A 52,329-nucleotide genomic window follows, 5' to 3' on the forward strand; every position below is an offset into this window, starting at 1 on the left:
AAGCATCAATCGATTTCATATTGATCTAACGATCAAACAAAAACTTGATTTAGTTAAGGCTAAACAATAAAATTCAGACCCAATAGCCAACCTGTTAATAACTCATTTGGAACCAAGTAAGGCATTACATGCAAAAGCAAAGTAACTAAGACCCGAACAAGTCCATAAACAGTTGTGCTGGCGACAATAGCAAGAGTGAACCACCTGATCCCTTCCCGAACTCAGAAGTGAAACCTCTTCGCGCTGATGGTAGTGTGGGGTTACCCATGTGAGAGTAAGTCATCGCCAGCTCATTATTCTAAGTCCCCTTTCTTAATCAGATCGGGGACTTTTTTGCATATAGAAAATATTAAGAAGAATAAAAAGCCTTAAACATAATTTAAGGCTTTTAAAATTATTGAATATCAAATACTTAGAAATGTGCTTCTAAGCCTAAATATGGACCTTTAAACTCTAATTGAGTTTCCTGATTGGAATCTTGATTGAGCTTAATATCTAAAATGCGATAGCCCGCTTTTAAACCCACATCGACCAAAACGGTATCGACAAAGTTATATTTAATTTCTGCCTGAGCATCACGAACTTCATTGTCGCTATTTTTGGCGTAATTAGCTTCAGCTTTGGCACTTAAACCCGTAAACGGTAATTTGACTGCTGCTTCTGCATACAGCATAGGTAAAGTTTCACTGACGTCTTGTGTCGAAAACAAATTCGATCTTAAGTCGCCTTCAAGTACTTTGGCACCAAATCCAACATCTGCTGCAACAATGTTATCTAAAATTTCATAATATAAAATGAAGTCTGAGTAATCTAAATCCAGCTGATTGATTTTTACACCAGCAGCGCTTTGCTCGCTTTCGGCCTGCAAATTGGCATGCTTAATTTTGGCATTGGGTAAAAAAGGAACAGGATGTTCTACTGCCAGACTGAAGGGTAAGGCAAAATCGTTATCTAAGTTTGGTGATAACTGGACCTGATTCCAGTCTGCGCTATATTTCCAATAATCTACACTGGCTTTTACCCCAATAATATCGGCATGCACCGCTGAACAACCAATTAAACTGCATGCTAAAGCAAAACGTTGTAATGTAAGCATATAAACCCTAAGTATTTTTCATCATCATTTGGGATGAATAGTTTGGTGTTGTGATGTTCTCGTGACAAAAAATCATGTGAAATATTGTCCAACTTAGCGCATCATACATTTTCTTGAATTAAAATTCTTGTAAAAATATAGCCTAATTCGCGCCAAAAATAGAGGATTTCAGTATGCAAAATGTCCATCCACCTGTCGATTACCCGCTCTATCTTGCCAATAAAGCAGTAGAAACAGGGCAATGGTTAGCCGTTCAGCATAAATATTCTCAAAAAGTATATGCGCGTGTTGCACTTGCCGATACGAAAAGTATTGAAAAAGCTATTCGTGCAGCAGTAAAAGCTGAAGCAGAAATGGCAAAATTACAGCCCTTTCAAAAACAAAAAATTCTCTTGCATTGTGTGCAGCGTTTTCAAAACATGCGTGAAGAATTAGTCGAAATTTTAATTGCCGAAGGTGGAAAACCACGTTTGGCTGCGATGGCAGAAGTCGAGCGTTTAATTAATACCTTCCAAATTGCGGCAGATGCTGTGTCTCAACTAGATGAAGGACGAATTTTACCGTTGGCGGTGACGGCTGCTGCTGCGAATTATCAAGGGATGGTTAAGCATGTACCGATTGGTGCTGTGTCTTTGATTAGCCCTTTTAATTTTCCGTTGAATTTAACTGCACATAAAATTGCGCCCGCGATTGCTGCAGGTTGCCCTTTTGTATTAAAACCTGCCAGCGCCACGCCTATTTCAGCATTGAAAATTGCAGAAGTGTTGGCTGAAACAGATTTACCTCAAGGTGCGTTTTCAGTATTACCTTGTGAGCGTGAGCAAGCCGATGTTTTAGTGACTGATGACCGTTTTAAACTGCTCAGTTTTACTGGTTCAGATGTGGTGGGTTGGGATATGAAAGCCCGCGCAGGACGAAAAAAAGTAACCCTAGAGTTGGGCGGCAATGCAGCGGTGATGATTGAACCCGATACTGAACTGAATGATGCATTGATTCATCGCTTAATTAGTGGGGCGTATAATCATGCAGGGCAGGTGTGTATTAGTGTGCAACGTATTTTGGCGCATGACGACGTGTATGCTGAACTGAAAAAGAAACTTGTGAGTCAGCTTAAGAAAATTAAAGCAGCAGATCCTGATTTGGACAGTACTTTAGTCGGGCCAATGATTAAGGAAGCTGAAGCGCAGCGCTTGAAAAAGTGGATTGATAAAGCGGTGAAAAAAGGTGCAAAAATATTGGCAGGTGGTGAGCTGAAAGGTGTGATGTTTGAGCCGACTTTATTAGAACAAGTCGATCCAAATTTGGAGGTTTATAAAGATGAAGTTTTTGGCCCTGTTGCCATTTTGGAAAAATATTCATCTTTTGAGCAAGGAATTGCACGTATCAACCAAAGTCGTTTTGGTTTACAGGCGGGTATTTATACACAAAGCTTGGAAAAAATGCTTTACGCATGGGATCAGTTACAGGTCGGAGGGGTGATTATTAATGATATCCCTTCTTTCCGCGTGGATAATATGCCTTATGGTGGCGTGAAAGATTCGGGTTTAGGGCGTGAGGGAATTCAATCTGCTATTCGGGATATGCAGGAAGAGCGTTTATTAGTGATTAAGCGTTAAATATTTAATATGATGATGTATTGGCATAAACAGAGATAAAGGTGGAGTTAACTCTGAATTTTGAGATGATTCACGAAAGCGCTGGAGTTCGGTGAATAATCAGCTACAGCGCTAGTGTAAAATAGATGAAAAGTAAAATAACTCAAATAGCATCACAATTTCATTCCAAATAGTTATAGAACGTATAACTAAAAAATCAAGTCAAAATGGAGTGTAATTTGAACGTTTGATTAAAATAAGCATGCAAAAAGCATCTTTCTAAGCAGAATTTACAGAAAAATTGTTCAAAAATGAGTATTGTTAAGCCATACAAAAGTGAATATTAGGCAAAGACTTTAAGCAAGATTTTCCGAATATTTTGCTGTTTGACCTTTAGATTTTGATGCTCAAAAGGTGTGACTCTAAAGCAAACACCCAGATTATTATTTTTTGCTGGATATTTTTTGCGTGCGCTAAAGTACCGTTATATAAAGTAAATTTAAGCTAATGAAAAAGCAAATTATTTATATAAAAGGTCAGAATTAAAAAACAAGCAGCAAAAAATAGCCTGAAGTTTAGGTGTTCTATGACAGATTCTCGTGAGAGTTGGTCCGCGCGATCAGGCTTTATTATCGCAGCCATTGGTTCTGCGGTCGGGTTGGGTAATATTTGGCGTTTCCCTTATGTTGCCTATGAAAATGGCGGCGGCGCATTTTTAATCCCTTATTTAATTGCGATCTTTGCCGCAGGTTTGCCATTGCTGTTTTTGGACTATGCAGTCGGGCATAAATACCGTAAAGCACCACCAACCGCTTATAAAAAGCTCATGAACAGTGAAGCATTGGGCTGGTGGCAGGTGATGGTGACTTTGCTGATTGGTATTTATTATGCTAGCGTATTGTCTTGGGCAGGCAGTTATATGTTCTATTCCATTGGTCAGCAATGGGGAACAGACACTGAAAAATTCTTTTTCACAAGCTACTTACAAAATGGTGAAGGTTTAGCCTTTGGTTTTGTACCAACCTTATTTATTGGCTTAGTCATCGTGTGGGCGGTGGTGATGTTCATTTTATATGGTGGGGTAAAAAAAGGCGTTGAGCTGTCAAATAAAATTTTTATACCACTTTTGCTGATTTTATTCTCTATTCTCGTGGTTCAAGCGTTACGTTTACCGGGTGCAGTCGATGGCTTAAATGCTTTCTTTACGCCTAACTGGGAAGCGATGACGAATTATAAAGTATGGTTAGCTGCCTTTGGTCATATCTTCTTCTCGCTTTCAGTTGGGTTTGGGATTATGTTGACCTACTCATCATACCTAAAACGTAAAACTAACTTGACTGGTTCAGGCTTGGTGGTTGCACTTGCAAACTCATCTTTTGAAATTTTAGCGGGTATTGGTATTTTTGCCGCACTTGGTTTTATGGCGTACAGCGCAGGTTCATCGGTAGATGAAGTGGTTTCGGGTGGTATTGGTTTAGCTTTTATTGCATTCCCAAAAATCATATCTAGCTTGGGTGCTGGTGGCGATTTATTTGGTTTCTTATTCTTCGCTTCATTGACGGTTGCAGGGGTGACTTCAATGGTGAGTATTCTGCAAGTGCCTATTGCTGCGTTCCAAGACAAACTGGGTTGGTCGCGTAAGCGTGCAGTAACCATTATTGCAGGTGGTTCAGCAATTGTTTCAACTATTTTATTCTCTACCCACAGTGCGATTACTTTTGTCGACATCATTGATTACTTTGCCAACAACATTGGTATTGTTGGTGGTGGTTTATTGTCGATTATTTTGGTGACTTGGTTCCGTCGTCCATTGCTCAAAGAATTGCAGCAACACGTTAACCAATACTCAAGTATTAAATTGGGTTTGGGCTGGAATATCCTATTAACCATCGTGACTCCGCTTTCATTGCTAGTCGCTTTAGCTTTAACCCTTAAATCTATTTTTGCAGAAGGCTATGGGGGTTATCCATTACACATTTTACTCACCGTGGGTGGTGGTACCGTGGCGCTCTTTATTATTGGTGCGGTATTGTTTAGTCGTTTAAAAGATCAAGACACAGCGGAGAAATAACATGAATACATCTGCATTGGTGATGTTGATTATTTCAACAGTGGTACTTTGGGGTGGTTTGGTTTTGGCGATGATTCACCTGATCAAAAACCCAGATGAACTTGAAGACTAAGCATTTTGCTGAATGGGTGCGATGCTGTAAAGCATTGCACCGACTAAATAAAATAACCCTTGATTGATTCAAGGGTTATTTTTTTGGAAAGGCTATTAAATGAGAAGGATCGTTAAAACAAAAACACCTTAGGCGGTTTTTTCAATACGACAATAATAAAAACCATCACCGCGTCCTTCTTGCGGTAATAATTGGCGTCCATATAATTGTGGAATACCCCAATCTGCATTTAGTTTGACTTCTTTGGCATTTTGATGCTCGGCAAAGAATAGCTGCATTTGCTGTTCATTTTCGGCTTTTAAAACCGAGCAGGTAATGTAAAGCAAGGTGCCGCCAACTTTGAGTTGCTGCCACATCTGCTGCAAAATCTGTTGCTGTAAAGCCACTGTTTGCTGAATATCACTAGATTGGCGCAGCAAACGAATATCTGGATGACGACGCAAGACCCCAATGGCAGAGCATGGCGCATCCAATACAATACAGTCCACCGCTTCACTGGCATTCCATGTGGTTGCATCGGCAGCCAAAATTTCGACTTGCGCTTCTTGATTCAGTTGCAGACGTTCTAGGTTTTCGCTGACACGTAACAGACGTTTGGCATCCTGATCTAAGGCAATCAATTTTTTAGGCTGAAACTTTTCAAGCAGATGTGCTGTTTTACCCCCAGGTGCTGCGCAGGCATCCACCACCACTTTGCCATCTAAATTTGGCAAGAGCGTTGCACACAGTTGGGCATGTTCGTCCTGTACTGAAAAAATACCTTCATCAAAACCAGGCAAGTCTGGAATGTGCACATTTTGCAGCATCACAATACCAACTTCAGACACGGTGCAAGCTTCTGCAGCAATCTCTTGTTCCTGCAAAATTTCTAAATAGTCTTCACGGCTAATTTGGCGTGTATTGACTCTTAAGGTTAGCGGGGCCGTTTGCTTTAACGTTTGCGTCAGTTGTTCTAGTTGTTCGGGCCAATCTTTTTTTAGGCGTTTATACAACCAACTTGGCAAACCATGTGCTTTCGCCAAAGCCGTTTGAAATTCCGATGTTTCACGTGAAACACGACGCAGAATCGCATTGACCACACCACTGAGCGGCTGATAGCCCAATTGTTTGGCTGCAGTTACGGTTTCGGAAATTGCGGCATGACTGGCTACACGGGTACACAGCACTTGATATAAGCCAACATATAAACAGGTTTCAACGGTTTCATTGTTGAGTGGTTTTACCAACAGCGGCAAAGTAATGCTTTTTAGGGCATACCATTGACGCAAGGTGCCCAAAACCAGCTCATGAAACAAGGCGCGGTCACGTTCTGATACTTTGTTTAAATGTACAGGTAAAATGMTCGCCAATGATTGCCCTTGTTGTACAGCAAGTAGCGTACGAATAACTTGGGCACGCAAGTTCAAATGTGAGTTGCCTGATTCAGAATGGCTCATGCGAGAACTTGTCCTGTTTGAAGTTTTTGGGTTTGAATGATTTGTACAGGATTCAGCGGTTTAGCACCTGGCCATTGCAACGAGCTTAAGCACACTGCTTGTTGATCACCACAAGCGACGTGTACACCTTGTTTGTCCAGTTTTAATATTGTGCCAGGCACTTGACCTTGTGCAGATTCATCTGATAATGCTGAACCCCACACGCGTAAGTTTTTAGTGTCGTCTAAAGGGATAAATGCCACCGGCCACGGGTTAAAAGCACGGATATTACGGTCAATTTCGGCTGCAGTTTGTGACCAGTTAATTTGCGCTTCGGCTTTGGTCAGTTTGTGTGCATAGACTGTTAAGGCTTCATCTTGTACTTCACGCGCAGCCAAATAGTCTTGTAATTTTTGTTCTGAAGCCAATACTTCAACAATTGCTTCGGCGCCTTGCTGCGCCAGTTTGTCATGTAAAGTGGCAGAGGTGTCTGTTTTAGTAATTGGGCATCGGGTTTTATACATCATATCGCCCGTATCTAAGCCCGCAGCCATTTTCATAATGGTGATGCCTGTTTCAGTATCCCCTGTGGCAATAGCACGCTGAATCGGTGCTGCACCACGCCAACGTGGCAATAAAGAACCGTGAATATTCAAGCAGCCATATTTAGGTGTATCTAAAACCACTTGCGGCAAAATTAAACCATAGGCCGCAACCACCATCACATCGGCATTCAATGCAGCTAATTCTTGTTGAGCCGCCAGACCTTCTTCAGTAGATGATTTAAAATGCAAAGGTTGATAGACAGGAAGATCGTGTTGAAGTGCCAATTGCTTCACCGCAGATGCTGTGAGTTTTTGTCCGCGTCCTGCTCTACGATCAGGCTGAGTGTAAACTGCGACAATCTCATGTTCGGTGTTCAGGAGTGCTGCCAAAGCGCTTGCAGCAAATTCAGGCGTACCTGCAAAAACGATTTTCAATGGAAATCAACCCATAGTTTTAGATGACGCGGCAATTATAACAAATTGCGGCCCAAAGGTCGGAACGGGTTGTAATAAATCCACCTTGTCGCTGTGCTGCGCTAAAAATCATTATGATAAAAATTAGTAATGCAAAATTTAAAAATTATTCATGAAAGTTTTGTATTGAATTCAGTATGATCAACAAAGTGCTGTGGGTTTTCGTCACTTTTTATCCATCATAAAGTCGCTAAAGCAGCAGCCTTACTACCTCAAGCTGTAGTAAAATAGAAAGATTCTTAAACTGTTTTGCAGTGATACAGATCTTGCAAACAGTATTATTTCGCCAGAATGAATTTCAGATTCATTTCAGCACAACCCAGTTGGAACTTTATAATGCCTGACTATCGTTCAAAAACATCGACACACGGAAGAAATATGGCGGGTGCACGCGGCTTATGGCGTGCAACGGGTATGAAAGACGAAGATTTCGGTAAGCCGATTATTGCGGTGGTCAACTCATTTACCCAATTTGTACCTGGCCATGTGCATTTAAAAGACCTCGGTCAAATGGTGGCAGAACAAATTCAGGCGGCAGGTGGTGTGGCTAAAGAATTTAACACCATTGCCGTAGATGACGGGATTGCCATGGGCCATGACGGCATGTTGTATTCATTGCCATCACGTGACTTGATTGCCGACTCGGTAGAATACATGGTCAACGCGCACTGTGCCGATGCTATGGTCTGTATCTCCAACTGTGACAAAATTACCCCAGGGATGCTGATGGCTGCCATGCGCCTAAACATTCCAGTGGTGTTTGTATCTGGCGGCCCAATGGAAGCAGGTAAAGTCAAAATTCGTGGCAATGAACACGCGATTGACTTGATTGATGCGATGATTGTAGCGGCAGATGATAACTATACCGATGAAGAAGTCGCTGAATACGAGCGCTCAGCATGTCCAACGTGTGGTTCATGCTCAGGGATGTTCACTGCCAACTCAATGAACTGCTTAACAGAAGCCTTAGGTTTATCTCTACCTGGCAACGGCTCAATTCTAGCAACTCACGCCAACCGTAAAAAACTGTTTGATAAAGCAGGTCAGTTGATTGTGGAATTGGCCAAACGCCATTATGAACAAGACGATTACAGCGTATTGCCACGTTCAATTGCAACCAAAGCATCTTATGAAAATGCTATGACGTTGGACATTGCCATGGGCGGTTCAACCAACACCGTATTGCACTTGTTGGCGGCTGCCAATGAAGCAGGTGTAGATTTCACCATGGATGATATTGACCGTTTATCACGTAAAGTACCTGTATTGTGTAAAGTTGCACCTGCCAAACAAGACGTTCACATGGAAGATGTACACCGTGCGGGCGGTATCATGTCTATTTTAGGTGAGCTGGATCGCGCAGGTTTATTGGACACTTCAGTAGGCACAGTTCACGAAGCGACTTTAAAAGATGCTTTGGATAAATGGGACATCATCCGTACCGAAAATGAAGACGTTTACCAGTTCTTCCGTTCTGCACCGGGCGGCGTACCCACCCAAACTGCATTCTCACAAGACCGTTACTATTCACGTTTAGATGGTGACCGTGACAATGGTGTGATTCGTAATGCAGAACACGCCTTCTCTAAAGATGGTGGTTTGGCGGTACTTTACGGCAACATCGCTTTGGATGGTTGTATTGTCAAAACTGCAGGTGTGGATGATTCCATTTTGAAATTTAACGGCACAGCACGTGTTTTTGAAAGTCAGGATGCTGCAGTAGACGCGATTTTGGGCGGTAAAATCACAGCGGGTGATGTAGTGGTGATTCGCTACGAAGGTCCACGTGGTGGCCCAGGTATGCAAGAAATGCTCTATCCAACCAGCTATTTGAAATCGAAAGGTTTAGGCAAAGAATGTGCCTTACTGACCGATGGTCGTTTCTCGGGCGGTTCTTCAGGTCTTTCAATTGGTCACGTTTCTCCAGAAGCGGCTGAAGGTGGTGCGATTGGTTTGGTTGAAGATGGTGACCGTATCGAAATTGATATTCCAAACCGCAGCATTCACTTGGCAGTAGATGACGCCACTATGGCGGCACGTCGTGAAGCGCAAGAAGCCAAAGGTTGGCATCCTGCAGAAGAACGTCCACGTAAAATTTCTAAAGCGTTGAAAGCCTATGCCATGCACACCACCAGTGCGGCAAAAGGTGCGGTACGTGAAATCTAAGCAGTACTTGGCAATTTAAGCTGCCATAAAAAGCACTCCAAAATCGGGGTGCTTTTTTTATGAGTCTGCAATGAGCGATGTCAGTAGTGCAACAAATTCGATCAATAAAATTAGACAGGCATTTTCGTTTACATCCTGCCTGCTTTCGATACAATGAAAAATAAAATAAATCGTCATAATGAACACGACATTTCACCCATCTCGCTAAGGAATCAGCCATGAGTAAACAGAATATCCGCGAACATTCAGCCGAAGTCTATGAAGGCATTGAAAATGCACCTGCACGCTCCATGATGCGTGCGGTGGGTTTTAAGGATGAAGATTTTACTCGTCCATTTATTGGCATTGCATCGACTTGGGCCAATGTCACACCATGTAATATGCATATCGATGGCTTGGCGCGTGAAGCAGAAACAGGCGTGAATCAGGCAGGTGGTAAAGGCATTATTTTCAATACCATCACCATTTCAGACGGGATTTCAAACGGCACTGAGGGTATGAAATACTCATTGGTTTCACGTGAAATCATTGCCGATTCAATTGAAGCTGTGGTGGGCTGTCAGGCCTATGATGGTGTGATTGCCATTGGTGGCTGTGATAAAAACATGCCAGGTTGCATTATGGGATTGGCGCGTTTAAACCGTCCGGGCTTGTTTGTTTATGGCGGCACGATTAAACCGGGTGCAGGACATACCGATATTATTTCGGTGTTTGAAGCCGTGGGTCAGCACGCCAAAGGGGAAATTAACGAAATTCAGGTCAAGCAGATCGAAGAAGTGGCTTTGCCGGGTGCAGGCTCGTGTGGTGGCATGTACACCGCGAACTCTATGGCATCGGCGATTGAAGCACTGGGCATGAGTTTGCCGGGGTCTTCAGCACAAGAAGCTGTTTCTCAAGACAAAATGGATGACTGCCAACGTGCAGGCGAAGCAGTCATGAATTTGTTACGTTTGGATATTAAACCACGTGACATTATGACCAAATCTGCCTTTGAAAATGCCATTAAAGTGCTGATTGCTTTGGGTGGATCGACGAATGGCGTGTTGCATTTAATTGCCATGGCACATTCTGCAGGGGTTGAACTCACACTCGATGATTTCGTGCGTATTGGTCAGGAAACTCCAGTGGTGGCCGATGTACGTCCATCTGGTAAATATTTAATGTCGGAGCTGATTGCCATTGGCGGAATCAAACCATTGATGAAACGCATGCTAGATGCTGGCATGCTCGATGGTTCTTGCTTAACGGTTACAGGTAAAACTTTGGCAGAAAACTTGGCCGATGTTGCCGATTATCCTGAAGGTCAGCAGATTATTTTACCGTTTGATGCACCAATCAAAAAAGATTCGCACTTGGTGGTTTTAAAAGGCAACTTATCGCCTACGGGTGCAGTGGCAAAAATTACAGGCAAAGAAGGCTTGTATTTTGAGGGCCCTGCGCGTGTCTTTGAAGGTGAAATTGGTGCGATGCGCGGCATTTTAGATGGTGAAGTGCAAGAAGGTGAAGTAGTTGTGATTCGTGGTGAAGGCCCTAAAGGTGGCCCAGGTATGCCAGAAATGCTGAAACCGACATCTGCAATTATTGGCAAGGGCTTGGGTAATTCAGTCGCGTTAATTACCGATGGACGTTTTTCGGGTGGCAGTCACGGTTTTGTGATTGGACATGTGACCCCAGAAGCGTATGAAGGTGGGCCAATTGGTTTGGTGAAAAATGGCGATAAAATTTCGATTAATGCTGAAACCCGTGAAATGACTTGGCATGTGTCGGAAGAGGAAATGGCAGCGCGTAAATCGGCATGGGTCAAACCAAAGCCAAACTATACCCATGGTGCATTGGCGAAATTTGCTAAATTGGCATCGGGTGCAGAAAAAGGTGCAGTGACTGATCTGAATTTAGAGGTTTAATTGCTCATTTTTATATGAATTGATATAAATCCTTGTGTACTATTGAAGGACGAGCGCACATGATTTGCATGTGGCTTGTCCCCAAACCACAAGGATTTTCTTTTTAGAGGCTGATCTCATGTCACTGTTACGCCGTTGGTTCGATCCGATCCGATCCAGATGGTTTTATCAAAAACCATCTCGGCAAGCGGTGTTGTCCACGGAACACGGACTGAGTGTGTATTTACGTCTAGATGATGTATATAGCTATTTGGCTGTACAGCAATTGCCGCAATTAGAAGATATTCTGGCCGATGAATTAAAACCTTTAACCGTGGTGATTTCGCGGCAAAGTGGCGATGCACCGAACCAAATGTCGGCTGTAGAATGGCAAAATTATTGTATCCAAGATGCACAAATTCTTGCCAAACAGCATCGTTTTAGTTTTCACGATACCCCTGAACCGCCAACTGCAGAGGCCTTAATGCAGGCAGAAGCCATTTTGCGGCATACGCCGTTACGTGGTCAGGATTTCTTGTATTTACTCGAAGATGTGTTCCACATGCTGTGGCAAAAGCAGTCGGGTAAATTACGCACCTTATATGCCATGGCCAGTCGTCATCATCAAATTCAGGATTTTTCTGAACGGGTTTTTGATGATGTACCTGTATTGGCCAGTTATTTTGAATTTGGTGGACGTAAATATCATGCCGTAGATGATTTATTGCGTTTGACTCGCCGTTTAAAACAACAAAAATTACTCACCGATAATCCTATTTTCTTGATCAATCATATTGAATGGTGTGAGCATTTAATTAGTGATGCCGAAGAACTCAATGAAATTCAGGCACTCGACCCTGAATTGGATTTATATATCGCGCTGGAAGACCCAATTTCTTGGTTGTTATTGGCGTATATCAAAGAAGAATTGGCTGCCTATTACAATATTCATTTGAATGTGTATCCTTTGTCCTATCATGGGCGTGACTGCTTTGACTGGAGTTTGGCGACGCGATTATCTAAACGTACTGATGTTGCATTTACGCCGTTTTGCCGCCCGACCGAGCAGGCGACTTATCAAATGGCTCAACTGTATTACAGTGTGCCTGAAGAACAGCGTGTCGATGCCATATATCGTATTTTGCAGGCAGTGTGGACGAGGGGACAGGATTTATCCTTTAAAGCGCATTTTGAGCGTATGCAGCGTGAACTCGAGTTAGATCAACTGACCACAGCGGATGTGACTGAGTTGCTCAAAGAAAATGATATGCTGTGTGAAATGAAATCTCAGCCTGATTTTCCTGTGTTGGAATTGCGTATAGATGGACAAAGCTACGTGTTTAATAGCTTATATCGGGTGTGGATGATTGAAAGTATTTTCAGTAATGTGTTAGAAGAAAAGTATAAGAGTGAAACCGAAACTGAAAGTGTAGCCCAAGCCCATGAACAATGAAAAAGTAAAATCATTACAACAAGCACGTGACAAAATAGACCAAATTGATGTGGCTTTAATTGAACTGATTGCATCGCGTCAGTTTTATGTCGATCAGGCGATGCGCCATAAACAGACTGTGGATGATGTACAGTCGCCACAGCGCGTGAAAGAAGTGATTGAAAAAGTCCGTGCTTTGGCTGTGCAGCATGCAGTCGATCCTGACATGGTCGAGCGTTTGTATCACGATATGATTCAGCATTTTATTCAGCGTGAATTAAAAGAATTTCGTCCTTAACTGATCTATCTCTAAGTTTGGGCGATGCTTCAAACGCAGCCCAAACTTTGCATTTATGCGGTAAAACCGCGTATTTATATGCCATCTTGGTATTCAAAGCATAATTTTTAAAAATTATTTGCTTGTTTTTTCTGCAGGTGGCTTTGAGCGCTAAGCCTTGCCTGTCTTGGCTTTGCTGGGTTTTTAAAAAGAATTGGTAAAAAAAAGAATATGATTTTATTACATTTTTTAACATTGTAAGTTTGCTTTATTTTAAAAAGTATATATATTGTATATACATCTTTTGCAAAGCAGTCTTTATCTTGGAGAGATCAGCAATGAACGAGCAAATCAAAAAAATAAAGACAGGCAAGAAAGATGGACAACTTTTAATTCGTATTAATAGTACTGAACGTGATGAATTTATTCGTTTATGTGAAGAACTTGATACTAGTGCTGCTCGTGAATTAAGAAAATTTATTCGTAGTTTTGTGAAACAACACAATGGCAACGAATAGCCTTACTAAGGAGTAATACCATGGCTAAGCAAGTTAAATCTTTGAAGCAACAAATCAAAGCACGTTTGAAAAAGATTTCAAAACATAAAGGCAAATTGAAGCAACTTAAGCAAGAGCTTAAAAAACAGAAATAAGCCAAGTAAAAGCATTATCTCTTAAAAACGGTTCATTCTAGACAGACCGTTTGAGGTAAAAAAAGACCGAACAATCACTGTTGTTCGGTCTTTTTGCATTGTTTCGGCATTTGCTTAGGTTCAAGCAAATGACCGCAAGTTCTGATTAAGAGGGATCACGCAAACTAAAGAACCAGTTCAGGAACAAGGCTGCAAAAGTTGCTGTCCCAATCCCGCCCAAGTTAAAGCTGCCCAATTGCAACGCAAAGTCACCCGTTCCTAAAATAATGGTCACGGCAGCCACCATCAGATTTTTGTTTTTAGAAAAATCGACTTTGTTTTCAATCCAGATTTTCGCGCCAGCAATGGTAATCAAACCAAATACCACAATCGAAGCGCCCGTTAAAATGGCGGTAGGAATGGTATGGATGATTGCCCCAAATTTGGGTGAAAGCCCAAGGAAAATTGCAAAGACCCCCGCCACCACAAAAATAATCGTGGAATACACGCGGGTAACAGCCATCACCCCAATGTTTTCACCATAGGTAGTCATACCCGGTGCACCGACACCACCTGCAAGGGTTGTGGCAACACCATCGGCTACAAAGGCTTTACCAATGTGTGGATCKAGGTTTTCACCAGTCATGGCACCTACTGMTTTAATGTGTCCCAAGTTCTCTGCCACCAAAATGAAGGCAATTGGGGCGATAATTAGCATGGCATTCACGTCAAATACAGGCGCGTGAAAGTCTGGAACACCAAACCACGCGGCTTGCTGAATTGGTGTGAAGTTAATTGGCGTACCCCAACCCATGACATTGGTGACCATAAAATAGATCAGATATGACATGAGTAAGCCGATTAGCAGTAAAAGACGTTGCAATAAACCTTTGGTAAATACAGCAATCATGCCCATACACAGCACAGTTACCAATGCCATCCACATATTAAATGGATTGCCAGCAACGGCTTTGACTGTGACTGGGGCAAGGTTTAAACCAATGATCATCACCACTGCACCTGTCACCACAGGTGGCATCAATTTTTCAATCCAACGGGTGCCTGTAGCCATGACCAAAAAGCCAATCAGGGCATATAAAATACCGCAGGCAATAATCCCGCCTGCCGCAACCCCAATATTGGCATTTAAACCGCCTGCTGCGCCTGCATAGCCTGTGGCAGCAATCACCACCCCAATAAAGGCAAAGCTCGAACCTAAATAACTTGGCACGCGCCCACCTGTCATGAAAAAGAACAGGATGGTACAAATCCCTGACATTAAAATGGCAAGGTTCGGATCAAAGCCCATTAAGAAAGGTGCAAGTACCGTAGCACCAAACATGGCAAACGCGTGTTGTATCCCCAATATAACGGTTTGTGCAGGCGGTAGATACTCATTGGTCCCTACAGGACGTGCATCAATGCTGCCCCCATAGGGGCGCCATTTGGGAAACCAATTGGACATAAAGTGAGCACTCAAAAGCTAAATTGAGCACATCATACTCTTGTATTGCATAAATTTTTTAAAAATTTTGCGAGGAAACTGACCAGCTGCTTATTTTTAGGATTAAATTTTACTATTTGTTAAAAATTGCATTTAATATAAATAAGTAATTTTATTTATAAATTTAAAGAATGTATTGCCGCATTAGTGGGATGAAAGCAGACTAAGAATAAATTTAATTGCACATAATTTAGACTGATTTTTAGCCCCGCAACGCATGTCTTAGTCCATGTTTGCTTTCACGTTATTATGTCCACTGTGTTTGGTTTTATGAAGCATGAGCCTAAGTCATTTCTAAGAGAGAGCAGTAGCCACAAGCAGAGTACAGACTCTGCTTGTTGTACTATCTATTCGTAGAGGCTTAACCTGTATTGCGTAAGCCTGCTGCAATCCCTGCAATGCTTACCATGAGGGCATGATCGACAGGGGTATGTTCGGCATTCTGTTCTGCCAAATATAAACGACGACGTTTCATCAACTCTGCCTGTAGCAAATGCAGCGGCAATAAATACGGTTTACGCACCCGCATCGATTGATCTAGCACATCATTGCTGCTGAGCAATTGCGATTCCCCTTTGAGAGTCAGTAACGTTGTTACGGCATCCCGCAGGCGTTGACGCAGTTGCTCACCGAGTTCTTTCAGGTCTTCGTCATCGGTCAGGTGTGACTCATAATACAATGCAATATTGCTGTCGGCTTTAGACAACACCATTTCCAACATATCAATTAAAGTCTGGAAATAAGGCCAATCGCTGAGCATTTCATCTAAAGTGGCTTTTTGTCCCTGATCGATTGTTTGGTTAATTGCCGCGCCTGTCCCTAACCAAGCAGGTAGCATCAGACGGATTTGCGTCCATGCAAACACCCAAGGAATGGCACGTAAGGATTCAATTCCACCGCTGACTTTACGTTTTGCAGGACGTGAACCGAGCGGCAACATCTGCAATTCTAGCTCTGGCGTAACGGTGCGTAAATATTTCACAAAATGGGGATTTTCACGCACAGTTTGACGGTAGACCTGTACCGAAAGTTCGGTCATGTTATGCATGAGCTCGCGCCATTCTGCCTTCGGCACAGGTGGTGGCATCAGCGTCGCTTCTAAGGTAGCAGCGGTATAGACTTCCAGATTTTGCAATGCAACCCCTTCAAGTCCAAATTTAAAACGAATCATTTCGCCTTGTTCGGTCACGCGAATTGCACCTGAAATAGACCCTGGTGGCTGTGAGAACAGTGCTTGTTGAGTCGGTGCACCACCACGGCTGATGGAACCACCACGACCATGAAATAAGGTCAGCTGCACAACATGTTGCTGCGCTACCGCAGTCAGTTCTTCCTGAGCGCGGTACTGTGCCCAGTTGGCAGACATAAAACCTGCATCTTTGGCGGAGTCTGAGTAGCCAATCATGACCTCATGTTTACCCTGAATATGCTGTTTGTACCAATGCATATTAAATAGGGTATTCATGGTCTGGGCAGCCCCATCCAAATCTTTCAGGGTTTCAAACAGCGGCACCACACGTAAAGGATGCTGAATGCCTGCTTCTTTTTGTAGCAATAACACCGCCAACACATCACTTGGATATTCCGCCATGGAAATAATATAAGCGCCCAAGCTTTCTTGCGGCTGTGCAGCCAACGTGCGCATGGTAGCAAACACTTCTTGCACATCGGGATGTTGAATCAGGCTTTCTGCAGGTTCCTGCATGAATTTTGGCAATAATGGACGTTTGCTTTGCAATTCTTGAAGTAGGAAGTTCTGACGCGCTTGTTCAGTCCAAGTTTCAAAATTGCCCAAACCTAAATATTCGGTAATGGCAGAAATGGCTTGGCGATGACGTCCAGACTCCTGACGAATATCCAGTTTCAGTAATTCAATACCAAAACAGTTGACCCGATGAATCAGATCCAACAATTTGCCATTGGCAATCTCTGATAGCTGGCAAGCGGTGAGTGAGCGATAACATAGCAATAAAGGCTGTAACAGTTCATCTTTGCTTTTAATCACCAAGCTGTCATCGCCATCTTTGCCTTGTAATTTGGCAGCCAACCAATCACGGGTGGCTTTTAGGCGTTCACGAGTGTCACGTAAATATTCACGATACGGCTCTGCATGGAAATGTCCTAAAGCATCGGCCAGTTCAGGGCTGCATTGCTGAATCGAGAGTTCCCAACGCAAGTTTTCAATATCGCGTAAATATAATTCTGCTGCTTTCCAGCGCGACAACCACAATACTTCTTGGGTGACTTTATGGGTGACATTAGGGTTACCATCACGGTCACCACCCATCCATGAAGCAAAACGCACAGGGGCAACGGTTAGCGGCAAGTTTTGCCCACAATGTTCTTGCACAATGCCGTCTAATTCACGCATGAATTTAGGCACGGCATTCCATAAGGTCTGCTCAATGGTGGTAAAACCCCATTTGGCTTCATCGACTGGGGTTGGGCGATGCTGACGAATTTCATCGGTTTGCCAAGCTGAGCTGATGAGCTGTTTTAAATCTGCCAAAACTGCCTGACGTTCACGTGGCGTCAGTTTTTGTTGATCCATTTTAGATAGGCAGTCATTAATATCGTCATATTTTTGAATCAGGGTACGACGGCTGACTTCAGTCGGATGCGCAGTTAAAACCAATTCAATTTTCAGTTCGCAGACTTGTTGAAAGAGGGTTTCTGCAGAAATTTGGTTGTCTTTAAACTTGAGGAATAAGCGATCGAGAGGGTTTGGAGAAACAGCATGTTCATCAAATTCGCTTTGGCGACGACTCCGCACCACATGATATTGCTCGGCGATGTTGGCAAAGTTCAAAAAGTGGGTAAAGGCACGGGTGAGCGGTAAGATTTCGTCATCTTCTAGACTTAAAAACAGTTGTTCGAGTTGTTTTTCAGCTTCGGCTTGTCCATCGCGCGCGCCTTTAGATAAAGCACGAATTTGTTCGACCTGATTAAACAAATCTTGTCCTGCGTGTAACTTGAGGGTCTCACCCAATAAGTTGCCAAGTAAGCGTACGTCATCGCGTAGAGGAGCATCAATTTGTTGAATCATTCGTTGTTCTCCATGTTCTGTGTTTTTTACTCTGTTAAGACTATACCCCGATTTAGAAACAATCCAAGCGGGCTATCTACAAAAGTTGCATGGAATTTGCGCATCTGAAGTTATAGAGCCAAGCGGCAGTATTTAGGAGAGAAATACAGGGCGGAGTGGAATGCTATTTGGTAAAAGAAACTCCGATTTAGATCAACCTTTATTAGCCTGTTCAGCCATAACGCAGCATAAAAATACCAATCGCATCTTCAATAATTTTTTGAGATTGTGCAGCATCGGGCACGGCACGTACACCGAGTAAAACTTCGTGGTGACGTAAACCATGCAGTAAGGAAACGATCAATTCTGTTTGTGTTTTAGGTTCATCTGCCTGAATAAATTTTAGTTCTGCAGCTTGACGAAAGAAGCTTTCCCACATCGCGCGAAGTTTGGCATGTGAGGCATTGTAAAACTGCAATGCCAACGGATTTTGCTCCGAGGCCAGCTCCATCAGCAAGTGCTCTAATTTAATCGCTTCAGGCATATTGACCAAGTTCAAGGACAGTTCACAGGCTTGGTATAAAGCCTGCTTAAAATTGCGATGTGCAGTCAAGTCCAAAGGCTGTGCTTTGAGCAGACTTTCACAGGTTTCTTCAATGGCACAGGAAAATAAGGTGGCTTTGTCTTGAAAGTGATTATACACCGTTAATTTGGTCACGCCTGCTTCACGTGCAATCTGATTCATACTTGAACCATGAAAGCCCAACTTTAAAAACAAGTGTTTTGCCGACATTAAAATACGTTGGCGTTTTTCTAAATCTTTGGGTCTTCCGACATGAATCTGCACACGCTCCTCCTAATTTGCATCAGTACAACTAGAAAATGACGCTTCAGTTTTAATTAATGTACCTAGTGGTATATTAATTAAAAAATAATCAATTTAATATACTGCGTATTCTGCCCTAATAAAAACGTTTAAATAAGAGCACGCGAGATGAAAACGACTCAGAATCTCATTGGTAGCCTGATGCTGCTGTGCTGTATCACCCTAATGGGATGCAGCAAGCAAAAAACCGAGGTTGAACAGGAAGTTCCTTTGGTGATGGTGACCCAGCCCAGCAGTTTACATCTTGAGCAAAAAAGCTATGCAGGCGAGGTACAAGCACGTCAGCAAACTGCTTTGGCATTTCGGGTTGCAGGGCAAGTTACACAGCGTTTTGCCGATGTGGGAGATCAGGTTAAGGTTGGGCAAGTCTTAGCAACTCTGGATGTGCAAGATGCAGCATTACAGCTCAATGCCGCACGTGCGCAACTGGAAAGTGCGCAATCTGCTGCAAAAGTTGCCAGTGATGAATTGCAGCGTTTTCAGCAATTGTTACCCATGAATGCAGTCAGCCGCTCGCAATATGATGCAGTCAAAAACCAGTATCAACATGCCATGGCACAGTTGAAACAGGCACAGTCCAATTATGCGGTTAGCAGTAATCAAACCGACTATAACCAGTTGCGTGCCACAAAAAATGGCGTGATTACTGAACGCAATATTGAAGTTGGGCAGGTTTTAGCGGCAGGGCAGGTCGCTTATCAATTGGCGATTGATGGAGAACGTGAAGTCGTGATTGGCGTGCCTGAACAAGCAGTTGCTGATATTCGGGTCGGGCAAGAGGCAACTGTCAGTTTATGGTCACAACCTGATAGTCGTTTTACAGGTAAGGTTCGAGAAATTTCCCCTGCGGCAGATCAGTCGCGTACTTTTAAAGTCAAAGTGGCTTTACGCGAAGGCAATGCACAGATTCAATTGGGGCAAAGTGCGCGGGTATTTCTGACTCGCCAAGCCAATCAGGGTTTATATGTACCTTTATCTAGCGTATCGGCAACGGGGCAACAAGCTTTTGTTTTGGTTTTACAGCCTGATTCAACCGTGCGCCAAGTTCCTGTTACCTTGGGCGCTTATGGACGGGACAGCGTGCCTGTACTCAGTGGCTTGCAGCCGCAAGATTATGTGGTGATGGGTGGGGTACATTTACTGCGTGATCGACAAAAAATCCGCCCAATTAACCGTGACAATCAAACTGTACAGGCGGTCAATACTAAAGCTCAGGCAGCTCCTGCTGCTACACAGACGGAGCGTTAAAATATGAATTTTAACTTATCCGAATGGGCATTAAAAAATAAGGGTTTAGTGGTCTACTTGATGCTGTTGTTGGGCATTGTTGGTATTTTTTCCTATTCCAAATTGGCACAAAGTGAAGATCCACCGTTTACCTTTAAAGTGATGGTGATTCAAACCTATTGGCCAGGAGCGAGTGCCAAAGAGGTTTCCTTACAAGTCACTGACCGTATTGAAAAAGAATTGATGAGCACGGGCGATTATGAACGCATCATGGCTTATTCGCGTCCGGGCGAGTCCATGGTGACTTTTATTGCCAAAGATTCCATGCGTTCCAGCCAAATTCCAGATGTCTGGTATAAGGTGCGTAAAAAGGTCAATGACATTCGCCATGAATTGCCACAAGGGGTACAAGGCCCATTTTTTAATGATGAATTTGGCGACACTTTTGGTAATATTTATGTGCTGACAGGCGCAGACTATGATTACGCTACCCTCAAAGAATATGCCGACCGTTTGCAGCTACAATTGCAGCGGGTCAAAGATGTGGCCAAAGTCAATTTGGTCGGTTTGCAAGACCAAAAAATCTGGATTGAGTTGTCTAATACCAAAGCCGCACAACTCGGAATTCCTGTTAGCGCGATTCAGCAAGCCTTACAACAACAAAACAGCATGGCAAGCGCAGGTTTTTTTGAAACCAATTCAGACCGTATTCAGGTACGTGTGAGTGGTGCATTGAACAGTGTTGATGAGCTGAAACAAATGCCACTGTTGGTGAATGGCACCACCATTCAACTGGGCGATGTTGCTGAGGTCTATCGTGGGTTTAGCGAACCGGCCCAACCACGTATGCGCTTTATGGGCGAAAACGGCATTGGCATTGCGGTGTCGATGCGTAAAGGCGGAGATATTTTGGCTTTGGGGAAAAATCTGGAAACAGAATTTGCTCGTTTGCAAAAAACTTTGCCTTTAGGCATGCAACTGCAAAAAGTGTCTGATCAACCTGTAGCGGTAAAACACAGCGTCAATGAATTTATGAAAGTCTTGGCTGAGGCGGTGATTATCGTGCTTTTGGTCAGCTTCTTTTCATTGGGTTTTCGTACTGGCTTGGTGGTGGCATTTTCCATTCCACTGGTTTTGGCGATGACTTTTGCAGGTATGCATTTGTTTGATGTCGGGCTGCACAAAATTTCACTCGGTGCGCTTATTCTAGCGCTCGGATTATTGGTGGATGATGCCATTATCGCCATTGAAATGATGGCAATTAAGATGGAGCAAGGCTATAGCCGCTTGCAAGCGGCAGGCCATGCCTGGCGAACGACTGCTTTCCCTATGCTGACTGGGACATTGATTACCGCAGCAGGTTTTTTACCCATTGCTACAGCAGCCTCAAGTACAGGGGAATATACCCGTTCAATCTTCCAAGTGGTCACCATAGCTTTGGTGGTGTCCTGGTTTGCTGCCGTGCTATTTGTGCCCTATCTGGGCGATAAATTATTGCCAGATTTTCAGCGTCATGCACAGCGAGCGCCTTGGTATCAACTTCTTTGGGCGCGTGTACGCAAACAAGCTGAGCCGCAGCCTGTGGTGCATCAGGCTGGTGAGGTGCATGACCCGTATCAAACCCGTTTCTATCAGGTATTTCGGTCATGGGTAAACACCTGTGTGCGCTATCGTAAAACCGTAAYTGTGGCCACTATTGCGATTTTTGTGTTATCGATTGCAATGTTTAAATTGGTACCTCAACAATTTTTCCCGCCTTCCAATCGGGCAGAAATTTTGGTCGATTTAAAACTAGAAGAAGGTGCATCGCTCAAAGCCACCGAGGCCGCAGTCAAAAAAGTTGAAAAGTTTTTAGCACAACAACAAGGTATCGACAATTATGTGGCTTATGTAGGTACAGGTTCGCCACGTTTTTATTTGCCGCTAGATCAGCAATTGCCGCAAGCCAGTTTTGCTCAATTTGTGGTGTTGGCATCCTCCTTAGAAGACCGCAATGAAATTCGTCGTAATTTATCAGAGCAAATTCGCTTGTTATTGCCAGAGGTACGTACTCGCGTGTCGTTATTGGAAAATGGTCCGCCTGTGGGTTATCCATTGCAATTTCGCGTGTCAGGGGAAGACTTGGCACAAGTACGGCAATGGGCGCAGCAAGTCGCAGCCACCATCAGTGCCAACCCAAACAGCACCAATGTGCATTTAGATTGGGGTGAGCCGAGCAAAGTCATTCAATTGCAAATCGATCAAGACCGTGCCCGTCAAATGGGAGTGTCGAGTCTAGATTTGGCTAACTTCCTCAATAGCTCTATCAGTGGTGCCGCAATCAACCAGTATCGTGAAAAACGTGAACTGATTGAAATTCGTTTACGTGGAGATCAAAGTGAGCGCCTAGATGTTGCATCCTTAAGCAGTTTGGCTGTACCGACTACACGTGGAACATCGGTGCCATTGGCACAAATTGCACAAATTGAATACCGTTTTGAAGAAGGTTTAATTTGGCATCGTAATCGTTTGCCAACCATTACTGTTCGTGCGGACATTAGTACAGGTTTACAACCTGCAACGGTGGTGAATCAGATTCAGCCTGAGCTTGAAAGCTATAAAGGTACTTTGCCAAGTGGCTATTTAATTGAAGTGGGCGGCACGGTTGAAGAGTCGGCACGTGGGCAAAAGTCAGTCAATGCAGGCATGCCAGTTTTCCTTGCAGTGGTGATGACCTTGTTAATGATTCAGCTGCGTAGCATGTCTCGTGCGTTCATTGTATTTTTGACTGCACCGCTTGGCATTATTGGTGTGGTATTGTTCCTGTTGCTGTTTAACAAACCCTTTGGTTTTGTGGCGATGCTCGGCACAATTGCCTTGTCGGGTATGATCATGCGCAACTCCCTGATTTTAATTGATCAGATTGAACAAGACATTCTTGCAGGAGAGTCACAGTGGGATGCAATCATTAATGCCACGGTACGCCGTTGTCGTCCAATTGTCCTTACAGCATTAGCGGCTGTTTTGGCGATGATTCCACTTTCTCGCAGTATTTTCTTTGGCCCGATGGCTGTGGCAATTATGGGCGGATTAATTGTCGCGACCTTATTAACTCTGTTCTTTTTACCTGCGTTATACGCCCAGTGGTTTAAAGTGAAAAAAAATCCACATAATCTGTAAAAGTGACATAATAACGGGTGCGAAACTTGGAAAATTTCAATATAGTAGCACCTTATATTTTTCAGCCTTTGCATACGTTACAGCATGCGCCAGATTAAAAAATAAAGCATGGCACAGATGGGGTTTAATCACATTATGAAGCAAGATAACTTGTTAAAGTTTCGCCGTTCGGTTGCGATCTCTTACGTGTTTATGTTTTTTGCTTTATTTACTGTGGTGAGCGGCGCGTTAGCTTATTGGTATGCCCGTAAAGTGATTGTGGTCGATAGCACTGAAGTCTGGTTACAGGCGCAGGCTTTATGGGTTATGCGCAATGTGCTGATTTATACGGTATTGGCAATGTTTGCTGCATTGTGGTTTATTCCATTGGCTTTCTTTCCTTGGGATGCTTTTTTATGGGTTAAAGCCTGCACCGTAGCAGGTGTCGTCTTTGCCGTGATTGCCTTCTTGTTTTTAATCAATGCTTGGATTAAAGGGCTATCCAAATTTTTGAAAAATAAAGCCGTATTCTAAGGACTTTTCGCGTGTATTCAGCAGGCAGCTAAAATTTTTAGCAGTCTTCCCTTGTAAAACTCAGTTTTACCCCAATTTCAAAAATCAGTTCAGTTTTAATTAGAATTCCGTGAGGAGCATCGCCAGACATGGCTAAACGTGATTATTATGAGGTTTTGGGTGTCGCTAAAACCGCTAGTGATGATGAAATAAAAAAAGCCTACCGTAAGTTGGCGATGAAATATCATCCTGACCGCAACCCAGACAACACCGAAGCCGAAGAGAAATTTAAAGAAGCTGCAGAAGCTTATGAAGTTTTATCGGATGCCGAAAAACGCAGCATGTATGATCGTATGGGGCATAATGCCTTTGAAGGTGGTATGGGCGGCGGTGGTGGCTTCGGTGGTTTTAGTGCAGAAGACATCTTTAGTCAGTTCGGTGATATTTTCGGTGGTGCATTCGGTGGCGGTGGGCGTGGTCAGCAACGTGCGCGTCGTGGTTCAGACTTACGCTATGTGATGGAACTCACGCTTGAAGAAGCAGTCAAAGGCGTTAAGAAAACCATCACCTTTACAGCACCTGCGCCATGTGACGCTTGTGATGGTAAAGGCTCAGAAAATCCAAATGATGTTGAAACCTGTCCAACCTGTCATGGTGCGGGTCAAGTACGCATGCAGCAAGGATTCTTCTCGGTACAGCAAACCTGTAGTACCTGTCGTGGTCAGGGCAAAATCATCAAGAATCCATGTAAAAAATGTCATGGTTCGGGGGTGTCAGACCGTCAACAAACTCTTGAAGTGACCATTCCTGCAGGGGTGGACAATGGCGACCGCGTACGCTTAACGGGTAAAGGTGAAGCGATTCGTGATGGTCAATCAGGAGATTTATACGTAGAAGTAGTGGTGCGCGAGCATGAAATCTTCCAGCGTGATGGTGCCGACCTATATATGGATGTACCTGTCAGCATTGCCGATGCTGCTTTAGGTAAGGAAATTGAAATTCCGACTCTAGATGGCCGCGTGAGCCTGAAAGTGCCTGAGGGAACACAGACTGGTAAATTATTCCGTTTGCGTGGTAAAGGGGTAAAACCTGTGCGTAGCAGTATGCAGGGCGATTTGCTCTGCCGTATTGTGGTGGAAACACCTGTGAATTTAACGGCACGTCAGCGTGAACTGTTAAAAGAGTTACAGACGACGATGGAAGGTGAGGGCAGTCAGTCATCACCAAAGAAGAAGTCTTTCTTTGATCGTTTGTTTGATTAAGGAAACTTAGATTAGGTATGTCGAAGCACAACCTGATCTAAACTCAAAAAATAAAGGCGATCTTATGGATCGCCTTTGTTGTATCTGCTGCACGCTTATTCGATTTCAGGCACATCAATCTCTAAAACATCCACCATTTCAGCCGTTGCTGTTTTAACGACAGTTTGTGGTTGAGCGCTTGTAACAACCCCATGTTCTGTTGCAGCTTCTTCTAGTTCAGGTGTATCAACTTCAACAGCAAGCGGTTCTTGTAGTGTCACGCTAATACGGACTTTGGACAGGCTTTCTAGCGTATCCCCTTCTTGAAGTACAGGCTCTGCAAATACGGATGCTGTGCTCATGCCTAACAATAATGCCAATACCATGTTCTTCGAATGCATGTAAATCCCCTTTAATTTGTGCAGTTGTTATCATTCGTGCAGGCTAGTCTGCGCATACAAGTTTGCAAATTTGTGAAATAAAAATAAAAAATGAGCATTTTCAGATAAATTTTTAGCATCGCTTCGTTAAAAGTTTACCTGAGGGGTGTAAAGTGACCATCAGTAGTACAGCTCGGCTTGCTTTCGGATAAAAATAAACCCAGAAACTTGGCAGACAAACTTAGTCTAGGCAGCGAGTTTTGCTATAGTAAGCACAATTTAGAATCTATTTTAGGAATATGCTATGTCAGCAACTCCACGCATTGGTGTATTAGGCGCAGGCGGCCGTATGGGGCGCATCTTAATTCAAGCTGTTCAAGAAGCAGGCTACCAATTGGCTGCCGCAGTAGAGCGTCCAGAAAGCAGTTTATTGGGTGCAGATGCAGGAGAGTTGGCAGGTGTAGGTACACTGGGCGTGAAAGTGGTGGGTAGCCTAGAGCAAGTATTAGCTGACTGCGATGTCGTGATCGACTTTACCGCACCAGCCGCCACTGCACAGCACTTAAAGCTTTGTCGTGAAGCAGGCGTGGCGATTGTGATTGGCACCACAGGCATGAATGATGAACAAAAAGCACTCTTAGAAGAATCGGCTCAACAGACCCCAGTAGTGTATGCTGCCAACTATTCAGTAGGGGTAAACGTATCTATTAAACTGTTGGAATTGGCAGCCAAAGTCTTTGGTGATAGTGTAGATATTGAAGTGATTGAAGCGCATCATCGTCATAAAGTCGATGCACCATCAGGCACGGCATTGATGATGGGCGAGGCGATTGCAGCAACCTTAGGTCGTGATTTAAAACACGACGCTGTTTACTGCCGCGAAGGACATACAGGACCACGTGAACGTAAAAGTATTGGTTTCCAAACCATTCGTGGTGGCGACATTGTGGGTGAACATACTGCGATGTTTATTGCCGATGGCGAGCGTGTGGAAATTACCCACAAAGCCACCAACCGCATGAACTTTGCTGCAGGTGCCGTGCGTGCTGCAGCGTGGGTAGTGGGACGCGAAGCGCGTAAATACGATATGAAAGATGTTCTTGGATTTAACGATATTCAGGTTTAAAAACTGCGCAGGGATCCGAAATAGATAAAAATGACTTGAATAATTGTCAATCTGCCGCTAAAACTAGGGTCTGATGTCATGGATGATGACGCATCAGACCCGATCTAAAACTAGGGTCTGTTGACATTTCATAAATGGCTTGCGCTGTAGGCTAAAACTGAGCAGATCAGGCATGAAACGCAGGGAATAGCGAGACTATTGCCAAGTTTCATAACGCAAACTGAGAAAGTTTTAGCCACAGCCTTTCAGGACAAGCATATTTTTTACTGCTATTGCGTTATGAGTCAGTCATTTAGAATAACTAAATTTCCTGCCTCATGCCTTATATCAGCTAAAAAATATGCGTTGTCGCAAACATAGACGAATTGTCAACAGACCCAAATAAGATGCAAAATAAAATGAAAAAATCTCTGCTGATGCTTGGGTTAAGCACCTGTATTTGTGCGGCCTCTGCACAAAATATTGAACATGCCAAACTGAGCATACATAAAAACAATATTAAAGTCTGGACCTTTCAACAGCAGTCTAGCCCTGTGTTTGTGTATAAGGCTGAAACCACCTTCAATGTACCTTTAGAAAAAGCTGCTGCCTTAATTTTAGATGTTGATCATGCCGTGAAATGGGTGCCTTATGTGGGCAGTGTCAAAGTCTTATCACGAGATGACCAAAAAGGTGAGTTCTTGCTGTATATGGTGCTGGATTTTCCTTTTCCGCTAAAAGATCGTGATTTAGTGGTCAAAGGTAAAATGAGTAAAGATGTGCAAGGTATAGTTAGTATTCAAAATAAAGCTATTGAGGGGGGCTATCCCTTGAACCCAGATTATGTGCGTATTCAGGATTACGAAGGCGACTGGACCTTTCAGAAACTGGGCAATCACAAAGTCAAAGTCAGTACCTATGGCTATGCTAACCCTGAGGGCTCGATTCCTTTAAGTTTTGTGAATATGTTTGTGCAGCAGCAACCATATCAAATGCTGCAAAAAATGAAAATTGAATTAAGCAAAAGCGGTAGTTATAAGGCGTTGCCTGAAATTTTGCGTTAAATAATGGAGTGGCGCTGAATTTTTAATCTTAGAAAAATGGATGAAATCGGTGTCGATCTCATCCACGAAGTATTTCGGTCTAGCGGGTAGACTTAATAAGAAAATAGCCCTTTTTCTAAAGGAAATTCAATGCCAATCGATGCACCACCATCATTACCATGGACATCTGAATCGCTAATCCAGCCATTCAGTTTAAGTGGAATATCTGGGCGTAAATAGTGTGTCCAAGTCAAATCCAAAGCTTTTAACTGATCTTTTTCTGGGAAAGCTTGGTTGGTTGCTCGGTTTGATTCATTCAATTTGGCAAACAACATACGTGCATTCACGCGGTTCATACGATCAAAACGAATATCACCACCGACTGAAATCATTTGTCCATCACCACCCATGGCATGCGCTAAAGGATAGCCATGTTGATAGAAACCATCAGTGTAGACATGGTGGTTATAGGTAATACCTTGTGCTTTACCGTTAGTACGGGTATCTGCCCATTCGGTATAGAGTTGGAACGGCATATTTTGATAGCTTGATGAATAATCGACCCCAGCCAGATACATTTTTTTTGAAGGTAAGCCACCAGCTTCATCTTCACCTGCGTATTGTGCATAGATACCCATTGGCACTTGTAGCAATGGCTGTAGGTTTAAGCGTGCATCAAAACCTGCAACTTGGTTAGATTTATCATCATCACTGTTATTAAAGTTATCGTTGCCTTTGATTGCATTCCAAAGTGTGGATAGACTTTCTGAACGATCACCCCCACCCCACTGCATCATACGTGATGCCCCAAGTTCGAAATAAGGTAGCGGTTGTGCAGTGACACGTAAACCAATCAATTTGGCATCGGGTACATCATCATAATCATGCAATTGACCAGCAAAGGCTTGATATTGCCATGGACCAATCCAAGACAGCCATTTGTTGCTGAAAGCTTGTTGTTCAGCACGCTGCATGGTTACGCCGTAAACTGGGCGGCTAGCATCACCACGAATTAAACTGCCGTCATGTGCAGGCCCCCAGTAGGTTGGAATTTGCCCAGCAATGAGCCATTGATTCCAAAGCTTGGCTGCAATATAGGAACCTTCAACATTGACATCTTGATCGTTATCAATTTGTGGGTCTTTTTCTGCATTGACTCGAATTTTAGCATCCCAGTTTTGATTGCCTGCATTGAGTTCCAAACCTGCTTGATATTGCGTTTTTTGTTGGTCGCCAAAGGCCTGTGGAATATTTTTTTGATCAGTTTCTGCAAAAAGAGAGGCTTTGAGCAGTTGGTTATTGGCATTTAAATGTGCCACTACCGCATCTATTACTTTTTGTTGATTGTTGTTGCTGATTTTGGCTTGAGAAAGTGCACGTTGAATTTCATCACTACTCATAGGCCAAGTTGAAGTACTAATTTGAATCACGCCTTGCTGATTTAGCCAGTTTAAATCGGTACGTAAGTTTTGGTCATTTAAGACAATGCCTTGGGCAAAGGTGAAGGAGGAGCTTAATGCCAGTGTCGCCAACAGCGCTTTGGGTGGAAACATGCTTATATATTCTCAGCGTTTATAAACTGTAAACAAGATAGGTTTTTGAGTGGATTTTTGCAATGTGAATTGTTGAGTATTGTTGTAAATTTCAACAGAAAACTCTTTTGTAAAAAGGGTGAGATGCACAAGTGGAACTTTGTAATGAATGTTCCTCCCTTTTTAAAGGGAGGTTAGGAGGGATTATCAGCGTGTTGACTTAAAATCACATTTTCAATGGTTTGGATGACTGCATCGAGTTCATGCAAAATTTGTAAATTGTTAAGTCTTAACACCGTTAAATTTAACTGTGTTAAAGCCTGATCACGTACTAAATCATACTGTAAGCCTTTTTCGTTCAAATGTTGGCTGCCATCGCATTCAATAATTAAACTTGCCGCAGGACAGTAAAAATCTACAATAAAATTCAGAATAGGCTTTTGCCGATAAAACTGTAAGCCCAAGATTTGTTTTTGACGCAGTCGTAACCAGAGTTTTTGTTCTGCTTCAGTCATATTGTTTCTTAACTGTCGTGCGTTATATTTTAAATTTTTGTTATAGGGTTGCATGGTTTTTATTCTTTGTTTTTAAAAGTGGTTTATTTTTAATTAGCTTTCTTGTGACATACATAGCTCATCTTTTTAGATTTTTTTAATCCCCCTCCATCCCCCTTTTTCAAAGGGGGGAGCTTAGCACGAGCATAAACTTTGTAATGGAGCTCATCCCTGAGCAAGAGTTTAAGCACAGCTTTAAACTCTTGCGTAAGAAAGGAAGCTTAGGAGGGATTTTAACGTTGGTGGCTTTTGCTATATAGCTCATCTTTGACAAAGAGGGAAGCCTAGCAAAAGGGCGGTTGAGTAAATAGTTTAATCCTCATCCTTATTAGCTTTATAGGCATAGGCATAGTTATAACCATAGCCATAACCACCCGCTTCACGTTGAATATCATTCAAAATAAAGCCGTTTACTTTAACACCAGCTTGTTCAAAGCGGTTGACAGTCATTTCAAGCTCTTTCATTTGAGTTTTGCCGTAACGTGCCACAACCAAATTAACACCCGCATATTGTGAAATAATAATCCCATCGGTGACCGCAAGAACTGGCGGGGTATCAATCAGAATATGGTCAAACTGACTCGACAAGTGCGTGAGCATATCTGCAAATTTTTGCGTACTTAACAATTCTGACGGATTAGCAGGGCTTTTGCCGCGACTGATGATGCTTAAATTTTCAACTTCAGTACTGCGTACAATATTGCCTAACTCGTGTTGACCATTTAAATATTCAGCCAAACCAGGTTGCACATCATAGTTAAAATATTTGTGCATATAACCGCGACGTAAATCGGCATCAATCAATAATACGCGCTTATCACTTTGCGCCAAAATAGTCGCTAAGTTAGTTGAAATAAACGATTTACCCAACTCTGGTGCAGGGCCAGAAATCATAATGATATTGTTTTTGGCACTGCTTAAAGCAAAGTGAATAGCAGTACGCATGCTGCGCAGGCTTTCAATGGCAATATCATCACTGTGTTTCACCGCAAGAATAGGAATATTCTTTTTCTTTTTCAGAATATTAATACGGCTTTCTTGCACAGGTGATCGTGGCACAGTGGCATAAACAGGTAAATCAAGTTCATTTTCAATTTTATTGGAGTCTTTAATACCTGAGCGCAACATATTACGCAGTAAGGCTAATAATGTGCCCAAGAAGCCACCTACAAAAATAGCAAGTACTAATATGATGAGCTTTTTAGGTTTAATTGGTTTTACAGGTTCAATTGCAGTATCAATAATGCGTACATTACCAATTTCACCTGCATTGGCAATTTTGAGTTGTTGATAGCTATTCAATAACGCAGTGTATAACTCAGCATTTACTTTAACATCCCGGTGCAGTTGTAAGTACAGTCGCTGGGTTTCAGGTAAACGCTTAATGGATTGAGTCATTTCTGAAGTTTTTTTGTTAATTTCAGAAAGTTGAGCGTTAATTGCTGACATTAATGGGTGGTCAGGCGTATATTTTGAAGAGAGTTCTGCTTGTTGCTGTTGTAGTTGGATTTTTAATTTTTCAAGCTCAACATTCTGCTTTAGCATTAACTCCGCTTCTTGTGTTACATCAATTGTGTTATATTGTTCTCGGAAACGGTTAAATTTAATTTCAGAGTCTTCGAGTTGTTGTTTTAACTCAGGCAGTTGCTTTTCAAGGAAGCTCAATGTTTGAGCCGATTCCAGTGATTTACGTTCAATATTTTGTGCTTGGTAAATATTTAAGATGTGGTTAAGTACTTGTGTGATATGTTCTTTATCTTCACCATTGTAGTTAAGACCAATCACACCAGAGTTTTTACCTCTTTCCGCTACTCCGTAATCTTTTTTAATCCATTTTACGGCTGAAGGCATAGATAATTTAGTGACTGAAAAATCATGCGATATAGGGTTTTTCGCATAAATTTGAATTTTCCATAAACCTTTCTGATCTAGGCTTTGATTGATCGCGTTTAACTTACCTTTAAACACTACATCTTTTTTATAAGACAGGCTAAACTCTTGTCCATTGATAAAGTTTAGTGTGAGTTTTTTATCTAGATAAAAATTAGGCACATCAAAAGATTGAATAACAAATACATTTTTTTTATCTTGCCAAGTCACAACATTATTTTTATAGATCACTTTACTTTGAACTGTGTTGAGCAAACGATACGTCAAGCTACTTTGTTCATCGGTGATACGAATATCTAGCTTTAAGTCTTGTATGGTTTGTCCGAGCACTTTGCGTGAGTTTAAGATTTCAATTTCCGCATCTGCAGCTGACTTTCCACCCAATCCTCCAGGCATTGCGCTTCCTAAATCCCCTAAAAGCGCTGCGGCACCAGCACCTTTAGCGTCCTCAACCTGAATCATAGCATCCGTTGAGTAGACATTTGGCGTTACTTTTAAGTAAAGCAGAGCAAAAACGAGGCTAAGGAGTGTACATAGAGCAATGAGCTTCCATTGAGATAGCAAAGAAAAGAATAATTCTTTTAAGTCAATGGTATCGTCTTGAGGTGTGCTATTCGAATTCATGAAATAAAACTGCTAAAAATTAAAAATGGGATTGCCAGTCAGAAACGTATTTTTGAATGTTGCGACAAGTTTCATCAAAAAAAGCTTGATCATGTTGATAAGGATCGGGCACATTTTGATTTTGCCAATGCCCCAAACGAAAAACCTTTCCTTTGGCAAAAGACCAAGTTTGCTCAAGATGTTTTTTTTGATTATTACTCATGACTAAAATTAAATCGGATTTTTTAATCATTTCGGCAGTAATTTGTCTAGCAATGTGTGGACGCATATCAATATTCAGCTGATCCATACAGTGAATAGCTTTTGCATCTGCCGAATGCCCAGACATTGCAGAGAGACCTGCAGACTCAATATTTAAATTGGGATGATTGTTTTTTAGAAAATATTCAGCCATGGGACTACGACATATATTTCCAATGCATACAACTAAAACATTTTGAATTTGCATGCTATTTACCTAACTGGTCAAATGTGTAAAGTGCACTCGAGAAAGGCACAATTTGATTCATGATACGTTGCCAACGTGTAAGCCCCGTTGCATCGATATATACAATATCATTTTTTTGCATCTGAAATTGATTGGCTAAAGCCAAATTGCCTAAGCTGCTTAAGTTCAAATGATAAATTGTAGAGGTTTTAGTATTTAAATCTGTACGCATCACAAAAATACGTGCAGCACTTGCAGAATAAGGGTTAATACCTTCACTTTCACCCAATACATCACTTAAGGTCATGCCCTGATCACGTAAAGTAAGTGCCTGGCTTTTATTTGATTCACCCATAACATACAGCTTTTGATTTTGTTTTGCATTTACAAAAATTGTGTCATTGGGCTGAATAAGTAAGTTGTGCAAAGACAACCCTTGCTTTTCTAGTTCTACAGCATTTAAGTGATAGGTTTGCCCTTGTCGGATCAGTTGAATATTGGTGTTATCACCTGTTTCAGTATTTACGCCACCTGCTTGTCCCAAAGCTGTATAAACACTGATAGGTTGGTCATTTAATGTGTACTGACCGCTACGCATAACTTGACCATTTACAAAATAGCGGCGTCCTTCGTAAGAAAGAACCCGCACAACAACATCTGGGTGTTTTAAATAGCGCGAAAATTGTGAGCGTAAATATTGGTTGATTTCAGCCAGCGTTTTGCCAGCAACTTTGACTTGTCCAAGCAGAGGTAAATATACATTGCCATTTGGGTCAATTGGATAGCCAGCCGCTTTGATATTACTAATATCTTGGATAGGTGGCGTGATTTCGGGATAAGCCCAAAGCTGAATTGAAAGTACATCACCTGCGGTTAAACGGTAAATGTGTTGCTTATTCTTAAATAAATGATAGATAGAATTTGTGCTCTGAATGTTGTTAAGCAAGTGGCTAGGTAAATTGTCCTGTGTTAGCTGAACGACCGTTAGTTGGGCGCCTTGGTCTGTTTTGTACGCACCTTGTGTAGGTAGGTCATAAGTTTGTAAGCCAGAGGTCACAGCACAGCCAGTGGCGGCAATGCCACATGCCATTAAAACAGCCAGTTGAAAGTGTCGCACGCGAGATTCCATTTTTAATTTATTAAAATATTTAAATCAATTCCCGCCATTTTACCGAACTTGTCAAATAGGTACATAGCAATTTGTAATCATTTTGCAGATTCTGTCAAATTCCTTGCGAAAAAATGATAAAAATCGCAAATAGTGAATTTAATCTAAATTAAAAAGTTGAATAGTCACAAAAACTATACACTGATGCATCTTTCAACTAATTTGAGCACAAATCATAATAGAAATTTAATAAATTTCTGCTAGTATTCTCGCCGAAAGATTCATTCTTCATAAAATACAGATATAAATTTAAAGGCGCTCAAATGCTACAGCTTTCAGACCTAAAAATTGCCATTATTGGTTTAGGCTATGTCGGGTTACCTCTAGCGGTTGAATTCGGTAAGCAGTTGCCTGTGGTGGGTTTTGATATTCAGCAAAAACGCATACAAGAATTACAAAGTGGGCAAGATCATACCTTAGAAGTGTCGTCAGAAGAACTTAAACAAGCGACGCAATTGACTTATTCTGCTCATTTAGATGACCTACGAAGCTGCAATTTTTTTATTGTGACTGTACCAACCCCAATTGATGAGTTTAAACAACCCGATTTAACCCCGCTCATTAAAGCCTCTACCAGTATTGGGAAAGTACTTAAAAAAGGCGATGTAGTGGTGTATGAGTCTACCGTTTACCCCGGTGCTACCGAAGAAGCCTGTATTCCAGTTTTGGAACGAGTGTCTGGATTAAAATTCAATCAGGATTTTTTTGCAGGCTATAGCCCAGAACGGATTAACCCAGGCGATAAGCTACACCGTGTGACCAATATTTTAAAAGTGACTTCGGGTTCTACTCCAGAAGTTGCAGACTTTGTCGATGCAGTCTATAAACTGATTGTGACTGCAGGTACACATAAAGCACCGAGTATAAAAGTGGCTGAAGCCGCCAAGGTCATTGAAAATACCCAACGTGATGTGAACATCGCTTTAATTAATGAATTAGCCGTGATCTTTAATAAGTTGGGTATTGATACTGAAGCGGTTTTACAGGCTGCGGGAACCAAGTGGAATTTTTTACCTTTCCGTCCAGGTTTAGTCGGTGGGCACTGTATTGGGGTAGACCCGTATTATTTAACCCATAAAGCACAGTCTTTAGGATTGCATCCAGAAATTATTTTAGCGGCACGTCGTTTAAATGACCGTATGGGTGAATATGTTGCAACACAATTGATTAAAGAGATGGTGAAGCAGCGTATACAAGTGGTGGGTTCAAAAATTTTAGTGATGGGCTTAAGTTTTAAAGAAAACTGTCCAGATATTCGCAATACTAAAATTGTAGATATGGTCAAAGCTTTAAAAGAATATGATTTAGATTTAGATATTTATGACCCGTGGGTAGATCCGTTAGACGCTGCAAAGGAATATGGTATAGACCCTGTTTCTAGTTTGGCGAACGCTAAATATGATGCCATTGTTTTAGCAGTTGCGCATGATCAGTTTAAACAGATGTCTATAGATGAATTTAAAGCAGTGGCAAAAGAAAAATATGTTTTATATGATTTAAAATATATTTTAAATCATACAGATGTAGATATTCGCTTATAATAAAAGGAAACTATGAAAATTTTAGTTACTGGCGGTGCGGGATTTATTGGTTCTGCTGTCATCCGCCATATTATTCAAAATACCAACAACCAAGTTCTAAATATCGATAAACTGACTTATGCGGGCAATTTAGAATCGTTAAAAGAAATTGATCAACACTCGAACTATGAGTTCAAACAAATTGATATTTGTGATACAGAACAAATTACAGCTGTAATAGATGCATTTCAGCCTCATGCAATTATGCATTTAGCTGCAGAGTCGCATGTAGATCGCTCAATTGATGGTCCTGCAGCATTTATTCAAACTAATATTGTGGGAACTTATACTTTATTAGAAGCTGCTCGAAAGTATTGGATGGGGCTTGACGCTGAAGCGCAACAAAACTTTCGTTTTCATCATATTTCAACTGATGAAGTTTATGGTGACTTAGAAGGCACGACAGATTTATTTACTGAAACGACTTCATATGCGCCAAGCTCTCCCTATTCTGCCTCTAAAGCCAGTTCAGACCATTTAGTCCGTGCTTGGCACAGAACTTATGGTTTGCCTGTAATTGTGACCAATTGCTCGAATAATTATGGTCCTTATCATTTTCCTGAAAAGTTAATTCCCTTGGTGATTCTAAATGCACTAGATGCTAAACCTTTACCTGTATATGGTAATGGTCAGCAAATTCGGGATTGGTTATTTGTAGAAGATCATGCACGTGCTTTATATAAAGTGGTGACCGAAGGTGTAGTGGGTGAAACCTATAATATCGGTGGTCATAATGAAAAGCAGAATATTGAAGTGGTTAAAACCATTTGTAAAATTTTGGATGAGTTAAAACCACAAGCCAACGGTCAAACTTATGAATCACTGATTACGTTTGTAAAAGACCGCCCTGGGCATGACTTACGCTATGCAATTGATGCCACAAAAATTCAAAATGAATTAGGTTGGACACCTACGGAAACATTTGAAACTGGAATCCGTAAAACGGTAGAGTGGTATTTGAATAACTTAGACTGGTGTCATCGAGTGCAAGATGGCAGTTACCAACGCGAAAGATTAGGTGTAAATTCATAATGTCAAATACAACAAAAGGTATTATTTTAGCTGGCGGTTCAGGTACACGTTTATATCCGATTACCAAAGGGGTATCTAAGCAATTATTGCCTATTTATGACAAACCAATGGTGTATTACCCACTTTCAGTGCTGATGCTTGCAGGTATTCGTGACGTACTCATTATTAGTACTCCTGAAGATATTGATGGATTTAAGCGTTTATTGGGTGATGGTGCTCAATTTGGTATTCAGCTTGAATATGCAGTCCAACCTAGTCCAGACGGTTTAGCACAAGCATTTATAATTGGTGAAAGCTTTATTGGAAACAGTAATGTTTGTTTAGTGCTTGGCGACAATATTTTTTACGGTCAAGGTTTTACCCCAATGCTCCGTCAAGCCGTCGCACGTCAAAAAGGTGCAACGGTATTTGGCTACCAAGTGAAAGACCCTGAGCGTTTTGGCGTGGTTGAATTTGATGAGCAGAAACGTGCAATTTCTCTAGAAGAAAAACCTAAACAACCTAAATCTCACTTTGCAGTCACAGGTCTATATTTTTATGACAATGATGTAATTGAAATTGCGAAACAAGTGAAGCCATCTGAGCGTGGAGAATTAGAAATTACCACAGTTAATCAGATGTATTTAGAGCGTGGTGATCTAAATGTGGAATTGCTGGGACGTGGTTTTGCATGGTTGGACACAGGTACACATGCGAGCTTACTTGAGGCAGCGCAGTTTGTAGAGACTATTGAAAAACGTCAGGGCTATAAAGTTGCGTGTTTAGAAGAAATTGCCCTGAATAATGGCTGGCTGAGTAAAGAACAAGTTTTAGAAATTGGTCAGAGCATGAGTAAAAATGATTATGGTCAATATCTAATTTCATTGGTGAATGAATTAATATGAGTTTAATAAAACTAATTGATTTGCCGAGTTTGGGAGATCAGCGAGGGGGATTGGTTGCAATAGAGTCTAATCAATCTATTCCTTTTGAGATTAAGCGTTTGTATTATATTTTTAATACAACAAATCAGTCTCGTGGCTTTCATGCACACATCGATTTAAAGCAAGTTGCGGTATGTGTCAAAGGGAGTTGTTGTTTTATTTTGGACAATGGTCATGCTAGGGAAGAGGTGACTCTTAACTCACCAACACAAGGCTTGTATATTGAAGCTTTGACTTGGCGAGAAATGCATGACTTTTCGGATGATTGTGTTTTATTGGTATTGGCAAGTGAACATTATGATGAAAGCGACTATATTCGTGATTATCAAGATTTTCTGAATAAGGTGATTAAATGAAAATACATCCTACAGCAATAATCTCACCTAAAGCAAAACTTGGTAATAATGTAGAGATCGGCCCCTCCACTATTGTTTATGACAACGTTGTTATAGGTGATAATTCAATTATTGGCGCATTTTGTGAAATTGGTGTTGCTAATCATTTATCAAAAGGTGAGCCTCTTGTAATTGGTGCAAACGCTAACATTCGATCTCATAGTATTTTTTATGAAGGCTCGTACTTTGGTGAGGGTTTGACTACAGGGCATCGAGTCACTGTGAGAGAGTTAGTTAAAGCTGGAAAAAACTTGCAAATAGGAACACTATCAGATTTGCAAGGGCATTGTGAAATTGGAGACTATGTTCGTTTTCATAGTAATGTACATATTGGGCAGAAAAGCAAAATTGGAAATTTTGTTTGGATTTTTCCATATGTAGTTCTTACAAACGACCCACATCCGCCTAGTGACACGCTAATAGGTGTAACTGTTGAGGATTTTGCTGTAATCGCAACTATGTCTGTAATTTTACCTGGTACAACTGTTGCTGAAGGCGTTTTAGTTGGTGCTCACTCTTCACTAAAAGGTGAAACAGAGGCAAATATGGTTTATGTAGGGTCGCCAGCAAAAAAAATATGTACAACTTCTAAAATAAAACTACAAGACAGTAAAGAGAATGCATATCCATGGCGAAAACATTTTCATCGCGGCTATCCTATTGAAATTGTTAAAGAGTGGGTTGCTGAATAATGCAAATAAAAAAATCATTTACAATTACAGAAATTCAAATTGGTATGACTGCATCATATTCACAAACTATAACAGATGCAGATATCAAGGGGTTTTCTGGGCTATCAGGTGATCATAATCCTGTACATGTCAATGAGGAGTATGCGAAAAGTTCAAGGTATAAAGGTCGCATAGCACATGGTTTACTAACGGCAAGTTTTTTTTCTGCGATTTTTGGAACAAAACTTCCTGGCGAAGGTTGTGTTTATGTTAGTCAGAATTTGCAATTTAAAAGGCCTGTTTATTTAGGAGATACAGTGGAGGCAAAAGTAACCGTTATAGCTGTGAATATCTCTACGAAACGAGTAACTTTCGAAACAGTATGCTCAGTAAGTGGAAAAGTTGTAACGATAGGTACAGCAGAAATATTTATTCCTTAGGTGTTTTTTTATGATCCCCTTCTTAGATCTCCAAGCTATAAATGCTCAATATCGTGCTGAACTTGTAGAGGCTTGTAATCGTGTTATTGATTCAGGTTGGTATATTGGTGGTAAAGAGCTAGAAAGTTTTGAAAGTAACTTTGCTGAATATTGTGGTACACAATTTGCAATTGGTGTTGCAAACGGCTTAGATGCATTGATTCTGACACTACGTGCATGGAAAGAGTTAGGCAAACTTAAAGATGGAGATGAAGTAATTGTTCCATCGAATACGTATATTGCTAGCATTCTTGCCATTACAGCAAATAACTTGACGCCAGTTTTAGTTGAGCCAAACATTTCTACCTACAATATTGATCTTATAAAAATAAAAGAAGCACTAACGGCTAAAACCAAAGTGATTTTACCTGTCCATTTATATGGTCAATTGGCTGCAATGCCAGAAATTATGCAAATTGCCAAACAACACAATTTATTGGTTTTAGAAGACTCCGCACAAAGTCACGGGGCACAAATACAAGGTAAAAAAGCAGGAAACTGGGGCGATGCTTCAGGTTTTAGTTTTTATCCTGGAAAAAATTTAGGTGCATTGGGTGATGCAGGTGCAGTTACAACGAATGATGCAGAATTAGCGACCATGTTAAAAGCATTGCGTAACTATGGTTCGCATGAAAAGTATAAAAATTTAGTTCCGGGTGTGAATAGTCGATTAGACGAAATTCAGGCAGCGTTGCTAAATGTTAAACTCAAATACTTGGATCAGGAAACTCAGCATAGACGTTTTATTGCGAATTTATATTTAGATGGAATCAAAAATCCTCTAATTCAACTCCCATTGAAGGAAGTTAATGCAGAAACTTATGAGCAGCATGTTTGGCATTTATTTGTAATTCGTACAGAGCATCGTGAAGCTTTACACCAGTATCTATTAAATCATGGTGTTCAAACATTAATCCATTATCCGATTCCACCACATAAACAACAAGCATATAAAGAATGGAATAATTTAACTTATCCAATTTCTGAACAGATACATGATGAAGTACTAAGTTTACCTATGGGGCCGACACTGTCTGCAGTAGATGCAGAAAGAATTATCGCTTTATGTAATCAATTTCAAGCTTAAAAGTAATGAATCTGCTAAAGACGAGCGCATTAAACGGGGTGGCTGTTTTAATCAAAACAGCCACGATGTTTTTATTGAATAAAATACTCGCAGTATATGTCGGACCTGCTGGTTATGCTGCTATTGGTCAATTCCAAAACTTTATTCAAATGATCACGACTTTTGCTGGGAGTGCGGTGAATACAGCAGTGGTCAAGTACACAGCTGAATATTATGCTGATGAAAAAAAACAAAGAACAGTGTGGCAAACAGCTGGAAGTATTGTTTCAATCTTTAGTTTTATTTTTACTTTTTTGGTCTTAATCTTTCATCAGGAATTATCATTTTGGATATTTAAAACAGGAGAGTATGGTTCTATCTTAATTTGGTTTGCAGTATTTCTTATTTTCTTCAATTTAAATGCACTTTTGCTAGCCATCTTAAATGGTAAAAAAGAAATATTGAAACTTGTTTTTGCAAATATTGCAGGCAGTTTATTTTCTCTAATCGTGACGGGATTACTTGCAGTCAAGTTGGGCTTGTATGGCGCACTAGTTGCATTATGTATTTATCAATCCTTAAACTTTATTGTCACTTTGTATTTAAGCTATAGGTCAGAGTGGTTTAATTTTTCATATATTTTTGGAAAAGTTGATCCAGATATTGCAAGAAAGTTTTTGGCATTTGCTGCTATGGCCTTGGTGAGTGCCATTTGTGTACCCTTATCTCAAATGGTGATACGTAGTTATTTGGTTCATGAATACAATGCTACATATGCGGGTTACTGGGAAGCGATGATTCGCTTAAGTGCTGCATATTTGATGTTGGTGACGACCACCTTAAGTGTATATTATTTACCAAGGTTATCTGAGCTTTCAAATATCAAAAAAATAAAAAATGAAGTTTATTTAGGTTATAAATTTATTTTCCCTATAGCTGCACTTGGCGGTACTGTAGTATATCTGCTAAAGGATTGGATTATCCCGCTGCTTTTTAGTGCTGCATTTTTGCCAATGCGAGAGCTATTTTTATGGCAGATGATTGGTGATTCACTTAAGATTGGTAGTTGGATTTTAGCTTACCTGATGCTGGGTAAAGCAATGACAAAGTTATTTATAAGCACTGAAATTATTTTTGCGTGTAGTTCTATTGTTTTAACTTATTTATGTACACAATTTTTTGGATTTAAAGGTGTTTCCATTGCACATTTGGTCAATTATGCCTTGTACTGGAGCGTAATGGGTTATTTTGTGTTTGCGGTATTAAAAGATCGAGAGAGTAGAGTTGAAAGAGAATAATCAATCTTTAGTGTCAGTGGTTATCCCTTGTTATAACCATGAAAAATTTGTTCAAGATTGCATTAAAAGTATTGTTGATCAAACGTATCAAAATATTGAGCTAATTATTATCGATGATGGTTCAAAGGATAGCTCGGTAGAAAAAATACAAGGAATGATCCCAGCTTGCCAAGAAAGGTTTGTTCGGTTTGAATTTCGATATAGACCTAATAAAGGTTTAACTCATACTTTAAATGAATCTTTAGATTGGGTTAAGGGGGAGTATTTGATATTAATAGCCTCTGATGACTATATGACTAGTGATAGAGTTAAGCTACAAGTTGAAATATTACATAATCATCCAGAATATTATGCATGTTCAGGTAGTCAATTAAAAATTGATGAAAATGGATGTAAACTTGAAGATAAATTTCAGAATAACTTAATCAAAAAAAATATAGTTAAAGATAGAAAAAATATTTTTAAATCTAGTAATAATATTTATTCTCCAACAACTATGTTTAGGACATCAGTTATAAAGGATCTAGGTGGTTATAATCCAAATATCTTAATTGAGGATTTATATATATTTTATAAAGCTGCATTAAATGATTTTAAGCACCTGCAAGTCACAAATGTTTTTACTTACTATAGAGTTCACGGTTCAAATAATCATAAAAGATATATTTGGATGCATGAAAATAAAATGAAAATTTTAGAAGAATTTAAGTTTTTTGATGAGTATGATGATATAAAGAAATTGTTTGTATCTGAAGGTTTTTATTCTATCTCTAGATATTCTAGTAATAAATATGCATACAATATATTTAAACAATATAAAAAATTTATATTTTTTAAATATTTAATTGTAGGTTTTTTTTATTTCTTGAAAAGAGGTGGTGTGAATGAATCCTTATGATTTAATATTGTATATATATGAAAATTATTTTCTTTATATTTTAATATCAATACTATTCTTTTTTTTATTATATTTTCTGTTTAAAAGTCAAATATTGAGTTTTTATGATCCTATAATCTTTTTCATATGTTTTACTTTTGGTACTTCTTATGCTGTGGTTGTATTGTTATTTATTGGTGGAATAATTGCAACTAAATATTTTGTTTTAATTTTTTCTTCCTTTATTTTTTTATTGCTAGGGTCTTATTTAGGTTTTTATTCAAAAAAAATAAATTTCGGTATGAGGAGATTGGATTTATATTTAAATGAAATTTCAATAAAAATTTTATTAAACTTTCTTATTATTTTTTATTTTTTATTGTTGCTGTATTATATATATAATGTAAATTTCACTTTGTTTTTTATTTCTAGGTTTGAGGCTAATAAGGGGTTTGGTCATTTAGTAAGGATAATGGAGGTAATAAGATGTTTTGTGATAGCATCTTTAACAATTTTTTTATTTAAAGGTGGTAATAAAATATTAAAATCTATCACGCTTTTAATTTTTATTTTGGTGTCATCTTTAGTAACTGGTGCAAAGTTTGCAATTTTAGAGTCAATTTATTTAGCAATAATCACTTATATGTTGTTCTATGGTAAGTTTATTAAATTACAATTGAAAAGTATTTTAAGTGGATTAGTTATTTTACTACTTGTAGTTTTTTCATCTTTGTTTTTTTCTAATAGGCTAGCAGAAAGTATGGATTACTCTTCACAGTATACCAAATATAATCCTGCTGTAGAGATGTTGTTGTCGAGGGTAATTGCAAATGGTGATATGTATTACTTAGGATTGTCTAATCTAGTTTTAGATAAGGTTGTTGATAAAGACTCTAGTTTTATAGAGCTTATAGCTAGACCCTATTTGGGAAGCGGAGTAACTGATAACATTTTTAATAATAATGGCCGTGAAACAATAACAATAGGTAGAGCTATATGGGAATATTGGTATCCAAATAGCTTGAGTGGTGGTAGCACCGATCATTTTGATCTAGCTGCGTATAGTTATTTTGGTTATATAGGAGGAAGTTTTTTTGTTTTTTATTTAGGATTTATCTTAGGTAGAATTAATAAAATGAAAATAAATTTATATAATACTAATAAGCAAAACTTTACTTCAATTGTTTTTTTTGCTTTGATATATAGTAAAATTTATCAATTGTTACTTTCTCCTGTGGTTGGAGTAGTCGCATTAATAGATATTTTTTTAATTTTCTTAATTTTAATAGTTTTTTCAAAATTATTCAGACATGAGGCATAGAATTTTGAAAATTTTTGATGTGTGTTGGACTATGTTTAAATCAAATACTACTTTTGATTTTATAAAATATGTATACAAAGTTGAAGGCGTTTATAGTTTTAAGCTGATTTTTTTAAATTCCTTAATTGGTAGATTTTTAATTTTATTACTCGGGAAATTGTTTGGTCGAGATATCTATAGAGAGTTATTTGTAAATTTATTAAAGGGTTTTAATAAAGAAAGTTTAGAAAAATTATCTGAAAGATTTTATAATGAATTTTTAATTGAGAAGAAAATAGATTATACCTTTAATTTAATAAATAGTATGCCTTTAGATTCTATAATACTTTGTTCTGCTAGCTTAGATATTGTAGTTGAACATATTGCAAAAATGTTAAATGCTGATTTTTTTGCTTCTAAATTAGAGTTTAAAAATGGAATTTGTACTGGGAGGATTAGTAATGACTTATTAGGGGTAAAAAATAAAATTTTTGAATATGAAAACATAGATCTAGTTGTGACAGATAACCTCTCCGATTTAGAACTGGTAAAAAAATCTTCAAAATCAATTATATTATCTACCCCAAAGAATATTGGATTTTGGGAAAGAAATGGTTTAACAGTTGATTATATTTTAGAGGATTAATTCTAAATGATGTTTTTGTATTTACCTTTTGTTTATACCTTTCATACACGACTATTATCATTAAGTTCTAAAATTTCGTGGTTTACAACCTATGTGATTCCTGTACTTATAGCTTGTTTTTATTTTAATTTAGATTATGGTTTTTCTTTTTTATTAATTTTTTCAATATATGCTGCATATGAAATTGGATATATTGTTAATGATTGCGAGTTGATAAAGAAGGAAGAAAACCCTACAATTAGATTAAATTCTAAAGAACTAAAATATTATGAATCTAAGAAAACTCTTGTTTTTTTTACAAGATTTTTAATTTTATTATTATCAATTTTTCTTGTATATGTATTTTATGTGAATTTATTTTTTCCATTGCTAATATCAGTTTTTTTAATTTTAATTACATATACTATTTACAATAATATTCGAAACAATTTTAATCTTCCATTGTACTCACTACTTGTTTATTTTCGCTATTTTATTATCTTTATTTTGATTGAGAAAAGTCTAATTTTAGCATTTTTTTTATATTTAATTTATCCTTTCTGTGTGACTTTAGAATTTTCTACAAAAAAACGTTTTAAAACTAGCTATTTTATGAAATTTAAAAATTTTGATAGATTCCGATCATTTTATTACTTTTTATTATTAATTTTAGCTGTGTTTTTATACTTTTTTTCAAATTTGGTATATGTGGATTTATTTATATATTTATCTTTTTACTTTTTTATTTATCGACTATTATCATATGTTTTTTTATCTAAGTTAATTCGAAGTGAAGAGTAATGAGCGCCTTAGGTTTTTCTGTTTTATTATCTTTATATCATAAAGAAAATTTTCTAGCTTTGGATCAATGCTTTCAAAGTATTTGGAAAGATCAGACCATTCAACCAGATGAAATTATTTTGGTTTTAGATGGACCGATTGGTGAGGAACTAAGTCAATGTGTCCAAAAATGGCAACGAATCATTGGTAAGTCTTTAAGGGTGATTCCATTAAGCCAAAATGTTGGGCTGGGAAAAGCATTAAATAAAGGATTAGAACACTGCTCAAATGAGTGGGTTCTCCGCATGGATACAGATGATATCTGTAAAGCGGATCGTTTCGAAAAACAAATCCAATTTATTAAAGAAAATCCTGACATCGTACTTTTTGGTGGTCAAATACTTGAGTTTGATCAGACGCCAAATGATTCAACAGTAATTAAAAGTGTACCCTCTACGCATGTAGACATAAAAAAATTTGCCCAGAAAAGATGTCCTTTTAACCATATGACTGTGGCGTATAAAAAAAGCATTATTTTGGCTTTGGGAGGATATCGGCACCATTTATTTATGGAAGACTACAATCTTTGGCTTCGAGTGATTGGTGCAGGATATACCGTAGCAAATTTACCTGATGTGATTTTATATGCACGTGTAGGAAACGGTATGCATAAACGTCGTAAAGGCTTCAAATATATTAAAAGTGAAAAACAGTTACTAGACTTAAAAAAACAGCTAAAAATTCAATCACCTTTTTATGCTAATATATACTTTATTGTACGATCTGCTTTTAGACTAATGCCAGCAAACCTGCTAGGTAAACTTTATAATACGTTTTTACGTAAGAAAGTTCAAAAATAGAGTAAGTTAGCAATGAAACGACTAATGGATATTTTTATATCATTGATTGCACTAATATTATTGTCTCCGATTTTCCTTATTGTTTGTTATAAGGTTCGCAAAAATTTAGGCTCCCCTATTTTTTTCTATCAAGAGCGTCCAGGTAAAGATGGCAAGCTATTTAAAATGATGAAGTTCCGCTCTATGAGGGATGCAAATGACGCACAAGGCAATCCTTTGCCAGATGAGCAACGTATCACGCCATTTGGACAAAAATTACGTGCCACAAGTTTGGATGAAATGCCACAACTCATCAATGTCTTAAAAGGAGATATGAGTGTGGTGGGCCCACGACCAATGTTAAAAGAATTTGTTGAACTGTATTCTCCCGAGCAGGCACGTCGTTTAGAGGTAAAGCCAGGTATGACTGGACTGGCGCAAGTGAGTGGGCGTAATGAGCTAGATTACGAGCAGCGTTTTGAGTGCGATGTATGGTATGTCGATCATCATAATATTTGGGTGGACTTCAAAATTATGCTTAAGACAGTCAGCGTTATGCTTAAGCGAGAAGGTATTAACGCACCTGGGCATGTGGGTCCTTCCTTGTTTACAGGAAATAATCCTAGCAATGATGAAAAAAAGCAAACATAACTCAATAATAGTTAGTAGAACATTCACAATGATTAAAAAAGCCATTTTACCCGTTGCAGGTTTAGGCACCCGTTTTCTGCCAGCCAGTAAAGCCATTCCCAAAGAAATGGTGACTGTGGTCGATCGTCCTGCGATTGAATATGTAGTACGGGAGGCAGTTGCAGCAGGGATTGAGCAAATTATTTTGGTGACCCATTCCTCTAAAGCCTCCATTGAAAACTACTTTGACCGTAACTTTGAGCTAGAAACCACTTTGGAACAAAAACAAAAAATGGATTTGCTCAAAGAAATTACCGAAATTTTACCTGCACATGTCAGTGTCGTGAGTGTACGTCAGCCACAACCTTTAGGCTTAGGGCATGCGGTTTTATGTGCTAAATCTGTAGTGGGCAATGACGCCTTTGCAGTGCTGTTACCCGATGTTTTGGTAAAGGATGATGCTGCACAAAATGACTTGGCACGCATGATTCAGCGCTTTGAGCAAAGCCATGCCGCACAGATTATGGTCGAAGCAGTGCCAGCGCATTTGGTTGATCAATACGGTATTGTCGATGTAGTTGCAGCACCTGCTGAAGGTGAAAGTACCGTGATGCAGGGCATTGTCGAAAAACCTGCAGTAGGCACGGCACCTTCTAATTTATCGGTGGTGGGGCGTTATGTCTTGCCTGCAGAAATTATGACTTTGCTCGAAAACACCCCTAAAGGGGCAGGTAATGAAATTCAATTGACCGATGCCATTGCCATGTTGCAAAAAAACAGTGTGGTGGAAGCTTACCGTATGCAAGGTCAGACTTTTGACTGTGGCAGCAAGTTGGGTTACTTAAAAGCAGTATTGCATTATGGGCTCGATCATCCAAAATTAGGCGATGATTTTAAAGCCTTGATTCAAGAGTTAAAGCTTGAATCTTAAAGGTGATTAAGGGGGGGAAAGATTAGAAAATCTCTCCTAGCCTCCCTTCTTACGCAAGAATTTAAAGCAGTGCTTAAACTCTGGCTCAGGGAGGCACATCTATTATAAAGCTTTTGCTAGTGCGAACTTCCCCCTTTGAAAAAGGGGGATTGAGGGGGATTAAAAAAAGGAGAGCCAAATATGGTGAAAACTTCCAATGTTGAAAATCTCTCCCAACCTCTCTTTAAAAAAGAGAGGGGTGCTCATTATAAAATTGATTTTATGTGCGAAAATTTAAAGCAGTGCTTAAATTCTTGCTCATGGTGGAACATCCATTATAAAGCCCTTGCTTGTGCGAACTTCCCCCTTTTCAAAGGGGGATTGAGGGGGATTAAAAAAAGGAGAGCCAAATATGGTGAAAACTTTCAATGTTGAAAATCCCTCCTAGCCTCCCTTTAAAAAGGGAGGAACAGTAGGAAAGGATGAAATGTAAAAATCTTTCCTAATCTCTCTTGAATCAAGAGAGTAACCCCATGAAATAAACAGCATCAACCAATACACAGGAACACATTTTGAAAGTCGCAGTCTTTGGAAAAACCCTCTATGCAGGCGTGATGTCTGCACTCTTGGCAGAATGTGGGCATCAAGTCTATTGGTGCGATATCTTTCAGGATGCTGCCCATCCACTAGAACAGCAACATCTCAGCTTTCAAGACCAAGCCTTGAGCCAGTTATTACAACAACAATGCAGCAAGGACTTTTTACACTATTGTGATTTTGCTGCATTGCCTTTAGATGTGGATGTCTATCTACTCAGTTTGAACCCGACTGAAGAAGCTCACGCCTTAACCGTTTTGGGGCAGTTGCAAAAACGTCCGATCATTCACCCTAAATTGATGATCAATGCCTCGACTTTGGGCTTAAATGGCACACAGCGCCTGCAAAAAATCTTGCCACAAGATGACTGGATATATTTGCCCGACATGATTCAAGAGGGCAATGCCATTCAAAGTATGACCCGTGCACAGCAACTCACGGTGGGTTGTGAAAATGAACGTGCGCAAGTCAAACTCAAAGAATTACTTCGCCCCTTATTCCCACGTGCGCAGCAATATCTGTTTATGCCTGTGTTGGATGCAGAATTTACCAAACTGAGTATTTCAGGCATGTTGGCGACTCGTATCAGTTATATCAATGACTTGGCAGTGGTGGCAGAAAAACTAGGGATTGATATTGAACATGTGCGACAGGGTATGGCAGCAGATAGCCGTATTGGTGCATCGTATATGTACCCCGGTGCAGGGTTTGGTGGTGAAAACTTTAGTCATGATATTCAGACTCTGGCCAGTACCGTATCCACCACAGGGGTGAAAAGTCAGCTGTTGGCGCAGGTCTGGGACATTAACGAACAACAAAAAGAACTCTTGTTTAGAAAGTTGTGGAATTATTATCAGGGCGATTTAAACGGCAAAACTGTGGCTATTTGGGGCGCAGCCTTTAAAGAAAATACCGCAAGGGTGCAACATTCGCCCATTCATGTGATGTTGCCTGCGTTGTGGGCGCAGGGTGTGACKGTCAAATTGCACGACCCACAAGCCTTGCCTGAAATTGTGGCACAGTATGGTCAGCGCGATGATCTAATTTTATGTACAGACCAATATCAAGCCGTCGAAGGTGCATCGGCATTATGTGTGCTGACCGCGTGGAAACAATATTGGAGTTTGGATTATCCAACTTTGTTGCAGCAGATGCTGCATCCGCTGATTTTGGATGGTCGTAATATTTATGATCCTGAATTTGTGAAGGCACAAGGTTTTGCTTATATGGGAGTCGGTCGCTAATGATTCGTAGCACAATGCCACAGACGCAAAGCTCGATCTCTCCAAATGACAATGCCTTGCCGCAGTTACAACAATTGCAGCATCAGTTTCAGCAACTGCATTTAAATCAGCTGTTTGCTCAAGATCCGCAGCGTTTTCAGCGTTTCTCGGTGGCTTTGGACAGTGTGCTGTTTGACTATAGCAAGCATCGGATTGATGCCAAGGTGTTGCAGACCTTGGTTCAGTTTGCCAAGCAGAGTCAGCTTGCTGAATGGATTGGACGTTTATTTTCAACGGCAACAGGCTCAGAGAAAATCAACTATACCGAACAGCGCGATGCGATGCATTGGGCCTTGCGTTTGCCTGCGACCAGCCCAGCATCAAGTGCTTCCGAACAGACCGATGCCTACGCTGCATTGACTGAGCAAGTCCATACCCAGCTTGAGCGTATGTATGCCTTGGTGGAAAAAATCCATGCAGGCCAATACCGTGGTGCCACGGGTGAAGTGATTCAGGATGTGGTCAATATTGGTGTGGGTGGCTCAGATTTAGGCCCATTGATGGTGACCCAAGCCTTATCTGATTTTAAAGTGGCAACTGAAAAACCACTGAATGTACATTTTGTGTCTACCATGGATGGCAGCCAGCTATCTGAATTGCTGCATCGTCTGCGTCCTGAAACTACTTTATTTATTATTTCGTCCAAGTCTTTTGGCACCATTGATACCTTATCCAATGCGCAAACGGTGAAACAATGGCTAGAAAAGGCCTTGGGTACACATGCGCAAATTCTGAAACATCACTTTATTGGGGTATCCACCAAAGCTGATAAAATGACCGCTTGGGGCATTTGTCCTGAAAATCAGCTCTTGCTTTGGGATTGGGTGGGTGGTCGCTATTCGTTATGGTCGTGTATTGGCTTACCGATTGCCCTGACCATTGGCGTTGCGGGTTTCCAGCGGTTTTTAGCAGGTGCACATGCGGTTGATCAGCATTTTCAAACGGCTGCATTTGATCAGAACATCCCAGTGCTGATGGGCTTGCTGGGGGTGTGGAATAATAATTTCCTGAATATTCAGACTCATGCGGTCTTGCCTTATGATGGACGTTTAAAATACTTCGCTTCGTATTTACAGCAATTAGAAATGGAATCGAATGGCAAGTCGATTCAGCGTAATGGCGAGGCGRTGAGCGTCGATACTTGCCCGATTGTTTGGGGTGAGGTTGGGCCGAATGCACAGCATGCGTTCTATCAATTGTTGCACCAAGGGACACATGCGGTCAGCTGTGATTTTATTGCCCCTGTGCAGCGTTATAATGCCAATCAATTTACCTATGCGGAAACTGCTGAGGCTTTGGTAGAGCAGCATCATTTGGCCTTGTCCAACTGCTTGGCGCAGTCGCGGCTTTTGGCCTTTGGTAATCAGGCATTAGATCAGCGGGAATTAGAGGGCTTAGCGGCGTATAAGCAGTACAGTGGTAATCAGCCAAGTAGCAGTATTTTATTGCAAGAACTCAATCCGCATAGCTTAGGCATGTTGATTGCCCTGTATGAACATAAAGTCTTTGTACAATCGGTGCTGTGGAATATCAATCCCTTTGACCAATGGGGCGTAGAAAAAGGCAAGGAAATTGCCAATCAGCTCTTGCCTATTTTAAATGGGCAGCAACAGGATTTATCGGCACTCGATACATCGACTCAAGGTTTATTAAAAATTTTATTAGGAAAAATAGATGGCTAATGTTTTAGTAACAGGCGGTGCGGGCTATATTGGTTCACATACCTGTGTCGAGTTGCTGAATGCAGGGCACAGCGTGGTGGTGCTAGATAATTTGTCCAATAGCTCGGCAGAGTCATTGGCGCGGGTGCAGCAACTGACTGGCAAAACCTTGCAGTTTATTCAGGGTGATATTCGTGATGCTGCTGCTTTGGATGCTGTGTTTGCTGCACATCAAATTGATGCAGTGATTCATTTTGCAGGACTCAAAGCAGTGGGAGAAAGCCAACAAATTCCACTGAGCTATTTTGACAACAACATTGCAGGTTCAATTAGTCTGGTTCAGGCGATGCAACGTGCGCATGTGTTTAAACTGGTGTTTAGTTCATCGGCTACAGTATATGATGAAGCCAATATTTCGCCGTTGAATGAAGAGATGCCAACGGGGATGCCAAGTAATAACTATGGCTATACCAAGCTGATTGTGGAACAGCTTTTACAAAAAGCAGCCCTTGCCGATGCACGTTGGTCGATTGCGCTATTGCGTTATTTTAATCCTGTGGGGGCGCATAAAAGTGGCTGCATTGGCGAAGACCCACAAGGTATTCCTAATAATTTAATGCCTTATGTCACCCAAGTGGCGGTGGGACGTCGTGAAAAACTGTCAATTTTTGGGCAGGATTATGCCACGCCAGATGGTACAGGCGTGCGCGATTATATTCATGTGGTCGATTTGGCCAATGCGCATTTATGTGCCTTGAATAACCGTTTGACTGCACAGGGTTGCCGTGCTTGGAATATTGGTACGGGTAATGGAATTTCGGTGCTGCAAGTGAAGAATACTTTTGAACAGGTCAATGGTGTGCAGATTCCATTTGAGTTTGCACCACGTCGTGAAGGCGATGTGGCGACCTCTTTTGCAGATAACAGTCGTGCTGTGCAAGAACTAGGCTGGACACCACAATATGGCTTAGAAGATATGTTAGCCGATAGTTGGAACTGGCAAAAGCAGAATCCGAATGGTTATCGTCAAGATTAATCATCCTATAGACTCAGCCACAAAGTTTAGGGCATAAACAATGGGAGTCAGTTTTGACTCCCATTTTTTATATTGCTTTGATTTTTCAGATTAGGGTAAGCGTCCGCTGAATCCCATACCAATTTTAATTCGATTTAGGTTTCCAGCAGTGTGGCAGTAACTCTTCAATCTGGGTCACTTTATGTGTCGGCAGCCTTTTCAGCACATCACTTAAATAGGCATACGGATCCAAGCCATTCAGCTTTGCTGACTGGATTAACGTCATGATGTTTGCCGCTCGCTGACCACTGCGCAGCGAACCTGCAAACAGCCAGTTCTTGCGCCCCAACGCCCAGGGACGCATCTGATTCTCGACCCAATTATTGCAAATAGGTAGATTGCCATCATCCAGAT

General features: G+C 40.6%; 44 protein-coding genes and 1 rRNA gene. 32 read left to right on the top strand and 13 right to left on the bottom strand.

The window, feature by feature from the left end; translation table 11 throughout:
• Positions 1 to 176 precede the first annotated feature (176 nt).
• Positions 177 to 291, top strand: a 5S ribosomal RNA gene (gene rrf / locus BJN41_RS09770).
• A gap of 121 nt (positions 292 to 412) precedes the next feature.
• Here rrf and BJN41_RS09775 read toward each other — a convergent pair.
• The gene (locus BJN41_RS09775; protein ID WP_070154882.1) at positions 413 to 1,096 is read right to left on the bottom strand and encodes a TIGR04219 family outer membrane beta-barrel protein; all 684 of its coding nucleotides are present in this window, start codon (positions 1,094 to 1,096) and stop codon (positions 413 to 415) included.
• 173 nt (positions 1,097 to 1,269) lie between these two features.
• On the opposite strand from BJN41_RS09775, the gene BJN41_RS09780 reads away from it, so the two are divergent.
• From BJN41_RS09780 to BJN41_RS14815, 3 genes are all read left to right on the top strand, one after another.
• Positions 1,270 to 2,712: an aldehyde dehydrogenase family protein gene (locus BJN41_RS09780; RefSeq protein WP_070154884.1), complete on the top strand. Its 1,443-nt coding sequence runs from the start codon at positions 1,270 to 1,272 to the stop codon at positions 2,710 to 2,712.
• A 565-nt stretch (positions 2,713 to 3,277) separates the two neighbouring features.
• A complete protein-coding gene (locus BJN41_RS09785; protein ID WP_070154887.1) occupies positions 3,278 to 4,762 on the top strand; it encodes a sodium-dependent transporter in 1,485 nt (494 codons plus the stop codon).
• 1 nt (position 4,763) lies between these two features.
• Positions 4,764 to 4,874, top strand: coding sequence for a methionine/alanine import family NSS transporter small subunit (locus BJN41_RS14815; RefSeq protein ID WP_004970370.1), 111 nt, complete (start codon positions 4,764 to 4,766; stop codon positions 4,872 to 4,874).
• 128 nt (positions 4,875 to 5,002) lie between these two features.
• On the opposite strand, the gene rsmB is transcribed toward BJN41_RS14815, so the two are convergent.
• Complete coding sequence (rsmB, locus tag BJN41_RS09790) at positions 5,003 to 6,310, bottom strand: 16S rRNA (cytosine(967)-C(5))-methyltransferase RsmB (protein WP_070154889.1); 1,308 nt, start codon at positions 6,308 to 6,310, stop codon at positions 5,003 to 5,005.
• Positions 6,307 to 7,269 (bottom strand): methionyl-tRNA formyltransferase, encoded by a 963-nt coding sequence (gene fmt, locus BJN41_RS09795; RefSeq protein WP_070154891.1) that lies wholly within the window; start codon positions 7,267 to 7,269, stop codon positions 6,307 to 6,309. Before fmt ends, rsmB begins: the two co-directional genes overlap by 4 nt.
• 375 nt (positions 7,270 to 7,644) lie before the next feature.
• Between fmt and ilvD (BJN41_RS09800) the strand changes: the two genes are divergently transcribed.
• From ilvD (BJN41_RS09800) to BJN41_RS09825, 5 genes are all read left to right on the top strand, one after another.
• On the top strand, positions 7,645 to 9,474 hold the full coding sequence (gene ilvD / locus BJN41_RS09800) for a dihydroxy-acid dehydratase (protein WP_070154893.1): 1,830 nt from the start codon (positions 7,645 to 7,647) through the stop codon (positions 9,472 to 9,474).
• A gap of 218 nt (positions 9,475 to 9,692) precedes the next feature.
• Positions 9,693 to 11,378: a dihydroxy-acid dehydratase gene (gene ilvD, locus BJN41_RS09805; RefSeq protein WP_070154895.1), complete on the top strand. Its 1,686-nt coding sequence runs from the start codon at positions 9,693 to 9,695 to the stop codon at positions 11,376 to 11,378.
• 118 nt (positions 11,379 to 11,496) lie between these two features.
• Positions 11,497 to 12,810, top strand: a complete 1,314-nt coding sequence (locus BJN41_RS09810; protein WP_070154897.1) for a hypothetical protein — start codon at positions 11,497 to 11,499, stop codon at positions 12,808 to 12,810.
• Entirely contained in the window at positions 12,800 to 13,087 is a 288-nt protein-coding gene (locus BJN41_RS09815) for a chorismate mutase (protein ID WP_019837337.1), read from the top strand. Before BJN41_RS09810 ends, BJN41_RS09815 begins: the two co-directional genes overlap by 11 nt.
• A 317-nt stretch (positions 13,088 to 13,404) precedes the next feature.
• Positions 13,405 to 13,584, top strand: a complete 180-nt coding sequence (locus BJN41_RS09825) for a hypothetical protein (RefSeq protein WP_004970356.1) — start codon at positions 13,405 to 13,407, stop codon at positions 13,582 to 13,584.
• Between the two features lie 279 nt (positions 13,585 to 13,863).
• On the opposite strand, the gene BJN41_RS09830 is transcribed toward BJN41_RS09825, so the two are convergent.
• The 3 genes from BJN41_RS09830 to BJN41_RS09840 all read right to left on the bottom strand — a co-directional run bounded on the left by BJN41_RS09830 (position 13,864) and on the right by BJN41_RS09840 (position 19,073).
• Positions 13,864 to 15,162, bottom strand: coding sequence for a solute carrier family 23 protein (locus BJN41_RS09830; RefSeq protein WP_070154901.1), 1,299 nt, complete (start codon positions 15,160 to 15,162; stop codon positions 13,864 to 13,866).
• A gap of 400 nt (positions 15,163 to 15,562) precedes the next feature.
• Entirely contained in the window at positions 15,563 to 18,247 is a 2,685-nt protein-coding gene (ppc, locus tag BJN41_RS09835) for a phosphoenolpyruvate carboxylase (protein WP_070154904.1), read from the bottom strand.
• A gap of 211 nt (positions 18,248 to 18,458) precedes the next feature.
• Entirely contained in the window at positions 18,459 to 19,073 is a 615-nt protein-coding gene (locus BJN41_RS09840) for a TetR/AcrR family transcriptional regulator (RefSeq protein WP_070154906.1), read from the bottom strand.
• Between the two features lie 147 nt (positions 19,074 to 19,220).
• Here BJN41_RS09840 and BJN41_RS09845 point away from each other — a divergent pair, with 147 nt between their 5' ends.
• The 4 genes from BJN41_RS09845 (at position 19,221) to dnaJ (ending at position 25,252) form a co-directional block, all read left to right on the top strand.
• Positions 19,221 to 20,360, top strand: a complete 1,140-nt coding sequence (locus BJN41_RS09845) for an efflux RND transporter periplasmic adaptor subunit (RefSeq protein ID WP_070154908.1) — start codon at positions 19,221 to 19,223, stop codon at positions 20,358 to 20,360.
• A 3-nt stretch (positions 20,361 to 20,363) separates the two neighbouring features.
• A complete protein-coding gene (locus BJN41_RS09850) occupies positions 20,364 to 23,498 on the top strand; it encodes an efflux RND transporter permease subunit (RefSeq protein ID WP_070154909.1) in 3,135 nt (1,044 codons plus the stop codon).
• A gap of 135 nt (positions 23,499 to 23,633) precedes the next feature.
• The gene (locus tag BJN41_RS09855; protein ID WP_070154959.1) at positions 23,634 to 24,011 is read left to right on the top strand and encodes a hypothetical protein; all 378 of its coding nucleotides are present in this window, start codon (positions 23,634 to 23,636) and stop codon (positions 24,009 to 24,011) included.
• Positions 24,012 to 24,139: 128 nt separating this feature from the next.
• The gene (gene dnaJ / locus BJN41_RS09860; RefSeq protein ID WP_019837347.1) at positions 24,140 to 25,252 is read left to right on the top strand and encodes a molecular chaperone DnaJ; all 1,113 of its coding nucleotides are present in this window, start codon (positions 24,140 to 24,142) and stop codon (positions 25,250 to 25,252) included.
• 95 nt (positions 25,253 to 25,347) lie between these two features.
• On the opposite strand, the gene BJN41_RS09865 is transcribed toward dnaJ, so the two are convergent.
• Positions 25,348 to 25,632: a hypothetical protein gene (locus tag BJN41_RS09865; protein WP_019837348.1), complete on the bottom strand. Its 285-nt coding sequence runs from the start codon at positions 25,630 to 25,632 to the stop codon at positions 25,348 to 25,350.
• Positions 25,633 to 25,915: 283 nt separating this feature from the next.
• Between BJN41_RS09865 and dapB the strand changes: the two genes are divergently transcribed.
• Positions 25,916 to 26,737, top strand: a complete 822-nt coding sequence (gene dapB / locus BJN41_RS09870) for a 4-hydroxy-tetrahydrodipicolinate reductase (RefSeq protein WP_070154911.1) — start codon at positions 25,916 to 25,918, stop codon at positions 26,735 to 26,737.
• Positions 26,738 to 27,135: 398 nt separating this feature from the next.
• Complete coding sequence (locus tag BJN41_RS09875) at positions 27,136 to 27,780, top strand: START domain-containing protein (RefSeq protein ID WP_070154912.1); 645 nt, start codon at positions 27,136 to 27,138, stop codon at positions 27,778 to 27,780.
• A 92-nt stretch (positions 27,781 to 27,872) separates the two neighbouring features.
• On the opposite strand, the gene BJN41_RS09880 is transcribed toward BJN41_RS09875, so the two are convergent.
• The 5 genes from BJN41_RS09880 to BJN41_RS09900 form a co-directional block, all read right to left on the bottom strand.
• The gene (locus tag BJN41_RS09880; RefSeq protein ID WP_070154914.1) at positions 27,873 to 29,312 is read right to left on the bottom strand and encodes a capsule assembly Wzi family protein; all 1,440 of its coding nucleotides are present in this window, start codon (positions 29,310 to 29,312) and stop codon (positions 27,873 to 27,875) included.
• Between the two features lie 173 nt (positions 29,313 to 29,485).
• On the bottom strand, positions 29,486 to 29,860 hold the full coding sequence (locus tag BJN41_RS09885; protein ID WP_070154916.1) for an endonuclease domain-containing protein: 375 nt from the start codon (positions 29,858 to 29,860) through the stop codon (positions 29,486 to 29,488).
• A gap of 297 nt (positions 29,861 to 30,157) precedes the next feature.
• Positions 30,158 to 32,359 (bottom strand): polysaccharide biosynthesis tyrosine autokinase, encoded by a 2,202-nt coding sequence (locus tag BJN41_RS09890; RefSeq protein ID WP_070154917.1) that lies wholly within the window; start codon positions 32,357 to 32,359, stop codon positions 30,158 to 30,160.
• Positions 32,360 to 32,378: 19 nt separating this feature from the next.
• The gene (locus BJN41_RS09895) at positions 32,379 to 32,807 is read right to left on the bottom strand and encodes a low molecular weight protein-tyrosine-phosphatase (RefSeq protein ID WP_004680161.1); all 429 of its coding nucleotides are present in this window, start codon (positions 32,805 to 32,807) and stop codon (positions 32,379 to 32,381) included.
• Position 32,808: 1 nt separating this feature from the next.
• Positions 32,809 to 33,876 (bottom strand): polysaccharide biosynthesis/export family protein, encoded by a 1,068-nt coding sequence (locus BJN41_RS09900; protein ID WP_413772610.1) that lies wholly within the window; start codon positions 33,874 to 33,876, stop codon positions 32,809 to 32,811.
• Positions 33,877 to 34,217: 341 nt separating this feature from the next.
• Between BJN41_RS09900 and tviB the strand changes: the two genes are divergently transcribed.
• The 17 genes from tviB (at position 34,218) to galE (ending at position 51,936) form a co-directional block, all read left to right on the top strand.
• A complete protein-coding gene (gene tviB / locus BJN41_RS09905; protein WP_070154921.1) occupies positions 34,218 to 35,495 on the top strand; it encodes a Vi polysaccharide biosynthesis UDP-N-acetylglucosamine C-6 dehydrogenase TviB in 1,278 nt (425 codons plus the stop codon).
• Between the two features lie 12 nt (positions 35,496 to 35,507).
• Positions 35,508 to 36,566, top strand: coding sequence for a dTDP-glucose 4,6-dehydratase (gene rfbB / locus BJN41_RS09910; protein ID WP_070154923.1), 1,059 nt, complete (start codon positions 35,508 to 35,510; stop codon positions 36,564 to 36,566).
• The gene (gene rfbA, locus BJN41_RS09915; protein ID WP_070154925.1) at positions 36,566 to 37,450 is read left to right on the top strand and encodes a glucose-1-phosphate thymidylyltransferase RfbA; all 885 of its coding nucleotides are present in this window, start codon (positions 36,566 to 36,568) and stop codon (positions 37,448 to 37,450) included. Before rfbB ends, rfbA begins: the two co-directional genes overlap by 1 nt.
• A complete protein-coding gene (locus BJN41_RS09920; protein ID WP_070154927.1) occupies positions 37,447 to 37,845 on the top strand; it encodes a sugar 3,4-ketoisomerase in 399 nt (132 codons plus the stop codon). The genes rfbA and BJN41_RS09920 overlap by 4 nt, the downstream gene beginning before the upstream one ends.
• A complete protein-coding gene (locus BJN41_RS09925; RefSeq protein ID WP_070154929.1) occupies positions 37,842 to 38,576 on the top strand; it encodes an N-acetyltransferase in 735 nt (244 codons plus the stop codon). Before BJN41_RS09920 ends, BJN41_RS09925 begins: the two co-directional genes overlap by 4 nt.
• The gene (locus BJN41_RS09930; RefSeq protein WP_070154931.1) at positions 38,576 to 38,995 is read left to right on the top strand and encodes a MaoC family dehydratase; all 420 of its coding nucleotides are present in this window, start codon (positions 38,576 to 38,578) and stop codon (positions 38,993 to 38,995) included. Before BJN41_RS09925 ends, BJN41_RS09930 begins: the two co-directional genes overlap by 1 nt.
• Positions 38,996 to 39,005: 10 nt before the next feature.
• Entirely contained in the window at positions 39,006 to 40,121 is a 1,116-nt protein-coding gene (locus BJN41_RS09935; RefSeq protein WP_070154933.1) for a DegT/DnrJ/EryC1/StrS family aminotransferase, read from the top strand.
• Between the two features lie 5 nt (positions 40,122 to 40,126).
• Positions 40,127 to 41,398: an O-antigen translocase gene (locus BJN41_RS09940; protein WP_070154935.1), complete on the top strand. Its 1,272-nt coding sequence runs from the start codon at positions 40,127 to 40,129 to the stop codon at positions 41,396 to 41,398.
• A complete protein-coding gene (locus BJN41_RS09945; RefSeq protein WP_070154938.1) occupies positions 41,385 to 42,296 on the top strand; it encodes a glycosyltransferase family 2 protein in 912 nt (303 codons plus the stop codon). The genes BJN41_RS09940 and BJN41_RS09945 overlap by 14 nt, the downstream gene beginning before the upstream one ends.
• Positions 42,283 to 43,596 (top strand): O-antigen polymerase, encoded by a 1,314-nt coding sequence (locus tag BJN41_RS09950; protein WP_070154940.1) that lies wholly within the window; start codon positions 42,283 to 42,285, stop codon positions 43,594 to 43,596. Before BJN41_RS09945 ends, BJN41_RS09950 begins: the two co-directional genes overlap by 14 nt.
• 4 nt (positions 43,597 to 43,600) lie before the next feature.
• Entirely contained in the window at positions 43,601 to 44,221 is a 621-nt protein-coding gene (locus tag BJN41_RS09955) for a haloacid dehalogenase-like hydrolase (RefSeq protein ID WP_141730393.1), read from the top strand.
• Positions 44,222 to 45,000: 779 nt separating this feature from the next.
• Complete coding sequence (locus tag BJN41_RS09965) at positions 45,001 to 45,840, top strand: glycosyltransferase (RefSeq protein WP_070154944.1); 840 nt, start codon at positions 45,001 to 45,003, stop codon at positions 45,838 to 45,840.
• Between the two features lie 12 nt (positions 45,841 to 45,852).
• Positions 45,853 to 46,470, top strand: a complete 618-nt coding sequence (locus tag BJN41_RS09970) for a sugar transferase (RefSeq protein ID WP_070154945.1) — start codon at positions 45,853 to 45,855, stop codon at positions 46,468 to 46,470.
• A gap of 28 nt (positions 46,471 to 46,498) precedes the next feature.
• Positions 46,499 to 47,380, top strand: coding sequence for a UTP--glucose-1-phosphate uridylyltransferase GalU (gene galU / locus BJN41_RS09975; RefSeq protein WP_070154947.1), 882 nt, complete (start codon positions 46,499 to 46,501; stop codon positions 47,378 to 47,380).
• A gap of 551 nt (positions 47,381 to 47,931) precedes the next feature.
• Positions 47,932 to 49,200, top strand: coding sequence for a nucleotide sugar dehydrogenase (locus tag BJN41_RS09985; protein ID WP_070154951.1), 1,269 nt, complete (start codon positions 47,932 to 47,934; stop codon positions 49,198 to 49,200).
• The gene (pgi, locus tag BJN41_RS09990) at positions 49,200 to 50,921 is read left to right on the top strand and encodes a glucose-6-phosphate isomerase (protein ID WP_070154954.1); all 1,722 of its coding nucleotides are present in this window, start codon (positions 49,200 to 49,202) and stop codon (positions 50,919 to 50,921) included. Before BJN41_RS09985 ends, pgi begins: the two co-directional genes overlap by 1 nt.
• A complete protein-coding gene (gene galE, locus BJN41_RS09995; RefSeq protein WP_070154957.1) occupies positions 50,914 to 51,936 on the top strand; it encodes a UDP-glucose 4-epimerase GalE in 1,023 nt (340 codons plus the stop codon). Before pgi ends, galE begins: the two co-directional genes overlap by 8 nt.
• Before the next feature lie 124 nt (positions 51,937 to 52,060).
• Here the strand turns inward: galE and BJN41_RS10000 are convergent.
• Positions 52,061 to 52,329 (bottom strand): transposase domain-containing protein (locus BJN41_RS10000; RefSeq protein WP_031970042.1); only part of this gene is annotated, 269 nt, incomplete at its 5' end.

Source organism: Acinetobacter towneri (assembly GCF_001758345.1).
Classification (GTDB): domain Bacteria; phylum Pseudomonadota; class Gammaproteobacteria; order Pseudomonadales; family Moraxellaceae; genus Acinetobacter; species Acinetobacter towneri_A.

Excerpts from the sequence above, each read along its gene's own strand:
- BJN41_RS09775 (WP_070154882.1), bottom strand. The coding sequence starts at position 1,096 with ATGCTTACATTACAACGTTTTGCTTTAGCATGCAGTTTAATTGGTTGT.
- BJN41_RS09780 (WP_070154884.1), top strand. The coding sequence starts at position 1,270 with ATGCAAAATGTCCATCCACCTGTCGATTACCCGCTCTATCTTGCCAAT.
- BJN41_RS09785 (WP_070154887.1), top strand. The coding sequence starts at position 3,278 with ATGACAGATTCTCGTGAGAGTTGGTCCGCGCGATCAGGCTTTATTATC.
- BJN41_RS14815 (WP_004970370.1), top strand. The coding sequence starts at position 4,764 with ATGAATACATCTGCATTGGTGATGTTGATTATTTCAACAGTGGTACTT.
- ilvD (WP_070154893.1), top strand. The coding sequence starts at position 7,645 with ATGCCTGACTATCGTTCAAAAACATCGACACACGGAAGAAATATGGCG.
- ilvD (WP_070154895.1), top strand. The coding sequence starts at position 9,693 with ATGAGTAAACAGAATATCCGCGAACATTCAGCCGAAGTCTATGAAGGC.
- BJN41_RS09810 (WP_070154897.1), top strand. The coding sequence starts at position 11,497 with ATGTCACTGTTACGCCGTTGGTTCGATCCGATCCGATCCAGATGGTTT.
- BJN41_RS09815 (WP_019837337.1), top strand. The coding sequence starts at position 12,800 with ATGAACAATGAAAAAGTAAAATCATTACAACAAGCACGTGACAAAATA.
- BJN41_RS09825 (WP_004970356.1), top strand. The coding sequence starts at position 13,405 with ATGAACGAGCAAATCAAAAAAATAAAGACAGGCAAGAAAGATGGACAA.
- ppc (WP_070154904.1), bottom strand. The coding sequence starts at position 18,247 with ATGATTCAACAAATTGATGCTCCTCTACGCGATGACGTACGCTTACTT.
- BJN41_RS09845 (WP_070154908.1), top strand. The coding sequence starts at position 19,221 with ATGAAAACGACTCAGAATCTCATTGGTAGCCTGATGCTGCTGTGCTGT.
- BJN41_RS09855 (WP_070154959.1), top strand. The coding sequence starts at position 23,634 with ATGAAGCAAGATAACTTGTTAAAGTTTCGCCGTTCGGTTGCGATCTCT.
- dnaJ (WP_019837347.1), top strand. The coding sequence starts at position 24,140 with ATGGCTAAACGTGATTATTATGAGGTTTTGGGTGTCGCTAAAACCGCT.
- BJN41_RS09865 (WP_019837348.1), bottom strand. The coding sequence starts at position 25,632 with ATGCATTCGAAGAACATGGTATTGGCATTATTGTTAGGCATGAGCACA.
- dapB (WP_070154911.1), top strand. The coding sequence starts at position 25,916 with ATGTCAGCAACTCCACGCATTGGTGTATTAGGCGCAGGCGGCCGTATG.
- BJN41_RS09875 (WP_070154912.1), top strand. The coding sequence starts at position 27,136 with ATGAAAAAATCTCTGCTGATGCTTGGGTTAAGCACCTGTATTTGTGCG.
- BJN41_RS09880 (WP_070154914.1), bottom strand. The coding sequence starts at position 29,312 with ATGTTTCCACCCAAAGCGCTGTTGGCGACACTGGCATTAAGCTCCTCC.
- BJN41_RS09885 (WP_070154916.1), bottom strand. The coding sequence starts at position 29,860 with ATGCAACCCTATAACAAAAATTTAAAATATAACGCACGACAGTTAAGA.
- BJN41_RS09890 (WP_070154917.1), bottom strand. The coding sequence starts at position 32,359 with ATGAATTCGAATAGCACACCTCAAGACGATACCATTGACTTAAAAGAA.
- BJN41_RS09895 (WP_004680161.1), bottom strand. The coding sequence starts at position 32,807 with ATGCAAATTCAAAATGTTTTAGTTGTATGCATTGGAAATATATGTCGT.
- BJN41_RS09900 (WP_413772610.1), bottom strand. The coding sequence starts at position 33,876 with ATGGCATGTGGCATTGCCGCCACTGGCTGTGCTGTGACCTCTGGCTTA.
- tviB (WP_070154921.1), top strand. The coding sequence starts at position 34,218 with ATGCTACAGCTTTCAGACCTAAAAATTGCCATTATTGGTTTAGGCTAT.
- rfbB (WP_070154923.1), top strand. The coding sequence starts at position 35,508 with ATGAAAATTTTAGTTACTGGCGGTGCGGGATTTATTGGTTCTGCTGTC.
- rfbA (WP_070154925.1), top strand. The coding sequence starts at position 36,566 with ATGTCAAATACAACAAAAGGTATTATTTTAGCTGGCGGTTCAGGTACA.
- BJN41_RS09920 (WP_070154927.1), top strand. The coding sequence starts at position 37,447 with ATGAGTTTAATAAAACTAATTGATTTGCCGAGTTTGGGAGATCAGCGA.
- BJN41_RS09925 (WP_070154929.1), top strand. The coding sequence starts at position 37,842 with ATGAAAATACATCCTACAGCAATAATCTCACCTAAAGCAAAACTTGGT.
- BJN41_RS09930 (WP_070154931.1), top strand. The coding sequence starts at position 38,576 with ATGCAAATAAAAAAATCATTTACAATTACAGAAATTCAAATTGGTATG.
- BJN41_RS09935 (WP_070154933.1), top strand. The coding sequence starts at position 39,006 with ATGATCCCCTTCTTAGATCTCCAAGCTATAAATGCTCAATATCGTGCT.
- BJN41_RS09940 (WP_070154935.1), top strand. The coding sequence starts at position 40,127 with ATGAATCTGCTAAAGACGAGCGCATTAAACGGGGTGGCTGTTTTAATC.
- BJN41_RS09950 (WP_070154940.1), top strand. The coding sequence starts at position 42,283 with ATGAATCCTTATGATTTAATATTGTATATATATGAAAATTATTTTCTT.
- BJN41_RS09965 (WP_070154944.1), top strand. The coding sequence starts at position 45,001 with ATGAGCGCCTTAGGTTTTTCTGTTTTATTATCTTTATATCATAAAGAA.
- BJN41_RS09970 (WP_070154945.1), top strand. The coding sequence starts at position 45,853 with ATGAAACGACTAATGGATATTTTTATATCATTGATTGCACTAATATTA.
- galU (WP_070154947.1), top strand. The coding sequence starts at position 46,499 with ATGATTAAAAAAGCCATTTTACCCGTTGCAGGTTTAGGCACCCGTTTT.
- galE (WP_070154957.1), top strand. The coding sequence starts at position 50,914 with ATGGCTAATGTTTTAGTAACAGGCGGTGCGGGCTATATTGGTTCACAT.